General features: G+C 47.1%; 51 protein-coding genes and 1 pseudogene (2 of these 52 cut by a window edge). All 52 read left to right on the forward strand.

All coding sequences use genetic code 11. The features are described 5' to 3' along the window. Positions 1-413: the 3' end of an RIP metalloprotease RseP gene (rseP, locus tag C7R92_RS19810; RefSeq protein WP_017249297.1), read on the forward strand. 853 nt of this gene lie to the left of the window's left edge; only the last 413 of its 1,266 coding nucleotides appear in the window; its start codon lies beyond the left edge, outside the window; its stop codon occupies positions 411-413. Between the two features lie 55 nt (positions 414-468). Further along, positions 469-1,551: a flavodoxin-dependent (E)-4-hydroxy-3-methylbut-2-enyl-diphosphate synthase gene (gene ispG / locus C7R92_RS19815; RefSeq protein ID WP_048033427.1), complete on the forward strand. Its 1,083-nt coding sequence runs from the start codon at positions 469-471 to the stop codon at positions 1,549-1,551. A 43-nt stretch (positions 1,552-1,594) separates the two neighbouring features. Next, positions 1,595-3,340: a proline--tRNA ligase gene (locus C7R92_RS19820; protein WP_146147621.1), complete on the forward strand. Its 1,746-nt coding sequence runs from the start codon at positions 1,595-1,597 to the stop codon at positions 3,338-3,340. Positions 3,341-3,456: 116 nt separating this feature from the next. Next, positions 3,457-7,761, forward strand: a complete 4,305-nt coding sequence (locus C7R92_RS19825) for a PolC-type DNA polymerase III (protein ID WP_106835389.1) — start codon at positions 3,457-3,459, stop codon at positions 7,759-7,761. 167 nt (positions 7,762-7,928) lie between these two features. Next, positions 7,929-8,387: a ribosome maturation factor RimP gene (gene rimP / locus C7R92_RS19830; protein ID WP_017249294.1), complete on the forward strand. Its 459-nt coding sequence runs from the start codon at positions 7,929-7,931 to the stop codon at positions 8,385-8,387. Between the two features lie 54 nt (positions 8,388-8,441). Continuing rightward, positions 8,442-9,533, forward strand: a complete 1,092-nt coding sequence (gene nusA, locus C7R92_RS19835; protein ID WP_106835390.1) for a transcription termination factor NusA — start codon at positions 8,442-8,444, stop codon at positions 9,531-9,533. A gap of 2 nt (positions 9,534-9,535) precedes the next feature. Beyond that, positions 9,536-9,826: an RNase P modulator RnpM gene (gene rnpM, locus C7R92_RS19840; RefSeq protein WP_017249292.1), complete on the forward strand. Its 291-nt coding sequence runs from the start codon at positions 9,536-9,538 to the stop codon at positions 9,824-9,826. Continuing rightward, positions 9,823-10,122 carry a YlxQ family RNA-binding protein gene (locus tag C7R92_RS19845; protein ID WP_007719232.1) on the forward strand — a complete coding sequence of 100 codons (300 nt, stop codon included), beginning with the start codon at positions 9,823-9,825 and terminating at the stop codon, positions 10,120-10,122. Before rnpM ends, C7R92_RS19845 begins: the two co-directional genes overlap by 4 nt. A gap of 21 nt (positions 10,123-10,143) precedes the next feature. Beyond that, complete coding sequence (gene infB / locus C7R92_RS19850) at positions 10,144-12,783, forward strand: translation initiation factor IF-2 (protein ID WP_069849240.1); 2,640 nt, start codon at positions 10,144-10,146, stop codon at positions 12,781-12,783. Continuing rightward, a complete protein-coding gene (locus C7R92_RS19855; RefSeq protein ID WP_007719228.1) occupies positions 12,783-13,064 on the forward strand; it encodes a DUF503 domain-containing protein in 282 nt (93 codons plus the stop codon). Before infB ends, C7R92_RS19855 begins: the two co-directional genes overlap by 1 nt. A gap of 26 nt (positions 13,065-13,090) precedes the next feature. Beyond that, positions 13,091-13,456: a 30S ribosome-binding factor RbfA gene (gene rbfA, locus C7R92_RS19860; RefSeq protein WP_007719226.1), complete on the forward strand. Its 366-nt coding sequence runs from the start codon at positions 13,091-13,093 to the stop codon at positions 13,454-13,456. Next, entirely contained in the window at positions 13,446-14,441 is a 996-nt protein-coding gene (locus tag C7R92_RS19865) for a DHH family phosphoesterase (protein ID WP_106835391.1), read from the forward strand. Before rbfA ends, C7R92_RS19865 begins: the two co-directional genes overlap by 11 nt. After that, complete coding sequence (gene truB / locus C7R92_RS19870; RefSeq protein WP_106835392.1) at positions 14,434-15,360, forward strand: tRNA pseudouridine(55) synthase TruB; 927 nt, start codon at positions 14,434-14,436, stop codon at positions 15,358-15,360. The genes C7R92_RS19865 and truB overlap by 8 nt, the downstream gene beginning before the upstream one ends. A 3-nt stretch (positions 15,361-15,363) precedes the next feature. Beyond that, a complete protein-coding gene (locus C7R92_RS19875; RefSeq protein ID WP_017249287.1) occupies positions 15,364-16,305 on the forward strand; it encodes a bifunctional riboflavin kinase/FAD synthetase in 942 nt (313 codons plus the stop codon). Between the two features lie 133 nt (positions 16,306-16,438). Beyond that, positions 16,439-16,708: a 30S ribosomal protein S15 gene (gene rpsO, locus C7R92_RS19880; RefSeq protein ID WP_015891708.1), complete on the forward strand. Its 270-nt coding sequence runs from the start codon at positions 16,439-16,441 to the stop codon at positions 16,706-16,708. A gap of 266 nt (positions 16,709-16,974) precedes the next feature. Beyond that, positions 16,975-19,122 (forward strand): polyribonucleotide nucleotidyltransferase, encoded by a 2,148-nt coding sequence (gene pnp, locus C7R92_RS19885; protein WP_106835393.1) that lies wholly within the window; start codon positions 16,975-16,977, stop codon positions 19,120-19,122. Positions 19,123-19,280: 158 nt separating this feature from the next. Continuing rightward, entirely contained in the window at positions 19,281-20,258 is a 978-nt protein-coding gene (locus tag C7R92_RS19890) for a polysaccharide deacetylase family protein (protein ID WP_106835394.1), read from the forward strand. A gap of 112 nt (positions 20,259-20,370) precedes the next feature. After that, positions 20,371-21,624 (forward strand): M16 family metallopeptidase, encoded by a 1,254-nt coding sequence (locus C7R92_RS19895; RefSeq protein WP_069849231.1) that lies wholly within the window; start codon positions 20,371-20,373, stop codon positions 21,622-21,624. A gap of 72 nt (positions 21,625-21,696) precedes the next feature. Beyond that, on the forward strand, positions 21,697-21,957 hold the full coding sequence (locus tag C7R92_RS19900; protein WP_017249283.1) for a YlmC/YmxH family sporulation protein: 261 nt from the start codon (positions 21,697-21,699) through the stop codon (positions 21,955-21,957). Between the two features lie 137 nt (positions 21,958-22,094). Next, positions 22,095-22,997 (forward strand): dipicolinate synthase subunit DpsA, encoded by a 903-nt coding sequence (gene dpsA, locus C7R92_RS19905; protein ID WP_069849228.1) that lies wholly within the window; start codon positions 22,095-22,097, stop codon positions 22,995-22,997. Continuing rightward, positions 22,994-23,590, forward strand: coding sequence for a dipicolinate synthase subunit B (locus C7R92_RS19910; RefSeq protein WP_106835395.1), 597 nt, complete (start codon positions 22,994-22,996; stop codon positions 23,588-23,590). Before dpsA ends, C7R92_RS19910 begins: the two co-directional genes overlap by 4 nt. 57 nt (positions 23,591-23,647) lie before the next feature. Beyond that, positions 23,648-24,688, forward strand: a complete 1,041-nt coding sequence (locus C7R92_RS19915) for an aspartate-semialdehyde dehydrogenase (protein ID WP_069849223.1) — start codon at positions 23,648-23,650, stop codon at positions 24,686-24,688. Between the two features lie 11 nt (positions 24,689-24,699). Continuing rightward, positions 24,700-25,926 carry an aspartate kinase gene (dapG, locus tag C7R92_RS19920; RefSeq protein ID WP_069849220.1) on the forward strand — a complete coding sequence of 409 codons (1,227 nt, stop codon included), beginning with the start codon at positions 24,700-24,702 and terminating at the stop codon, positions 25,924-25,926. 55 nt (positions 25,927-25,981) lie between these two features. Further along, positions 25,982-26,848 carry a 4-hydroxy-tetrahydrodipicolinate synthase gene (gene dapA, locus C7R92_RS19925; protein WP_106835396.1) on the forward strand — a complete coding sequence of 289 codons (867 nt, stop codon included), beginning with the start codon at positions 25,982-25,984 and terminating at the stop codon, positions 26,846-26,848. A 116-nt stretch (positions 26,849-26,964) separates the two neighbouring features. Then, positions 26,965-28,671: a ribonuclease J gene (locus C7R92_RS19930; protein WP_208636221.1), complete on the forward strand. Its 1,707-nt coding sequence runs from the start codon at positions 26,965-26,967 to the stop codon at positions 28,669-28,671. Positions 28,672-28,794: 123 nt separating this feature from the next. Then, positions 28,795-29,619 carry a ClpP family protease gene (locus C7R92_RS19935; RefSeq protein WP_106835397.1) on the forward strand — a complete coding sequence of 275 codons (825 nt, stop codon included), beginning with the start codon at positions 28,795-28,797 and terminating at the stop codon, positions 29,617-29,619. Then, positions 29,616-29,846: a YlzJ-like family protein gene (locus C7R92_RS19940; protein ID WP_017249276.1), complete on the forward strand. Its 231-nt coding sequence runs from the start codon at positions 29,616-29,618 to the stop codon at positions 29,844-29,846. Before C7R92_RS19935 ends, C7R92_RS19940 begins: the two co-directional genes overlap by 4 nt. A gap of 222 nt (positions 29,847-30,068) precedes the next feature. After that, positions 30,069-32,447, forward strand: a complete 2,379-nt coding sequence (locus tag C7R92_RS19945) for an FtsK/SpoIIIE family DNA translocase (RefSeq protein WP_106835398.1) — start codon at positions 30,069-30,071, stop codon at positions 32,445-32,447. 238 nt (positions 32,448-32,685) lie between these two features. Continuing rightward, a complete protein-coding gene (locus C7R92_RS19950) occupies positions 32,686-33,411 on the forward strand; it encodes a GntR family transcriptional regulator (RefSeq protein WP_017249274.1) in 726 nt (241 codons plus the stop codon). A 57-nt stretch (positions 33,412-33,468) separates the two neighbouring features. After that, positions 33,469-34,515, forward strand: coding sequence for a BMP family lipoprotein (locus tag C7R92_RS19955; RefSeq protein ID WP_106835399.1), 1,047 nt, complete (start codon positions 33,469-33,471; stop codon positions 34,513-34,515). A 93-nt stretch (positions 34,516-34,608) separates the two neighbouring features. After that, positions 34,609-36,150 (forward strand): ABC transporter ATP-binding protein, encoded by a 1,542-nt coding sequence (locus tag C7R92_RS19960; RefSeq protein WP_106835400.1) that lies wholly within the window; start codon positions 34,609-34,611, stop codon positions 36,148-36,150. After that, positions 36,143-37,216, forward strand: coding sequence for an ABC transporter permease (locus tag C7R92_RS19965; RefSeq protein WP_106835401.1), 1,074 nt, complete (start codon positions 36,143-36,145; stop codon positions 37,214-37,216). Before C7R92_RS19960 ends, C7R92_RS19965 begins: the two co-directional genes overlap by 8 nt. Next, entirely contained in the window at positions 37,216-38,175 is a 960-nt protein-coding gene (locus tag C7R92_RS19970) for an ABC transporter permease (RefSeq protein ID WP_017249270.1), read from the forward strand. Before C7R92_RS19965 ends, C7R92_RS19970 begins: the two co-directional genes overlap by 1 nt. 128 nt (positions 38,176-38,303) lie before the next feature. Then, positions 38,304-39,482 (forward strand): stalk domain-containing protein, encoded by a 1,179-nt coding sequence (locus tag C7R92_RS19975; RefSeq protein WP_106835402.1) that lies wholly within the window; start codon positions 38,304-38,306, stop codon positions 39,480-39,482. Positions 39,483-39,535: 53 nt separating this feature from the next. Next, positions 39,536-39,691 (forward strand): hypothetical protein, encoded by a 156-nt coding sequence (locus tag C7R92_RS32385; RefSeq protein WP_007719195.1) that lies wholly within the window; start codon positions 39,536-39,538, stop codon positions 39,689-39,691. Between the two features lie 208 nt (positions 39,692-39,899). Further along, positions 39,900-41,195: an EF-P 5-aminopentanol modification-associated protein YfmF gene (yfmF, locus tag C7R92_RS19980; RefSeq protein ID WP_106835403.1), complete on the forward strand. Its 1,296-nt coding sequence runs from the start codon at positions 39,900-39,902 to the stop codon at positions 41,193-41,195. 1 nt (position 41,196) lies between these two features. Beyond that, a complete protein-coding gene (gene yfmH / locus C7R92_RS19985) occupies positions 41,197-42,489 on the forward strand; it encodes an EF-P 5-aminopentanol modification-associated protein YfmH (RefSeq protein ID WP_106835404.1) in 1,293 nt (430 codons plus the stop codon). A 7-nt stretch (positions 42,490-42,496) separates the two neighbouring features. Then, positions 42,497-43,234, forward strand: coding sequence for an elongation factor P 5-aminopentanone reductase (gene ymfI, locus C7R92_RS19990; protein WP_106835405.1), 738 nt, complete (start codon positions 42,497-42,499; stop codon positions 43,232-43,234). 100 nt (positions 43,235-43,334) lie between these two features. Further along, on the forward strand, positions 43,335-43,604 hold the full coding sequence (locus tag C7R92_RS19995) for a DUF3243 domain-containing protein (protein WP_017249265.1): 270 nt from the start codon (positions 43,335-43,337) through the stop codon (positions 43,602-43,604). A 107-nt stretch (positions 43,605-43,711) separates the two neighbouring features. Beyond that, positions 43,712-44,491 (forward strand): YmfK family protein, encoded by a 780-nt coding sequence (locus C7R92_RS20000; RefSeq protein ID WP_016743377.1) that lies wholly within the window; start codon positions 43,712-43,714, stop codon positions 44,489-44,491. Positions 44,492-44,503: 12 nt separating this feature from the next. Further along, a complete protein-coding gene (locus C7R92_RS20005; RefSeq protein ID WP_017249264.1) occupies positions 44,504-45,403 on the forward strand; it encodes a helix-turn-helix domain-containing protein in 900 nt (299 codons plus the stop codon). Positions 45,404-45,514: 111 nt separating this feature from the next. After that, a complete protein-coding gene (gene rimO, locus C7R92_RS20010) occupies positions 45,515-46,861 on the forward strand; it encodes a 30S ribosomal protein S12 methylthiotransferase RimO (protein ID WP_017249263.1) in 1,347 nt (448 codons plus the stop codon). Beyond that, entirely contained in the window at positions 46,862-47,437 is a 576-nt protein-coding gene (pgsA, locus tag C7R92_RS20015) for a CDP-diacylglycerol--glycerol-3-phosphate 3-phosphatidyltransferase (RefSeq protein WP_017249262.1), read from the forward strand. Between the two features lie 107 nt (positions 47,438-47,544). Then, positions 47,545-48,789 (forward strand): competence/damage-inducible protein A, encoded by a 1,245-nt coding sequence (locus tag C7R92_RS20020; RefSeq protein ID WP_026043139.1) that lies wholly within the window; start codon positions 47,545-47,547, stop codon positions 48,787-48,789. 8 nt (positions 48,790-48,797) lie between these two features. Beyond that, complete coding sequence (locus tag C7R92_RS20025; RefSeq protein ID WP_069849194.1) at positions 48,798-50,387, forward strand: DEAD/DEAH box helicase; 1,590 nt, start codon at positions 48,798-48,800, stop codon at positions 50,385-50,387. A 167-nt stretch (positions 50,388-50,554) separates the two neighbouring features. Continuing rightward, the gene (recA, locus tag C7R92_RS20030) at positions 50,555-51,613 is read left to right on the forward strand and encodes a recombinase RecA (RefSeq protein WP_017249260.1); all 1,059 of its coding nucleotides are present in this window, start codon (positions 50,555-50,557) and stop codon (positions 51,611-51,613) included. A 69-nt stretch (positions 51,614-51,682) separates the two neighbouring features. Next, positions 51,683-52,324 (forward strand): RecX family transcriptional regulator, encoded by a 642-nt coding sequence (locus tag C7R92_RS20035; protein WP_017249259.1) that lies wholly within the window; start codon positions 51,683-51,685, stop codon positions 52,322-52,324. Positions 52,325-52,595: 271 nt separating this feature from the next. After that, a complete protein-coding gene (gene rny / locus C7R92_RS20040) occupies positions 52,596-54,137 on the forward strand; it encodes a ribonuclease Y (protein ID WP_017249258.1) in 1,542 nt (513 codons plus the stop codon). A gap of 121 nt (positions 54,138-54,258) precedes the next feature. Continuing rightward, positions 54,259-55,053 carry a TIGR00282 family metallophosphoesterase gene (locus C7R92_RS20045; RefSeq protein ID WP_106835406.1) on the forward strand — a complete coding sequence of 265 codons (795 nt, stop codon included), beginning with the start codon at positions 54,259-54,261 and terminating at the stop codon, positions 55,051-55,053. A gap of 118 nt (positions 55,054-55,171) precedes the next feature. Continuing rightward, complete coding sequence (gene spoVS, locus C7R92_RS20050) at positions 55,172-55,432, forward strand: stage V sporulation protein SpoVS (RefSeq protein WP_003385776.1); 261 nt, start codon at positions 55,172-55,174, stop codon at positions 55,430-55,432. Between the two features lie 108 nt (positions 55,433-55,540). Then, positions 55,541-56,479 (forward strand): annotated as a pseudogene (locus C7R92_RS20055) (dipeptidase). A gap of 193 nt (positions 56,480-56,672) precedes the next feature. Next, positions 56,673-57,671: the 5' portion of a 2-oxoacid:acceptor oxidoreductase subunit alpha gene (locus C7R92_RS20060; RefSeq protein WP_106835407.1), read on the forward strand. Its footprint extends 780 nt past the window's final position; the window shows 999 of its 1,779 coding nt (coding positions 1-999); the start codon lies at positions 56,673-56,675; its stop codon lies beyond the right edge, outside the window.

Raw genomic sequence — 57,671 nt, forward strand, 5'->3', positions numbered from 1 at the left:
CCAATGCACTCACGTTTGCCCCAGGAGAAGTTCTCAAATACGGTGCAACTTCCACTTACGAGTTTACGATGATGATCCTGAAAAGCTTGGGAATGCTCGTGACGGGTGAATATGGGCTGAAGGACTTGAGTGGTCCAGTCGGTATTTTCAAGATGACAGGAGAGGTTGCTCAACAAGGTATGGCGATTCTATTGAAATGGGCTGCTGTATTGAGCATTAACCTTGGATTGTTCAATCTGTTGCCACTGCCTGCCTTAGATGGCGGACGTCTCGCATTCTTGGGAGTAGAGGCGTTGCGTGGTCGACCTGTTGACCCGCATAAAGAAGGAATGGTTCATTTCCTGGGCTTTGCCTTTTTGATGTTGCTGATTTTGGTAGTGACTTGGAATGATCTGCAACGATTGTTCTCCTAATCACGTACTAACACGATAGAAAGAAAAACAGACATACCTAAAAGGATGGTGCAAAATGTTCAAGCGCGAGGAGACGAAACCGGTTTTTGTAGGTGGAGTGCAAATCGGGGGCCAAAAAAGCGTAGTCATCCAGTCGATGACGACAGCAGACACGCGTGATGTAGAAAAAACTCTGGCTGAAATTCAGAGACTGCACGATGTCGGTTGCCAAATTGTTCGCTTGGCCGTCATCAATGAAGATGCAGCCCGTGCCATCAAAAAAATTAAAGAACGCTCCCCATTGCCGCTTGTTGCCGACATTCATTTCGACCACAAGCTCGCGTTGATTGCACTGGAGAGCGGGATTGATAAAATTCGGATCAACCCAGGAAACATCGGTTCGAAAGAAAAAACGCAACGCGTAGTGGAAGCGTGCCGCGAGCGCAATGTTCCGATCCGTATCGGGGTCAACTCCGGTTCAGTGGAGAGAAGACTTTTGGAGAAATACGGTTACCCTTCTCCGGAAGCGATCGTAGAAAGTGCGATAGACCACGTGCAAATTCTGGAAGACTTGAATTACGACAACATCGTCATTTCCTTGAAGTCTTCCGATGTTCCAACAATGATTCAAACATATTCGTTGATGGCACAGAAACGCAACTATCCACTGCATGTCGGTGTTACAGAAGCAGGTACACAGTTTTCCGGCAGCATTAAGTCTTCAGTTGGAATTGGAACGGTATTGTCGATGGGAATCGGTGACACCATCCGCGTATCCCTGACGGCTGATCCTGTTGAAGAAATTAAAGTAGCGAAACAAATCCTTCGCAGCTTGGATATCGTGAACAACGATCCAGTGGTTATTGCATGCCCATCTTGCGGTCGATGCGCAATTGACCTGATCGGCTTGGCAACAAAAGTCGAAGATGCCATTTCGACGCTGAAAGTACCGTTAAAAGTAGCGGTAATGGGTTGCGCGGTTAATGGTCCTGGTGAAGCTCGTGAAGCAGATGTAGGCGTTGCCGGCGGAAATGGCGAGGGCTTGATTTTCCGTAATGGTGAAATTGTTCGGAAAGTAAAAGAAACCGAGTTGTTTGAAGAGCTGATGAAAGAAATTAATGAAATGGTAAACGAGCAAAAACCTACAACTGTAGGGTAATGCACGTTGATTGCTGATAAGGCATAAGGAGGACACGCACGTGTTGAAGCAAAGTCAAATGTTGATCCCTACCCTGCGGGAAGTGCCATCCGACGCGGAGATTGCCAGCCACAAGCTGCTACTCCGTGCTGGTATGGCCCGCCAACTGGCTTCCGGTATTTATACGTACCTGCCCCTGGCGCTCCGTTCCCTGCACAAAATCCAAGCGATTGTGCGTGAAGAAATGAACAATGCTGGGGGACAAGAGCTGTTGATGCCAGCGATGCAACCAGCTGAGCTGTGGCATCAAACGGGTCGTTGGGATGTATACGGTCCCGAGCTCGTTCGCCTGCGTGACCGTCATGATCGTCCTTTTGCCTTGGGTCCAACCCACGAAGAAGTCATTACGAGTCTCGTGCGTGATGAGATTAACTCTTACAAAAAACTCCCGATCAACCTTTATCAAATTCAAACCAAGTTCCGTGATGAAGTGCGTCCACGCTTCGGTTTGATTCGTTGCCGCGAGTTTATTATGAAGGATGCTTACTCTTTTGATACGTCACAAGAAGGTCTGGATCGCAACTTCCAGGCGATGTATGATGCGTACACGAACATCTTTACCCGTGTAGGCTTGAACTTCCGTGCAGTAGAAGCGGATGCAGGTGCAATCGGCGGAAAAGGCACTTACGAATTCATGGCACTGTGCGACATTGGGGAAGACACGATTGCTTATTCTGAAGAAGGCGATTATGCGGCCAACTTGGAAAAAGCAGAAGTCGTGTACAAGCCATCTGCGAAGCCAGCAACAGAAGCGCCAGCTCGCGAAAAATTGCATACGCCTGGTACCAAAACGATCGACCAATTGGTGCAAGCACTGCAAATCGAAGCAAAGCAAATCATCAAGAGCCTCATTTATCGCATAGACGACAAGCTGGTTATGGTTCTGGTGCGCGGTGATCATGAGATCAATGAAGTGAAGCTGAAAAACTTGTATGATGCGACGATCGTAGGGCTGGCTTCTGAAGCGGATATCGTTTCGGTAACAGGAGCTCCTGCAGGATTTGTTGGCCCTGTTGGTATTGATCCTGAAAAAGTGGAAATCATTGCGGACAATTTTGTTCAAGAAGTTTATGATGGTGTCGTCGGTGCCAATGAAACAGACTATCATCTGACTCACGTAGTTGCTGGCCGTGATTTCACGGTTTCCCAGTACGCTGACTTGCGCAACATTACAGAAGGCGACGAGTGCCCTCGTACAGGTGGTGTTATCAAGTTTGCACGTGGTGTAGAAGTCGGTCACGTATTCAAGCTGGGTACGAAATACTCCACAGCGATGGGTGCTACGTACCTGGATGAGAATGGTCGCAGTCAACCAATGATCATGGGTTGCTACGGAATCGGTGTATCTCGTACGATTGCGGCAGTGATCGAGCAGAACAATGATGAAAATGGAATCATTTGGCCAGTATCTGTTGCACCTTTCCATGTGCATGTGATTCCGGTCAATGTTAAAGTAGAAGAGCAACGGCAAGCTAGTGAACAAATTACAGAAGCATTGCGCAAGGCTGGCGTAGAAGTTTTGTTTGACGATCGTCCTGAGCGTGCTGGTGTGAAGTTTAAAGATGCCGATTTGATTGGATTGCCCCTGCGTATTACGGTTTCCGATAAAGCTGCACAAGAAGGAACAGTTGAAGTGCGTATCCGCAAAAACGGTGAAACACATGATGTGAAGCTGGATCAATTGGTCGATGAAGTGAAACGTCACTTATCTCGTGTTGACCAAACAGGAGCTGCATTGTTCGGTAACTAGTTGCATGCAGGAATAAGAAGGATTTTGTCGAATTTTTACGGGGTACTCCCCTAGCTTAAAGGGGAGTGCCTCTTTTTCTTGTTTGAACGCTCACTTATAGGGAAGGTGGGAAAACCGTGGACCGTTTACAAGAGCAAAAGCATCGCTTCTCCCTATTGGTCAAGCAAATGGAAGTTCCTGACGAATGGGTGGAGCGATTTTTTCTTGATGCTCAGATTGAAAAGTTAGAGCTGTATAAGCAGAACAAAGAATGGGTTTTTCACTTTGCCCTCCCGAGAATGATACCTGCAGATGTTTATGCAGCTTTTACCAAGCGATTGACGCATACATTTTCACATCTAGCCAAAGTAGATACCCGATTTCATTATCTCCAAAAGCCATCACTCGATCATGTAGTCGAAGAGTATTGGGATGTCTTGCTGGCGGGTCTGGAGCCAGCTCTGAACTCCTTGGCAGGTACGATGCGTCAAGCACGTAAGCAAGTCGACCAACAGGAAGTCAAGGTGTACTTGCCAACGGAGATGTCCGTTGAGGTTGCCAAGCGTAAACGAGCGGATAATGAGCTTTTGGCTGCTTTCCAAAAAGCTACCGATTGCTCGATGCGCTTTACTTTCCATGGGGAAGAAAGCGATGACGCGTATAGGGCCTTTGAGGAGCAACGTAAAGAGGAAGAGCGTGCTCTCGTCGAAGTTGTGATGACAGCTGCTCAGCAAGAGAGCAAATCGTCTGATAAAGCTGAGGCTGTCACTACGCTCATGATGGGCTATGAAATCAAAGATGCGCCGATCCCGATTTGCGAGATTCAAGATGAGGAACGCCGTATCGTCATCCAAGGAACCGTTTTTAACGTAGAAGTTAAAGAGCTTCGCAGTGGACGCCATTTGCTCACGTTCAACGTTTCAGATTATACGGATTCTCTCACGGTGAAGATGTTCTCCCGCGATAAAGAAGACGTGAAAATGCTTGAATTGCTGAAAGACGGCATGTGGGTGAAAGTACGGGGAAGTGTACAGCATGACACATTTGTACGCGATCTTGTGATGAATGCCAATGATTTGAACCAGATTGAGCAGGTCATTCGCAAAGATCACGCGGAAGAAAAACGTGTCGAGCTCCACTGCCATACGCCGATGAGTGCGCTGGATGCCGTTGCATCCGTAAAATCACTGGTCTCGACGGCAGCAAAGTGGGGTCATAAAGCAATTGCTGTCACTGACCATGGTGTCGTACAGGCTTTTCCAGAGGCGTATTCTATCGCCAAAAAGAACAACATCAAATGCATTCTCGGTATGGAAGCCTACGTAGTCGAAGATGGTATCGATATCGTTTACAACATGCAAGCAGACAACAATCTCTCCATTGATGAAAATACCGAATACGTCGTGTTTGATACGGAGACGACGGGGTTAAACGCCTCAGAGCATACAATCATCGAGATCGCTGCTGTCAAAATGAAAGGCTCAGAAATTGTCGACCAATGGACGGAACTGATCGACCCGCAATTGGAAATTGGGCCAAAGACAACCGAGATTACGGGGATTACCAACGAAATGCTCCGCGGGCAAGAGACACTCGATGTGGTACTCCGCAAGTTCAAAGATTTTACTGGTGACGCCATCCTCGTTGCGCATAATGCAGAGTTTGATAAAGCGTTTATTAACGCCTGCGCCAAACGGATTGGCATGGAACCATGGACCAATCCATTTTTAGATACCCTGCCTTTGGCGCGTTTGATGTACAAAGGAATGCGCAATTATCGTTTGGGATCATTAGCGAAAAAGTTCAACGTCGAGCTCATTAATGCTCACCGTGCGTTGGACGATACCGTGGCCTTGGCTCAAGTGTTCCAGCAAATGCTGAAGGACATAAAAGAAGCGGAAATCAAATCGCTTGCTGAACTGAATGAAAAAAGCAACGAAGAGGCGGATTACAAGAGTGGCCGTCCATTCCATGCGACGATTCTCGTGCAAAATAAAGAAGGCCTCAAAAACCTGTACAAGCTCGTGAGTCGTTCCCATGTGGAAACCTTCTTCCGTTGGCCACGAATTCAGCGAAGCCAGCTGACCAAATACCGTGAAGGCTTGTTAATCGGGACAGCATGTAAGGATGGCGAGCTGATGCAGTCGATTCTGCGTGGTAAGTCACCAGAAGAACTGAAGGAAGTTGCTAGTTATTACGACTTTTTGGAAATACAGCCGGTTGCTCATTACTCACCACTATTGCGTAATGAAGAAATTCCATCATTGGAGACGATGAAGGGCTATCATCAAAAGATTGTGGAAATGGGAAAAGAGCTCGGCAAGCTGGTCGTAGCCACAGGAGATGTGCATTTTCTCAATCCGCAAGATGAAATCTTCCGCGATGTTTTCTTATTGTCAAAAGGGGACCCAACGGCAGGAAACCAGCCGCCGCTTTACTTCCATACAACGGAAGAGATGCTAGAGGCGTTTTCCTTTTTGGGGGAAGAGACCGCAAAAGAAATTGTTGTAACCAATACGAATGCCATTGCGGATATGATTGAGGATATTAGTCCGATTCCAGACAAGCTGTACACGCCGATCATTGAAGGGGCGGATGATGAGCTGCGTCAAATGTGTTATGACAAAGCAAGGTTGTTGTATGGTGATCCATTGCCCGAACTGGTCGAGCATCGCTTGGAAAAAGAATTGAACAGTATCATCAAGCACGGCTTCGGTGTGATTTATTTGATTTCTCAGCGTTTGGTAACGAAATCGTTGAATGATGGTTACCTGGTAGGTTCACGTGGGTCTGTAGGCTCGTCTTTTGTTGCCACGATGTCTGAGATTACTGAGGTAAACCCATTGCCTCCTCACTATCGTTGTCCAGATTGTAAGCACAGTGAATTTATCACAGACGGTTCCATCGCCTCTGGGTTTGACCTGGAGGATAAAGCATGCACAGAATGCGGCACGATGTATGCCAAAGACGGGCAAGATATTCCGTTCGAAACGTTCCTTGGTTTTAAAGGCGACAAGGTACCGGATATTGACTTGAACTTCTCTGGTGACTATCAGCCGCGTGCACATAAATACACACAAGAGCTGTTCGGAGCGGATTACGTTTATCGTGCCGGAACGATTGGTACCGTTGCGGAAAAAACAGCGTATGGCTACGTGCGAAAGTATGCCGATGAGCGTGGCATGACGCTGCGTAATGCGGAGATATCCAGGATCGTCAACGGCTGCACAGGCGTAAAAAGGACGACGGGACAGCATCCGGGCGGTATTATCGTAGTACCTGACTACATGGAGATTGAAGACTTTTGTCCGATTCAGTTCCCGGCTGATGATAATGAATCAGAATGGCGCACAACCCATTTCGACTTCCACTCCATTCACGATAACTTGCTGAAACTTGATATTCTGGGACACGATGATCCGACCGTTATTCGTATGTTGCAAGACTTGACGGGAATGGACCCGAAGACGATTCCACTGGATGATAAAAAGACCATGTCCATTTTCAGTACGACGGAAGCGTTGGGAGTCACACCAGAACAAATCGGTACGAATATGGGGACACTTGGCATTCCTGAGTTTGGAACCAAATTTGTACGTCAGATGTTAGAAGACACCAAACCGACTACGTTTGCGGAGCTTGTTCAGATTTCTGGACTTTCACACGGTACGGACGTTTGGCTGAATAATGCACAGGACTTGATTCGAAACGGTACATGTAAGCTGCCGGACGTAATTGGTTGTCGTGACGATATCATGGTGTACTTGATCTATAAAGGGCTAGAGCCTTCTCGTGCCTTTAAGATCATGGAGTCTGTACGTAAAGGTAAAGGGGTTCCTGAAGACGACCAAGAAGAAATGCGCAATAACAATGTGCCAGAATGGTATATTCAATCGTGTCAGCGGATCAAATACATGTTCCCGAAGGCGCACGCGACTGCTTACGTCATGATGGCAGTACGGATCGCATACTTCAAAGTTCATCGTCCATTGGAGTTTTACGCGACGTATTTCACTGTTCGCGCAGATGACTTTGATATTCCGTTGATGGTCAAAGGCTCAGCAGCAATCAAGCAAAAGATTGAAGAGATCGAGGGTAAGGGACACGATGCACAGCCAAAAGAAAAGGCATTGCTGACTGTCTTGGAGATGGCGCTGGAAATGGTAGAACGCGGCTTCCGTTTTACGAACGTTGATTTGTACAAATCGGACGCAACGCGCTTCCTGATCGAGGGTGACACTCTGATCGCTCCATTCAACGCCCTGCCTGGCTTAGGGACGAACGCAGCGATCAGTATCGTACAGGCGAGAGAACAAGGGGAGTTTTTGTCCAAGGAAGACCTCTTATCCCGTTCCCGCATCTCCAAGACCATTTTGGAGTTCTTGGACGAACAGGGTGCGTTGAAAGGACTGCCGGAATCCAATCAGTTATCTTTGTTCTAAGGCTTGCTGTCAAGGCAGACGGTCATCCAAAGGTTGTCAGCGGAGGGCTGTTATGCTATAATTTTTTTGGAAATACTGGTTTTATACGCATGGCTGATCGAGAGTGGGGAAACCCACTCTTTCTTTCTGGCTACACCTCATGGTTCAAATGAGAAGGAGGTACTTGCTTGAGCAAGGTAACGGGCATCGTCACTGAACTCGTCACGCCCATCGTTGAAGAAGTGGGCCTGGAGCTGGTTGACATCGAGTACAAAAAGGAAGGCAGCAACTGGTTTCTGCGCGTGTTTATCGACAATGAAACTGGCAACATCGATATTGATGACTGCCGCCTTGTCAGCGAGAAGCTGAGCGAAAAACTAGACGAAGTAGATCCCATCCCTACGGCATACTTTTTAGAAGTATCTTCGCCGGGTGCTGAGCGCCCTTTGCGTAAGGATAAGGATTTCACGAAAGCTGTTGGCAGACATGTTCATATCACAACAAAAGAGCCAGTAGAAGGATCAAGCCAGTTCGAAGGCGAACTGATATCCTTTGAAGATGGCAAGCTGACAGTGAAAGAGGCAAAGAAAACGTATGTAATTTCCCAAGAGCAAATTGACACAGCCAGATTGGCGATTGTTTTTTAATTGTCAGTAGCTTGTGGTAGCCCGTGGTAAGTAAAGGAGGAGGCAACGAAAGTCATGAACGGCGATTTTATCGAGGCTTTAGAAGCCATTGAGAGAGAGAAAGGCATCACCAAAGACGTACTGATTGAGGCCATCGAAGCGGCTCTTATCTCTGGATACAAACGTAACTTCAACTCGGCCCAAAATGTACGGGTGGATGTAAATCGTCATTCAGGTATAGTGCGTGTGTTTGCGCGGAAGAACGTAGTAGAAGAGGTATTGGATACGCGCCTAGAGATCTCTCAAGAAGCAGCACAAGAAATCGATCCTAACTTCCGTCTGGAGGACATCGTCGAAATCGAGGTAACGCCTCGTGATTTCGGTCGTATTGCTGCTCAGACTGCGAAGCAAGTGGTTACACAGCGCATTCGCGAAGCGGAGCGCGGTTTGATCTACAGCGAGTTTATTGAGCGTGAAGACGATATCGTAACAGGCGTCGTTCAGCGTATGGACGCTCGCAATTATTACATTGATCTGGGTAAGGCGGAAGCCGTTATGCCGATCACCGAAAAAATGCCATCCGAAGATTTTAAATCACAAGATCGCGTGAAGGCATACATCATCAAAGTAGAGAAAACCACTAAAGGACCGCAAATCGTCGTTTCCCGTACTCACCCGGGGCTCTTGAAGCGCCTCTTTGAATTAGAAGTGCCAGAAATATATGACGGTGTGGTTGAAATCAAGTCTGTAGCGCGTGAAGCAGGTGATCGTTCGAAGATCGCTGTTCATTCGATCAACGCAGATGTAGATCCAGTTGGAGCATGTGTGGGTCCAAAGGGCATGCGTGTCCAAACGATCGTTACGGAGCTGAAAGGCGAAAAGATCGACATTGTTCGTTGGTCTGAAGATCCTGCCGAGTATGTAGCCAACGCACTTAGCCCTGCAAAGGTGCTGCATGTTGAGGTTAACGTCACGGAGAAGGTTACACGTGTGATCGTTCCTGATTATCAATTGTCTCTGGCGATTGGTAAGCGCGGCCAAAACGCACGCCTGGCAGCAAAGCTGACTGGCTGGAAGATCGATATCAAGAGCGAGTCCCAAGCCGACCAAGAAGGCATCGCTTATCCAAAAGAAGTAGAGAGCGATGAAGGGACGGACAACGAATAATCATGAAGCAAAAAAAGATCCCGTTGCGTAAGTGCATTGTTTGCCAAGGAATGTTTCCGAAAAAGGAATTAGTCCGCGTCGTCCGGACTCCAGAAGAAGAGATCGTCATTGATCTTACTGGAAGGGCGGCGGGACGCGGTACCTATGTGTGTCGGCAGGAAAGCTGTCTGAAGCCGGATGCGTTCGCATCGGGAAAATGGAAAAAAGTGCTGGAACGTGCCCTCAATATGTCCATCTCCCAAGAAAAGTATGATGCTTTCCGTGAGAAATGGCTGGAGATGATGGGAAAATGATCCCAAAAGCAGCACAATTACTCGGATTGGCGATGCGTGCGAGAAAGATCGTTACCGGGGAGGAGCTAGTCATTACCGCTATTCGTAATGGGCAGGCCCGCCTGGTTTTGCTCGCATCAGATGCATCAGACAATACCGCTAAGAAAGTAAAGGATAAATGTTCCTATTACGGTGTCTCATGTGTAACCACTGGCGACCGACATTCATTGGGACACGCAATCGGAAAAGATGGGCGCGTTACCGTGGCGGTAACCGATGGGAAATTGGCCGAAAGCATTCAGCGTCTGCTCACCTAATTTAGAAAGGGTGAAGTATATTTGAAGACACGTGTGTATGAATATGCCAAACAGCACAACATGAGCAGTAAGGAAATCCTCAATTTGCTAAAACGATTGAATATAGAAGTTGCAAATCATATGAGTATCATGGAAGAAGGGACGATCAAGAGGATCGAGGATCACATGGCTAAATTGCGTTCTGGTGCCAAACCGGAGCAGCGTAATACGCCAAGTGATGCAAGACCCAAACAAACGGAAGATCAACAACGCCCCAACGACTCCAGAGGACAACAGAACAAACCCCAGCAACAAGCGGGGCAAGCTCAAACGGTTAGAAATGACAGACCAAACAGCGATCGTGGAGGAAGCACATCAAACATCAATCGTCCAGCTAACAACAGTGCGAGTGCCAATTCCGATCAGCAAAGTCCTCAGCATGGAAAAAATCAGGGGAAGAATCAGGAGAGAAAACCAAACAATATGAGAAGTCAACCCGCAAAGCCGAATGACCGCAAGCCACAAGGTAATCAGCAACGACCACAAGGCCAAGGCCAACAAAGACCACAGGGTCAAGGACAGCAAAGACCACAGGGTCAAGGACAGCAAAGACCACAGGGTCAAGGACAACAAAGACCACAGAACAATCATCAACGACCACAAAACCAACAGCGTCCTGCACAACAACCTGTTGCAAATCAAACAGAGGGACGTACAGGGGAAGAATTTGAAGATAAAGTAAATCTCCCATCCAATGTGGGTACAGAAAAACGTGAGAAAATCAAAAAGGGTCCACAGACTCAAAAGACTTTTGAAGATAACAAGAAGAGTCAGCCTTTCCGTGGCGGTGGTAATAACCGCTATAACCAAAATAATCGCCGTGGCAATAACAATCGTGGTGGCCAAAAGGCTCCACGTCCAGTATTTGACCCACCAACAAAAATTACCTTTACCGAGTCTTTGACCGTTAACGAATTGGCTGTAAAACTACGTAAAGAACCAGCAGAAGTAATCAAAAAGCTGTTTAATTTGGGGATCATGGCAACGATTAACCAGTACCTCGATCGTGAAGCCATCGAACTTATTTGCGCAGATTATGGCATTGAAGTCGAAGAAAAAATCATCATCGATGAAACCAACTTCGAAACATTGGAAGAAGTAGATGCACCAGAAAGCCTCTTGGAGCGCCCGGCAGTTGTCACCATCATGGGTCACGTTGACCACGGGAAAACGACTTTGCTGGATGCGATTCGCTCTACAAACGTTGTAGCAGGCGAAGCAGGCGGAATTACGCAGCACATTGGTGCGTACCAAGTAGAGATCAAAGGAAAGAAAATTACTTTCCTCGATACGCCAGGTCACGCGGCCTTCACAACCATGCGTGCACGTGGTGCGCAAATTACGGATATCACGATTCTGGTTGTTGCAGCAGATGATGGTGTCATGCCGCAAACGATTGAAGCGATCAGCCATGCGAAGGCAGCGAATGTGCCAATCATCGTAGCGGTCAACAAGATTGACAAACCAGAAGCAAATATGGACCGTATCAAGCAAGAATTGACCGAGTATGAACTGGTTGCCGAAGAGTGGGGCGGCGAGACGATTTTCTCCCCATTGTCTGCAAAGCAACGTACTGGTATTGAAGAACTGCTTGAGTACATCTTGCTCGTATCCGAAGTACAAGAACTGAAAGCAAACCCAGATAAGCGTGCTCGTGGTACTGTAGTGGAAGCAGAGCTTGACAAAGGACGCGGTCCAGTCGCAACCATTCTGGTTCAACAAGGTACACTGCGCGTTGGTGATCCTATCGTTGTAGGTTCTGCTTTCGGTCGTGTGCGTGCCATGGTTAACGACAAAGGACGCCGTCTGAAAGAAGCTGGCCCATCTACACCAGTTGAAATCACGGGTCTGAATGATGTTCCACAAGCAGGCGACCAGTTCCGTGTTTTTGAAGACGAGAAAAAAGCCCGCGCGATCGGGGAAGCACGTGCTTCCAAACAGCGTGAATCCGAGCGTCGTGAGAGCTCCCGTGTTTCTTTGGATGACTTGTTCCAACACATCCAAGAGGGCGATATCAAAGAACTGAACCTGATTGTAAAAGGTGACGTACAAGGTTCTGTAGAAGCTCTGCGCGGTTCTTTGGAAAAAATCGATGTCAACGGTACACGTGTGAAAATCATTCATACAGGTGCTGGCGCGATTACGGAATCCGATGTTACGCTGGCAAATGCATCGAATGCGATCATCATTGGCTTCAACGTGCGTCCTGAACCGAATGCACGCAGCATGGCTGAACAAGAGAAGATCGACATTCGCCTGCACCGTGTCATCTACACTGTAATCGAAGAGATCGAGTCTGCTCTCAAAGGTATGCTTGATCCAGTCTTCAAAGAAAATATTATCGGTCAAGCTGAGATTCGTGAAGTGTTCAAAGTATCCAAAGTCGGAAACATCGCTGGTTGCTATGTGACTGAAGGTAAATTGAGCCGCGATGCTGGTGCGCGTTTGATCCGTGAAGGCATTGTAATTTATGAAGGTAAACTTGATACCCTCAAGCGCTTCAAAGATGATGCGAAAGACGTTGCAGCTGGCTATGAGTGCGGTCTGACTTTGGAACGCTTCAATGATCTCAAAATCGGCGATGTCATCGAAGCATTCGTCATGGTTGAAGTGAAACAATAATGATAGCAGGTGTGCAGATTGAACTGTTTCTGCCCGCTAGCCAAAACCTGAAAGAAAAACGGGCCATCGTCAAAAGTCTGATCGGCAAGCTGCGGAGCCGATTTAACGTCTCCGCGGCAGAGGTGGCTTATCTCGAGCAATGGCAGCGTACCGTATTGGGTATCGCTGCCGTTGCTAATGAGATCTCTTTTTTACAACAAGAAATGCAGACTGTCGTCCGATTTGTAGAGAACCATCCAGATGTAGAGTTGATTCGTGTGGATACGGAATACTACGATTAATGAACAGTCAGCGGAGGTGAAAATCGATGAATAAAACACGGATTAGCCGCGTAGGTGAAGAAATCAAAAAAGAGCTGAGCCTCGTATTGCAGCGTGGACTCAAAGATCCTCGTGTCGGTTTCGTAACGGTAACAGATGTAGAGGTAAGTAGTGACCTGCAATTGGCAAAGGTTTTTGTCAGCATTTTTGGCAGTGAGGAAGAACGTAAAGCTTCTCTTGCAGGTTTGACAAAAGCAAAAGGTTATTTGCGTACGGAGATCGGGAAACGCGTAAAGCTGCGTCACATTCCTGATTTTGTATTCAAGCTGGACGAGTCCATTGACTACGGCAGCAAAATTGAATCAATCCTGCGGGAAATCTCCACAGAGGGAGAGAAACAGGATGAATCCTAATCAAATAGCAGTACAGGAAGCGGCGCGGTTTATGCAGGAGCACGACCGCTTCCTGGTTCTCTCTCATGTAAGTCCTGACGGAGATGCTACAGGATCTGCTTTGGGAGTCGTGCTCATGCTAGAGCAGTTGGGAAAAGAGTATGTGGTTGTAAACGAAGGGGAAACACCGATCAAGTTTAACTTCTTGCCGAGGTTTGACCGTCTTTATAACCTGCGCAAGCAACCACTGAACGAGACGTTCGGGGCCGTAATCGCTGTAGACTGCGCGGATGAGTCGCGGATGGGCGATGTACGGTCTTTATTTGCGTCTGGCGCTGCTTTGCTGAATATCGATCACCATCCGACCAACGATCATTTTGGAACGGTAAATCTGGTTCGGCCGGATGCAGCCGCAACAGCAGAGATTTTGTTTGATGTTGCAGAAGCAGCTGGGGTTTCTTTCAATGAAGAGCTTGCGCTGTGCATCTATACAGGTCTTCTGACAGATACAGGCGGTTTCCGCTATTCCAATACATCACCGCGCGTCATGGAAATCGCTGCTCGATTGCTCGGATATGGTGTGAAGCCAGGAGACGTAGCAGAGCGCTGCCTGGAGGAAATCACTTTTGCCCATGTGAAAGTTTTGCGACGTGCTCTCCAAGCCTTGCAACTGTCCCATCAAAATTTGGTTGCTTCGATCACTGTTTCGGCCGCAGATTTTGCCGAAGTGGGTGCTGAGCGAGAAGATGCTGGTGGATTGGTGAATTACTGCCGCAACATTGAGGGAGTCGAGGTAGGCGTTTCTTTTGTGGAAGCGGAACCGGGAGTGGTCAAGGTGAGCATGCGTGCTCGCGATCGGGTTGACGTAGCTGTCATTGCTAAGCAGCTCGGTGGCGGTGGACACGCAAAAGCAGCAGGATGCACGATCAAAGGACCACTTTCAGAAGTACAGCAAAGAGTATGGACTGTGCTGGACGATGCAGTAGGAGTGAAATTCGATGAGTAACGTGAACGGCGTGCTGGTTATCGATAAGCCAGCTGGTATGACCTCCCATGATTGTGTAGCACGAATTCGTCGATTGTATGGAACGAAAAAAGTGGGGCATACGGGTACACTGGATCCAGATGTAACGGGTGTACTCCCCATTTGTGTGGGACACGCAACGAGGCTAGTTGAATATTTGCAAGAGCTGCCTAAGCGCTATGATGTAGTCATGCGCCTCGGCTCTTCGACCACGACGGAAGATGCTTCTGGAGAAGTGGTGGAGCAAGCTAGCGTAGATGCAGCATCGATCACGACGGAGCGTATTCAAGCGCTGTTCGAATCCTTTTTGGGTGAAATGGAGCAGGTACCTCCGATGTTCTCTGCGGTGAAGGTAAACGGCAAGCGGTTGTACGACCTGGCTCGTGAAGGCACGGTGATCGAACGGCAGGCACGGAAAGTGACGCTGTATGAGCTGACCCTTCATAAGATCAGCGTGGATGGGGACACTGTCGATGTTGCATTCACATGCACGTGCTCCAAAGGCACATACATGCGCACCTTATGTGTTGACCTCGGACGCGCTCTGGGTTATCCTGCCCATATGAAGCTGTTGCGGCGAATAAAAAGCGGCCCGTTCCAGGAGCAAGAGGCAATCCCCCTCCAGCAGATTGAGGAACAGGCAGTAACCGGGGAAGACATTTCCCGCTACTTGGTCTCCATCCCTCAGGCAATCTCGTTCTTACCGTCGTTTCAGGTTAAGCCAGAACGGATCAAAGCAGTACGTAATGGACTTGCGACTGCGCTTCCGGGCGTCACTACGGAGGAAGGAAGTTTGATTTGCTTGTTTGCGGGGGAAGAATTACTTGGCATCCATCGCGTATGCCGTGGAGACAAAGGACTTTTCGCCAAACCAGAAAAAGTCTTTCCAGCCGAGGTGTAATCCGTGAAAACGATCTACCTGACATACCCGTTTCCGTCTGACCTGCAAGCGAATCCTTGTGCGATTGCACTGGGGTACTTTGATGGTGTACATATTGGGCATCGCCGTGTAATCCAAAAGGCGATTGATACAGCGAAAGCAAACGGATGGCAAAGTACGGTAGTGACCTTTGATCCGCATCCTCGAGAAGTATTGGGGCAAAGCGGTTATACCCGCTATTTGACACCACTTGCAGACAAGCTCGAGCAATTCGAAAAGATGGGCGTAGACACCACTTATGTAATGAAGTTCGATATTAGCTTTGCGGCTATTTATCCAGAAGATTTCATCGCAGAGTGCCTTCTCCCATTGGAATGCCGCCATATTGTCGTTGGCTTCGACTACACCTTTGGCTATCGCGGGATGGGGACTGCCCATACCCTGCAAGAAATGAGCAAAGGTCGCTATGGGCTCGACATAGTGGGTCCGGTAAATCGTTTGGGTGAAAAAGTGAGCAGTACAATCATCCGTGAATATCTGCATCATGGGGATGTCGAGCAGGTTCGCCATTTGCTAGGCCGCTCCTACAAAGTTCGCGGGACAGTCGTGCATGGCGACAAACGCGGTCGAACCATTGGCTTTCCAACAGCGAACGTCCAAGTGAATCAGCCGTACTTAATCGGAAAGAATGGAGTCTACGGCGTTCGGTTTACCGTAGATGAACAAAGCTACTATGGCGTCATGAACGTAGGCATCAAGCCTACATTTGAACTGGAGAAAAAAGAAAAGTCATTAGAAGTGCACATTTTTGAGTTCTCTGGTGAAATCTATGACAAAGAAGTAGAAGTAGAGTTCCTGTTCTACATTCGGGAAGAACAGAAATTTGCTGGAGTCGATGCACTCATTGCGCAAATTGGACGAGATGTACAAACGGCGAAACAAAAATTCGCAGAGGGAATCTCGTAAAGGATTCTCTTTGCATTTCACAAAATGGTATGCTATAATTCAAAACGTTGTACAGATAACCGTAGCTTGGCTGTCCGATTCTCACCGACGGCAGACTCGGCGAACGGTATAAAAAATGAGGAGGTGAGTCATGATGGCATTGACTCAAGAACGTAAAACTCAACTGATTCAAGAGTTCCGTACTCATGAGAACGACACCGGTTCACCGGAAGTGCAAATCGCTATCTTGACCGAAAACATTAACAATCTGAACGGACACTTGCGTACGCACAAGAAAGATCACCACAGCCGTCGTGGTCTCTTGAAAATGGTTGGTCAACGTCGTAACCTGTTGACATACCTGCGTGAAGCAGATGTTCAACGCTATCGTTCGGTTGTAGACCGCCTGGGTCTGCGCCGCTAATCAGCGTCTTGTAAAAAGCGGGTTCTGCCCGCTTTTTCTATCGTGTAGGAGGGTTTAGCGTAGAAATGCGCTAAGCCCATCCGAAACGAGTAAAAAAGCTTGTGACCTATCTGGTAGATTTAATTAGCTTCAAAAGAAGCTTTTTTTATTATCTAGAAAGACTGCCAAAGGTAGCCATTTAATTTTTATCATGGCAGGAAATAATACATATAGGTAGAAAACAAAGTGTGAAATGCACATTGTTGTGAAGGAGGACTGCTAGCATCATGGAGCAACAATACCGTACATATGACTTCGAACTGGCAGGCCGAAAACTGACCCTGGAATTTGGCAAAATGGCTAAACAGGCGCATGGTTCGGTCTTGGTTCGTTACGGCGATACAGCAATCCTGTCCGCAGTTACAGTCTCGAAGGAACCAAAACCACTTGATTTCTTTCCATTGACTGTCAACTATGAGGAGCGTCTCTACGCGGTTGGGAAAATTCCTGGCGGCTTTATTAAAAGAGAAGGACGTCCAAGCGAAAAGGCAATTTTGGCTAGCCGCTTGATTGACCGCCCTGTCCGCCCTCTTTTTGCAGAAGGATTCCGTAACGATGTACAAATCGTAAATACTGTTCTGTCTGTGGATCAAGACTGCTCACCTGAAATCGCTGCGATGATTGGTACTTCCGCAGCGCTATCCGTTTCGGAAATTCCTTTTGAAGGTCCGATTGCAGGAGTGATCGTAGGACGAATTGACGGGGAGTTCGTCATTAACCCTACCGTAGCTCAAGCGGAGAAAAGCGATATTCACCTGACTGTCGCAGGTACACACAAAGCGATTAACATGGTGGAAGCAGCTGCGAACCAAGTACCGGAAGCAGTAATGCTCGAAGCGATCATGGCTGGTCATGACGTTATTAAGCAACTGGTAGAATTCCAGAACATGATCGTGTCCGAAATTGGCAAGCAAAAGATGGAAGTCATCTTGCATGAGGTGGATCCTGAAATCGATCAAGCTGTGCGTGAATATGCGGAAGCTCGCCTGAAAGAAGCTGTTCGCATCGAAGAAAAACAAGCACGCTACGATGCTATTGACGATATCAAGGCAGACACCAAAGAGCATTTTGCAGCCAAGGACCCTGAGGCATACCCAGAGCAGGAAAAGATGATTAGCGAAGTACTTGGCAATATTGTCAAGGATGAGGTTCGCCGTCTGATTACGGATGAGAAAGTTCGCCCTGATGGACGCGCTCTGAACGAAATCCGCCCGCTGTCCAGTGAGACAACCATTCTTTCCCGTACACATGGCTCTGCTATGTTTACCCGCGGTCAGACGCAAGCACTGAGCGTTTGCACATTGGGCGCGCTGGGAGATGTTCAAATTCTCGATGGACTCGGTCTGGAAGAATCCAAGCGTTTTATGCACCACTACAACTTCCCACCGTATAGCGTGGGTGAAGCACGTCCGTTGCGTCCTCCAGGGCGTCGTGAAATCGGACACGGTGCGTTGGGTGAGCGTGCAATTGAGCCGATCATTCCATCTGAGGTAGAGTTCCCATACACGATTCGTCTCGTATCCGAAGTAATTGAATCCAACGGTTCCACATCGCAAGCGTCGATTTGCGCGAGCGTACTTGCCTTGATGGATGCAGGTGTACCGATCAAAGCTCCGGTAGCAGGTATTGCGATGGGCTTGATCATGAGCAAAGATGAGAAATCTTTCTCGATCCTGACTGATATTCAAGGTATGGAAGATCATTTGGGAGACATGGATTTCAAAGTAGCGGGTACAGAGGCTGGTGTAACAGCTATCCAAATGGACATCAAAATTTCCGGTATCAACCGTGAGATTTTAGAGCTGGCCTTGGAGCAAGCGCGTGTAGGTCGTTTGCACATCCTGAACCATATGATGAGCACGATTTCCGAACCGCGTAAAGAACTGTCTCCTTATGCACCAAAAATCATGACCATGACGATCAATCCGGAGAAAATTCGTGATGTAATCGGTCCACAAGGTCGTGTCATCAATAAGATTATCGAAGAAACCGGCGTAAAAATCGATATCGAGCAAGATGGACGAGTCTTCATCGCATCCATCAACCACGAAGCGAATCTGCGCGCGAAACAAATCATTGAAGATCTGGTTCGTGAGGTAGCTGTTGGTCAGGTTTACCTGGGAACAGTAAAACGCGTAGAGAAGTACGGTGCGTTCATCGAATTGTTCGCAGGTAAAGAAGGCTTGTGCCACATCTCTCAACTGGCTGAAGAGCGTGTAGCCAAAACAGAAGATGTTGTCGCAGTTGGTGATAAAGTACAAGTGAAAGTGACCGAGATCGACGACCAAGGTCGTGTGAATCTTTCTCGCAAAGTAGTTTTGAAAGAGCAAGCTGCTGCGGCACAAGCTGCTGAAACACCAACAAAAGCAGAATAAAGAAAAACAAAAGGCTTCGTCACTCGAAGAAATTCGTGTACGGAAGCTTTTTTCTTTTATGTGCCAGATGCTCCCGTTTCGTATGTCTAAGTCGTTCCTTCCTCTCATACATTGGACAAGAGAGACTCGTACGATCGATAGAGGAGGGCGACGCCCTAATGACGAATAGGACCAGGAGACTTTTGTTCATCGTTATATATGGAGCAGCGCTGATCGTTCTCTTGAATTATCAGCCTATTCATCATTACATCAGTACGATCAAACATGTCCAGGTAGTGAATGGAAATCATAACGAAAACGAAAAAGCGCGTTTACGGGCGCAGATTGAAAAGTGGAAAGAGGGCAGAGAGGAACAGCCGATAGATGCCGTCGTCGATCAGACGTGGAAAGCGATTCCGGGATATAATGGCCGTGTTGTGGATGTAGAAGAATCAATCAATAAAATGCTGGCTGCGGGTGTGTCTAGTCCAGATTTGCTGGTATACAAGGAAGTACCTCCAGCGGTTTCGCTTGAGCAATTGGGAGCACATCCCATCTATCGCGGAAATCCGAATAAGCCAGCGATTTCTTTCATGATCAATGTGGCGTGGGGAAATGAGTATCTCGATTCAATGCTCAATACACTCGATAAACACAAGGTAAAGACAACCTTCTTTCTGGATGGTTCTTGGGCAAAACGTTACCCAGAAGAAGCAAAAAAAATCTTGGCTCGTGGCCATGAGATTGGTAATCATGCGTATTCCCATCCCGATATGAACACACTGGGCACACAGAGAATTCATCAAGAGATAAGTCGTACGCAAGATGTTATTTATAAAACGCTGGAAGTGAAGCCCTCCTTGTTTGCACCGCCATCTGGTGCTTTTAACCAACGCGTTGTACAAATCGCGCATTCTTCTTATCAAATGAAGACGATTTTATGGACGGCAGATACGATTGACTGGCAGAAACCTTCGCCTGCTTATGTGATCAATAAAATCAGCCGGAAAATGGAGAACGGTGTCCTCGTACTCATGCACCCTACATCTACCTCCGAGGCCAGTTTAGATCAACTTCTGACGATCGCCAAAAAGAAGGGGCTACAGCCGACGACTGTTTCGGAGGTAATATCGAGTCGCAGACTCCCTTCACCGTAAATACATGTTCATTTATTGTGGAGACAAAGGAAGTTTGCTATAGTTAGACGTGTTTACAAGAAATTCCCCGAGGTTTCGGGTAGAGACAGATGAACAACCGAGGAGGATTTACGTGATACAACGTCATACGTGTGATAACGGTCTTCGAATCGTGACGGAACGGATTCCGTCCGTTCGCTCCGTTGCCTTAGGCATCTGGGTAGGGACTGGTTCGAAATATGAAAACGAGAAAAACAACGGGATTTCCCATTTTCTCGAGCATATGTTTTTCAAAGGCACGACTACTCGTTCTGCAAAGGAAATTGCGGAAACCTTTGATGAGATTGGCGGAAACGTGAACGCCTTTACCTCGAAGGAGTATACCTGCTATTACGCAAGGGTGCTCGACCAACACGCTCCAATCGCCCTCGATGTTCTTTCTGATATGTATTTCAACTCGGTGTTTGATGCAGATGAGTTGGAAAAGGAAAAGAACGTCGTCATTGAAGAAATTAGCATGTATGAAGACGCGCCAGATGATATGGTGCATGATTTAATTGCGCGCGCTTCGTACAGCACACACCCACTGGGGTATTCAATTTTGGGTACGGAGGATGTCCTGCGTAGCTTGAAACGTGACGATTTGCTCGGTTATATTGATCAGCATTACCTGCCAACGAATACGGTGATAACAGTAGCAGGAAATTTTGAAGACAGTTTAATTGAAGACATTCAAAAGCGCTTTCAGACTTTCTCGCGTCCAGGCAGTATGCCGACCTTGTCTACTCCTGATTTTGCTGGAAATGTGATCGCACATCATAAAGCGACAGAGCAAGCGCATCTGTGCCTGTCACTACCTGGCTTTAAGGTAGGGCATCCTGAAGTCTACTCCTTGATTTTGCTGAACAATGTGCTAGGTGGCAGCATGAGCTCGCGTCTGTTCCAAGAAATTCGAGAAGAGCGCGGCTTGGCATACTCTGTTTATTCCTATCATTCGTCCTACAAAGAAGCGGGTACGTTCCACGTGTATACAGGAACGGCACCAGAGCAAGTAGGACAGGTTTTTGACATCGTTTCGCGCGTCCTACGCGATGTCGCTGATCATGGAATTACGGACAAAGAGCTGAACAAAGGAAAAGAGCAGCTGAAAGGCAGCCTGATGCTCAGCTTGGAAAGCACGAATAGCCGTATGAGTCGACTTGGCAAGAATGAACTCCTGTTAGGCCGTCACCTAAGTTTAGACGAGATCATCGCCAAAATTGACCGTGTTTCCCATGAATCTGTTTTGGCTGTGGCGCAGCAACTGTTCCGTTCCAAGATGTCTATGGCGATGGTGAGTCCACTCGACGGCTTCCCTGAAAACGTGAAAAACGATATTTTGTTGTAAGCAAAAATCCGGCATAGCCCGGATTTTTTTGCGTATATCAACAGTAAATAAAAGGACAAAGGGGGCTTCTCCATGCGCTTAAGCGAGTTGGGTGGGAAGGAGATTATTGGACTGGACAACGGGGAGAAAATGGGGGTCATCAGTGATTCCGATTTAGTCATCCATCCCGAAAACGGTACGATTCAATCCATCATCTTGCCAGGAGGCAGTTTCTTTGGGTTCGGTAAGAAGCGAGAGGACCTCGTGATCCCATGGAGATCCATCGTAAAAATTGGGCCAGATATGGTCATTATCCAGCTTCAAGCGCCTGAGGCACAAGCTTCCCAAAAGTAGGCGCTTCTGTCACCGAAGTAGCAGGAGCGGAATAGGATGGGGGTAGACCGCATGGATTTCCGTCAACTTTTCCAAATGGAAAACCTTTGCGTTCCGATCATTTAATGCAGTAAAATGTGTGGAAAGGGGAACGCAGCATGCTAACGGGCATACATGTTGCCTTCATCGGCGGAGACGCTCGCCAGTTGGAAGTCATTAAGCGATGCATACAACTGGATGCTAGCGTCACGTTAGTTGGCTTCGACAACCTGGAAAGTAATTTTACAGGGGCAACGAAGAAACCATTAACATGCGATGTGTTGAAAGACGTGGACGCCCTCATCCTACCCATCGTAGGGACCGATGACCAAGGATACGTGGAAAGTATTTTCTGCTCCAAACAAATGCAGTTGCTAGACGAACATGTGGCGAGTCTGCCGAGTCATTGCGTGGTTTACACGGGAATGGCAAAGCCTTATCTGAAAAAGCTGTTGGCTTCCACCCAGCTTCCGCTCGTGGAGCTCTTGGATCGTGATGACGTAGCTATCTATAACTCTATCCCTACTGTAGAGGGAGCGTTAATGATGGCGATTCAACATACGGATATTACGATTCATGGATCACAGTCAATTGTTTTGGGGTTGGGCCGAACAGGTTTGTCCATGGCTCGAGCATTGCATGCGTTGGGAGCCCGCGTAAGAGTTGGGGCAAGACGTCAGGAACACTTGGCACGCATTTATGAGATGGGATTGACTCCCTTCCATATAAGCGAAGTAAGGCAACAGGTTACGAATGCTGATTTCATTTTTAATACCATCCCGCAATTATTACTCACGGCAGAAGTGATTGCTCAAATGCCTCAATCGGCGTTTATTCTTGATCTTGCCTCCAAACCAGGGGGAACGGATTTTCGTTACGCTGAAAGACGAGGTATTAAAGCTCTTCTTGCTCCCGGATTGCCTGGAATCGTTGCACCGAAAACCGCTGGACAAATTTTAGCCCAAACATTGTCTCGTCTTATTGCGGATCAAAGGAAAGCGCCAGGAGGGGATGCAACATGAGTAAGCTTCAGGGAAAGACCATTGGATTTGGTTTGTCTGGATCGCATTGTACCTTTGAGGAAACCATGCCGCAAATTAAGCGACTTGTGGATGCTGGGGCACGGGTGGTACCGATCGTATCGAATACGATTATGACCACGGATACACGCTTCGGTACTTCTCAAAGCTGGCAGCAACAAATCAAGGAACTGACAGGCGAGGAGCTTATTTCGACGATTCCTCAGGCTGAGCCGTTGGGACCTTCCAAGTTGTTAGATGTCATGCTGATTGCGCCTTGCACAGGCAGTACGACGAGTCGATTGGCGAATGCCATTACGGATAGTGCCGTATTGATGGCGGCTAAAGCGACGATGCGTAATCTGCGACCCATTGTGATTGCCATTTCCACCAATGATGGTCTGGGATTAAATGCAGCCAATATTGCCAAGCTATTGGCCGCGAAAAATATGTATTTCGTGCCGTTCGGGCAGGATGCCCCGGATAAAAAACCGAACTCGCTTGTAGCTCGTATGGATCTCCTATTGGAAACATGCGAAGAAGCTTTGGAAGGTCGACAATTGCAGCCCTTGCTCATCGAAAGATTTAACTACTAATAAGACTACAGAATAAACAATTAACCTGCTTTTTCGCGATTAGGAGGAGAGTAAGAGATGGCAAACCAACTGACTTTCAACGTTGCTGTAGTCGGTGCGACTGGTGCAGTCGGACAGCAGATGATTCAACTATTAGAACAGCGCAACTTCCCAATCAAACAGCTTAAGCTGCTTGCTTCTGGACGTTCTGCAGGAAAAACAGTCACCTTCAAGGGGCAAGAAATTGTACTGGAAGAGGCGACTCCAGACAGTTTTGCAGGGGTTGATTTTGCCTTGTTTAGTGCTGGTGGATCGGTCAGTAAGGAACTGGCTCATCATGCAGTGCGTCACGGTGCAGTTGTCATTGACAATACCAGCGCATTCCGGATGGATCCAGATGTTCCTCTCGTTGTGCCAGAAGTAAACATGGATGCTGCGCTCGCTCATAATGGAATCATTGCGAATCCGAATTGCTCTACGATTCAGATGGTTGCCGCTCTAAAACCCTTGTATGATCGTTTTGGTATAGACCGAATCATCGTTTCTACTTACCAGGCAGTATCTGGTGCAGGTCAATCTGCGATCAATGAATTGCTCGACCAAAGTCGAGACATTTTGGATGGTAAAGAACCGCAATGTAACGTACTTCCCGTAGGCAAATTGCCTGTACATCATCAGATTGCGTACAACGCGATTCCGCAGATTGATGTGTTCACCGACAATGGTTTTACTTATGAAGAAATGAAAATGGTCAATGAGACCAAAAAAATCTTCGGTGATGACACTGTACTTGTTTCAGCTACTTGCGTACGTATTCCAGTGGTCTATGGCCATAGCGAGTCGGTATATGTAGAGCTGAAACAGGATTACGATCTGGCAGAAGTAAAGGCCCTGCTGGAAAACGCTCCTGGTATCGTGTTAGTAGATGTGCCAGGGGAACAGCAGTACCCACTTGCTACTGATGCAACAGGCAAACTGGAAGTATTCGTGGGCCGGGTGCGTCGTGATCTCCATCATCCTCGTGGACTGCATATGTGGATCGTTTCTGACAATCTTCTCAAGGGTGCAGCATGGAATACAGTACAAATCGCTGAAGAACTCATAAAAGCAAGAGTATAGGGGAGAGGTTAGTGAAGATTCTCGTCCAGAAGTTCGGTGGTTCTTCCTTGACGACGGAGGATTGCCGGATGCGGGCAATCTACCATATGGAAAAAGCAATTGATGAGGGCTATGCCCTCGTCGTTGTCGTATCGGCGATGGGTCGCAAGGGTGATCCATACGCAACCGATACACTTTTGCAGTTGGTTCGTGCGAATGGGAACCAACTGCCAAGTCGTGAAATGGATATGCTGATGCATACCGGAGAAATCATCTCTGCTACCATCATGTGCAGCATGCTGAATGCACGAGGAATTAAAGCAACGATTTTGACAGGCGGTCAGGCAAATATTGTGACGAGCGACGATTTTACGAATGCACAAATCACGTCGATCGATCCAAGTCGCATTTTGCAAGACCTGGAGGAAAGTCAAGTTGTGATCGTTCCAGGGTTTCAGGGACGTACAGCCGATTGGGAAATTACGACACTGGGACGGGGCGGAAGCGATACAACTGCAACCGCTCTCGGTGTCGCTTTGAAGGCTGAAACGGTGGATATTTTCACCGACGTGGAAGGCATTATGACGGCGGACCCGCGCATCGTTGAGGAAGCGCAGCGACTTGGCATGGTGACCTACACGGAGATTTGCAACATGGCTCACCTGGGTGCAAAAGTCATTCATCCTAGAGCGGTGGAGATCGCGATGCACGCAAACGTGCCGATTCGTGTTCGCTCTACGTTTTCGGACGACCCCGGTACACTTGTTACAACCATGCTGGAGATCGGGAAAATGGGCTACACTGTACACGACAGAGTCGTCATGGGAATTGCTCATGTACCGAACATTACCCAGATCAAGGTAGCGAACAAAGAAGGGTCTTACGATACACAGTTACAAGTCTTCAAAACGATGGCTACCAATAACATCAGCGTAGATTTCATCAATGTGAACCCAATGGGTGTTGCTTACACGGTCCATGATGAAATGGGAGAAAAAGCTGCTCGTCTATTAACGGAAATGGGATACGAGCCGCAGCTGTTACCGCACTGCGCAAAAGTGTCCGTGATTGGTGCAGGGATGACGGGCGTGCCGGGCGTGATGGCACGAATCGTGGAGGCACTTACGCAAGAAGACATTCAAATTCTTCAATCGGCAGACTCCCATACAACCATCTGGGTACTCGTGCATGAAATGGATATGGTGAAGGCTGTTCGTGCGCTTCATCAGCAGTTCAATCTGCATGTTCAACATAAGTGAGAGCATATCCTGCCTTAAATACCTACTGATCACGATAAGAGGAGTTGGAGAGTGAGTGGCACGTTTTGGTAGACTGCTTACCGCAATGGTAACGCCTTTTAATGATCAACTTCAAATCGATTACGATAAAACAGAACGTTTGATTGATCATTTGATCGCAAATGGAACGACGGGGATTGTCGTCAGTGGAACGACTGGCGAATCTCCGACTTTGTCTCGTACCGAAAAGCTTGATCTGTTCCGTCATGTGGTTTCCTACGCAAAAGGAAGAGTCCACATCATTGCTGGAACAGGTAGTAATGATACAGCTTCAAGTATAGAGTTCACTCAAGCTGTACAATCCATTGGCGTAGACGCTGTCATGCTCGTTGCACCATATTACAGCAAGCCATCTCAAGAAGGGCTTTACGCACACTTTAAGGTATTGGCTGATGCTACCGAGTTGCCAATCATGCTGTACAATGTGCCAGGACGTACTGTTGTCAATATGACAGCGGAAACGACTCTGCGTTTGGCTCAATTGCCAAATGTCGTTTGCGTGAAGGAAGCCTCTGGTAACTTGTCGCAGATGTCGCAAATCATTGAACATGCTCCAGAAGGCTTTGAGCTGTATAGTGGTGATGATGGCTTAACCTTGCCGATCCTGTCTATCGGGGGAGTGGGCATTGTTAGTGTGGCGAGTCACATAGTTGGCCGCCCAATGACAGACATGATGGACGCTTATTTTGCAGGTAATTACGCAGATGCAGCAAGACTCCATCGCAAGCTGTTGCCGATTTTTGAAGGCCTGTTTGCCTACCCGAGCCCAGGACCGACCAAGGTCGCATTAGAAAAGCTCGGCGTTCAAGTTGGGGGCGTTCGATTGCCTCTAGTTGAGCTGAATGAACAAGAAAAAGCATTCGTTCATTCCCTGCTTGTTTAACTCCATAGAAAGATCAAGAGCCATTCCTGCCCGGGATGGCTCTTTTTCCTTGTGTTCATGATTTCACTTCGGGTATAATAAGAACAAGTGATTTGGGGCGGTTTTTTTGAGTGGACATGACAACTAAATATAGGAGGTTACACGTTTTGGCAAAGTCGAATCACTCTGTTCTCGTTTTCGCCCTGGGCGGAGTCGGCGAAATTGGGAAGAATATGTACGTGGTACAAAGCGGTGACGACATCGTAGTGATTGATGCCGGATTGAAGTTCCCAGAAGAGGAAATGCTGGGGATTGATATGGTTATTCCGGATATCACCTACTTGGAGGAACATCGCGACAAGGTTCGGGGTATTATTATTACGCATGGACACGAAGACCACATCGGCGGCCTCAGCTACGTGCTGAAGCATTTGAAAGTCCCGGTTTATGCGACAAAACTTACCCTTGGTTTAATTGATGCAAAGTTAAAAGAAGCGGGCATCCTAAACGAAACAAAACGCGTATTGATCAACAGCGACTCGGAAGTCGTTCTCGGAAAGATGAAAGCGACCTTTTTCCGCGTAAACCACAGCATCCCGGATTGTGTAGGGGTATGCCTGGACACGCCAGAAGGTTACATCGTTCATACAGGAGACTTCAAGTTCGATCAAACACCTGTTAACAATCAGGTAGCTGATCTGGCAAAAATGGCGATGATCGGTGACAGAGGCGTTTTGTGCTTGCTCTCTGACAGTACGAATGCAGAACGGCCTGGATTTACCGGATCGGAACGCTCAGTGGGCAAAGCACTCATGGATGTGTTCAGCAAAGCATCTGGACGTATTGTGGTTTCTACGTTTGCATCAAATGTTCACCGCATTCAACAAGTGGTGGATGCTGCAGCACAGTTCAACCGTAAATTGACGGTTGTCGGCCGGAGCATGCAAAATGTTATTAATATCAGCAGAGACTTAGGGTACTTGTTGGTCCCTGAGGGCTTGATTGTTGAGATCGATGAAATCAACAAGCTGAATGCTGAACAAGTCGTTATTTTATCAACTGGAAGCCAAGGAGAGCCTATGTCCGCGCTCACTCGGATGGCCCGATCCGCCCATCGGAAAATTGACATCCTTCCAGGGGATACCGTTATTATTGCAGCTACTCCCATTCCAGGGAATGAAAAATACGTGGCGCGTACGATCGATCAATTATCGCGCATTGGTGCAGATGTCATTTATGGTGGCCATGGACCTAACGGAACCGTCCACGTCTCCGGTCATGGTAGCCAAGAAGAATTGCGCCTGATGCTTAACCTAATGAAGCCTAAGTACTTTATTCCTGTTCACGGTGAATATCGCATGTTGAAAACGCATGCCTTACTTGCTGAACAGGTTGGCATTCCTGAAGAAAACACGTTCTTGCTGGATAACGGCGATACAGTTGAATTCTCAGGGGGCAAGGCCCGTTACGGTGGAAAAGTTCATGCTGGCAACGTTTTGATTGACGGCTTGGGCGTTGGGGATGTAGGAAACATCGTTCTTAGAGATCGCAAATTACTGTCACAAGATGGCATACTGGTAGTTGTCGTGACACTCAGCAAACAAAATGGCACGATTTTGTCAGGTCCAGACATCATTTCTCGCGGTTTCGTCTACGTACGTGAATCCGAAGAGTTGCTGGATGAGGCAAATCGCATAGTGACCCAAACACTTGTCAAATGCATGGAAGAAAATGTGAATGAATGGTCTTCACTGAAAAATAACGTAAAAGAGTCATTAGGCCGTTATCTGTACGAGCAAACGCGCAGACGTCCGATGATCTTGCCGATTATCATGGAAGTGTAGGATCACTTGATAAAGAGCTGGAAACCCTTTAGAAGAAGGGTTTCTGGCTTTTTTTGGCTTTGTGGGCGCATGATTTTTCCTCCCCTTATCCATACTACAGAGGAAAGTGAGGGAGGATCATCCATGCCGAATCAACAATTTAACGATTTTTTAAATAAGCCACCACTTGCAAGTACAGCGGTAAATAGTAAGGAATCCCAACCACAATCACCAACTGATGATCAGGAGCCTGCTGCTTCGCCGCCGTCAGAAGCACCTGCACAAGAAGATCCGAAGAAAAAACTGCTCGATTCCATTACGCAACTGGGCCAGACAAACGTCCCACAGCTCGAAAGCAATATTTATTGTATGACCATCATCGGACAAGTAGAAGGACATATTCAGTTGCCTCCTCAAAATAAGACGACGAAATATGAGCACCTCATCCCTCAATTGGTTGCGGCAGAACAAAACAGCAAAATAGAGGGCGTGCTCGTCATTTTGAATACGGTTGGTGGGGATGTGGAAGCGGGCTTAGCAATTGCGGAAATGGTAGCGTCATTATCTAAACCGGTAGTCACACTCGTACTCGGCGGTGGTCATAGTATCGGTGTGCCAATTGCTGTAGCTGGTTCGTACTCATTTATTGCAGAAACCGCCACGATGACGATCCATCCGATCCGTTTGACGGGTCTTGTCATTGGTGTGCCGCAAACGTTTGAGTACTTGGACAAAATGCAAGATCGTGTAGTGAGCTTCATTTCCCGTCACTCCAAAGTCTCGGAAGAAAAGTTCCGTGAGCTCATGACCCGAACCGGTGAATTGACACGAGACATCGGAACCAATGTGATTGGCGTAGATGCGGTTAAATACGGCTTGATTGATGAAGTCGGCGGCCTTGGAAGTGCGCTGAAAAAGCTGAACGAACTGATCAAATCGCAAAAAGGCGAGGAGAGTGTACTCCAATGATCTTATACTCCATCATTCCGATGGAAACGGTTTTTGAGAACATGGAGCAAGTGGAGAAACAAGAGCTGAAAGAGATCGCGGTGGGTCATGCCACGATGCTCATTGAGCAAACCGGACCGTTTGAAGGAAAAATCGTCAGGCTGATTAGTCCGGATCCGCAAGACTACCTGAAGGAGCAGTTCGCACCCGGACAAAAAATTCAGTTTCAACCTGAATGGCTCGCCTAAGAAGTCCTGTATTTCTATGAATTTCCTGTGTTATACTAATGATGTACGAACAGCAGCCGAACATGCGACGGCTGCCTTTTTTAACGAATAGGAATTTATTAAATAAATTCCGGAGCGTATGGAAACTTTCCGCTAAAACGCGGTCGCTCTACGTTGAAAAGGCCTCGATAGAGGTTTTCTTACCATTACAGTACATAACGAGTGTAAGGACGAGGAGGAGGCGTGCCATTGAGTAGGAGAAAAAAAGAGCGTTCACAAGCGGCATTGGCCTCAGTTGTCAAAATAGAGCTGCTGGGACTTCTCATCATCGTGCTGTCCTTGATCGGGCTTTTGGAGAGTGGATGGCTGGGCAAAAATGTACTGGCACTTCTATTTCGGTTTATTGCGGGCTCATGGGATTTCATCATTCCTGTTCTGCTAATCGGAATGGCCATACATATGATGTTTACGAGAAAGTCACCGAAGCTTACTTACCGCGTCTTAGGGATAGCGCTCATTGGTGTGGCGATTTTGACCTGGGATCACATGATTTTGTACAAACAAATTACCGCAGATGGAAAATTTGCAGAGCAAAGCATTATTAAGGTTACATGGGACAGAATTTGGCTCGATCATGGTCAGAAAGTGTCCACCACCGGGGTAGGTGGAGGGATGATCGGTGCCCTGTTTTTTGCGGTGACAAATGGTCTTGTTGGGACAATTGGTACGGGTCTCGTGATTGTTTTCCTGTTCCTTGTGGGACTGATGTTTCTGTTCAATCTCTCTTATGTAAACATTTTGATGTTTGCCAAGGACAAGCTCGCTTTGTTTTACGGAAAGGCGAAAAATACAGTGAAGGACTCTGTACAGCTTTTACAGGAAGAGAGCGAGAAGCGAAAGAAAGAAGCAAAGGAATCCGAAGAGGCTCGCAAGCAAAAGCAATCGGAGGAAGAGAACGGCACAATCGCGGTTACTGCGTTGAAAGAGCAAAAATCTCATCCACAGCCTGCTATTCAGGAGGAAGAAGTCCAGCAACCGAACGCCCCGTTAATTCGTGATTTTACGGATCGCATTGCGTTGGATGAGGATGAGGAACCGGTCGATCCTAGTCATCAAGCGAGAGCTGCACAACCGAAAACGAATCAGGAAATTACGTTTGCGCTCGAAGGAGAAGAAGAAATCTTCGGTACACTAAATACCAGAGAAGAACAGAACACCATACCGTATGAGCTTCCAAATCTGCAAATGCTCGCAAGACCCAAAGCGAGTTCTACAGGAAAAGACGTCGATCATACCTCAAATGCGGCGAAATTAGTGCAGACACTGAAGAGCTTTGGGGTCAATGCAACGGTTTCCGAAGTACATCGCGGACCAGCTGTTACACGCTATGAAGTTCAGCCTGCTACAGGGGTAAAAGTAAGTAGGATTGTCAGCTTGACGGATGACCTTGCTTTGGCATTGGCGGCAAAAGATATCCGGATTGAGGCACCAATCCCAGGAAAATCAGCCATTGGCATCGAGGTTCCGAACTCAGAGGTAGCGGTCGTATCACTACGAGAAGTGTTGGAAGCTCCTGAGTATCAAGATGCGCCAGGGAAGCTTACCGTTGCTCTTGGCCGGGATATTTCCGGGGAGCCGATCGTAGCAGATTTGACGAAAATGCCCCATTTGCTCGTAGCGGGGGCGACGGGAAGCGGAAAATCAGTATGCATTAACGGATTAATCATGAGTATTTTGTTCAAGGCCAAACCAGAGGAAGTCAAGCTGATGATGGTTGACCCGAAAATGGTGGAACTGAATGTGTACAACGGAATTCCACATTTGTTGGCTCCTGTTGTTACAGACCCGAGAAGAGCTTCTGTTGCATTGAAAAAGGTCGTGGCAGAGATGGAGCGGCGTTATAATTTGTTTGCCAAAACAGGGAGCCGCAATATTGAAATGTACAATGCGCAAGTGGAAGGGACGCCACTTCCCTATATTGTCGTCATCGTCGATGAGCTTGCGGACTTGATGATGGTAGCTCCGGGAGAAGTGGAGGATGCGATTTGTCGACTCGCGCAAATGGCTCGTGCTTCCGGGATTCATCTCATCATCGCGACACAACGTCCTTCCGTAGATGTCATTACAGGTGTGATCAAGGCGAACATCCCTTCCCGCATTGCCTTTGGGGTATCTTCGATGGCTGACTCCAGAACGATTCTGGATATGGGAGGAGCGGAAAAGCTTCTTGGTAGAGGGGACATGCTTTCGCTGCCGATGGGGGCATCCAAGCCGACTCGTGTTCAAGGAGCTTTTGTATCCGACAAGGAAGTAGAAGAGGTTGTTCGTTTTGTGAAAGAACAGCAAGAGGTTCGTTACAATGAAGAGATGATCCCGGGTGACGTGCAAGAGGAACAGCAGCCAGTCGTGGATGATGAACTGTACGATCAAGCTGTTCAAATTGTTTCAGAAGCCCAAACGGCATCGGCATCTTTGCTGCAGCGTCGTCTCCGTGTCGGTTATACGCGAGCGGCACGATTGATTGATATGATGGAAGCTCAAGGAATAGTCGGTCCTTATGAGGGAAGCAAGCCTCGTGAGGTTCGTCTGCCACGTCCGTCCATAGAAAGCAATATTTCATAGTGAAAGACCCTGCCAGAATTTGTGCCGGTAGGGTCTTTTTTCCTATTTTAGGAGAAAAATCCCTGTCGAAATTAATCATTTTGCATTATTATTCATAAATATTTGGCTTGCATGATACTCGCCCCTCATGTAAACTTTTTAAGAGATTGACGGAAATTGTTGTTATTAAGTCTCATACGAATCAGAGGTCTGACGTCCTACCTGTAGGGTGGCTTGCGGACAGCAGGAGTGAATGATGATGAGCATCAAAGGGAATGTTCGATCACTGTTTCTCTTGGTAATGGACAAGATCAAGAGTGATATCGAAACCGGACTTCTTCGTCCTGGTGAACGCCTCCCTTCTGAAGCCGAACTATCCAAACAGCTTGGTGTAAGCAGGGCGACGCTTCGCGAGGCACTCCGACTTCTTGAGGAAGAGAAGATTGTCATTCGTAGACACGGTGTAGGTACCTTTATTAATTCAAAGCCTGTTTTTTCAGGCGGGATTGGGGAACTCTTTAGTGTGACGGATGCAATTGAGCGTCAAGGATATACGGCAGGAACCTTGATCCTGAAAACATCCTTTGGCGAATCTGCTGAAGAAGAGAGGAAGCGGCTAGCCTTAAATCCGGGTGAAGGCGTTCTCATAGTAGAGCGAATTCGCACGGCTGACGGTGAGCCTGTGGTTTATTGTGTGGACCGCATTCCTGCACATCTGGTGCCCGGGGGCTATGCGGCAAGTGGAGAGTCTATCTTCAAATGGCTGGAGAGCGTAACAGGGGTAAGGATCGCATACGCAGTAGCCGATATTGAACCCATGGGCTACAATGAAAAGGTTTCCAACCTGCTGCATTGCGATAAATCTGCTCCCATGCTCTTGCTCAAACAGATTCATTACGACGAAAGTGAAAAGCCAGTGCTATACTCCCATAATTACTTCAGGGCTGACAAAATTCACTTTCATGTCGTACGGAGACGGTTGTAACAGTGGGGGCAACCTCACTCAACAATTTCATCAACTAAAAACAGGGGGTAATCTCAGATGAAGAAAGTTCTATCCGTGCTTTCTGTGGCAACACTCAGCCTGTCGCTCGTTCTCGCTGGCTGCGGAAGCAAACCAGAAGCACAGCCTCAAGGCCAAACTGGTAGCAATGGTGGTGCTCCAGCTGCTAAAGCTATCAAAGTAGGTATGGTTACAGACGTTGGCGGCGTAAACGACAACTCCTTTAACCAGAGTGCTTGGGAAGGGCTGCAAAAACTCCAAACCGATTTGAATCTCCCGAAAGAAAACGTAAACTATCTGCAATCAAAATCAGATGCTGACTATGTACCAAACCTGACTCAATTCGTAAAAGACGGTTGGGATCTGACTTGGGGTATCGGCTTCCTGATGGGTGACCACCTGAAAAAAGTAGCAGATGAAAACAAAAACGCAAAATTGGCGATCATCGACGCTGAAGTAGATGCTCCTAACGTAGCATCTGTACTCTTCAAAGAGCATGAAGGCTCCTTCCTCGCTGGTGTTGTTGCAGCGAAGATGACGAAATCAAAAAAAGTTGGTTTCGTTGGTGGCGTTGATATCCCGGTAATCAAACGCTTTGATCTTGGCTTTGAAGCAGGTGTAAAAGCTGTTGACCCAAGCATTCAAGTAATCAAAGTATACACTGGTGCTTTTGATAAACCAGACATGGGTAAATCTACGGCTTCCTCTATGTACGGTCAAGGTGTGGACATCATCTTCCACGCTTCCGGCGGTACAGGTGACGGTGTGTTCAACGAAGCAAAAGACCGTAAAGCTAAAGGCGAAAACGTATGGGTAATCGGTGTTGACAAAGACCAATCCCTGACTTTTGGCGACGAGATCACATTGACTTCCATGGTAAAACGTGTTGACGAAGCAGTTATTCGTGTAGCGAAAGACTTGTCTGAGGGTAAATTCAAAGGTGGAGTACAATGGCTCGGACTGGCTGAAAACGGTGTAGGTCTGGCTGACACTTCCACGAAGAACGTTCCTGAAGACGTACTGAAACTGGTTGAAGAATACAAGCAAAAAATCGTTAAAGGCGAAATCACAGTTCCTGACAAGTAAAAACTAAGGAAGCTGCAAATGGACAAGGCTGGTTCGAGCTACTGGCCTTGTCCTTTACCTTCACAATAGACCCGAAAAATGGGGTGAGCATGCATGAACTCGGTAAAAAAAGTGGTTGAAATGAGAGGGATCACAAAACGGTTCCCAGGCATTATTGCGAATGACAGTATTACGCTGTCCGTAGGTAAAGGTGAAATTCATGCGCTGCTCGGAGAGAATGGCGCGGGTAAGTCCACACTCATGAATATCTTGTTCGGTCTATATCAGCCGGATGAAGGCGAAATTCTGATTAACGAGAAAGTTGTACAGATCACCAGTCCAAAGATTGCAAACGACCTTGGTATCGGAATGGTTCACCAACATTTTATGCTCGTAGAAACATTTACAGTCACGGAAAACATTGTGCTAGGAAATGAACCGAAAAACGGGTTGAAGATAGATATTCAAAGCGCTGAGAAAGCGGTAGAAAAACTGTCGAATCAATACGGGCTCAAAGTTGATCCGAGAGCAAAAATTCAGGATATCTCAGTTGGGATGCAGCAGCGTGTAGAGATTTTGAAAACGCTTTATCGCGGTGCGGACATCTTGATTTTTGATGAGCCTACGGCTGTATTGACGCCGCAGGAAATCCATGAACTTATCGAGATCATGCATAACTTGGTAAAAGAAGGTAAGACGATTATCCTGATCACACACAAGCTGAAAGAAATTATGGCAGTATGTGACGCGGTAACAATTATTCGTCGCGGAAAAGTCATTGATTCCGTTTTGGTAAAAGATACGAATCCAGACGACTTGGCTGCAAAAATGGTTGGTCGTGAAGTAAACTTCCGCGTGGATAAAACGGAAGCAAAACCTAAAGATACGATCTTGGCCGTAGAGAAATTGACTGCAATGGGGAACCGCGGTGTGAATGCACTGAACAATCTTAGCTTAGAGGTTCGCGCGGGTGAAATTCTTGGAATTGCAGGAGTCGACGGAAATGGCCAAAGTGAACTGATTGAAGTATTAACTGGCTTACGTAAAGCAACAAGTGGGCGTGTCCTTCTTAATGGCAAAGAAATTACGAATCAAAGTCCGCGAAACATTTCGGAATCAGGATTGTCTCACATTCCAGAAGACCGACATAAGCGAGGATTGGTTCTTGATTTCACCATGAGTGAAAACATGGTATTGGAAACGTATTTCCATCCAACGTTTTGCAAAGGCGGTTTTCTTGATTATGGCGCCATTGACAAGCATGCGGCCAAGCTTATCGAAGAATTCGACGTTCGAACTCCGAGTATTTACACGCCAGCACGAGCGCTTTCGGGAGGAAACCAACAGAAGGCAATTATTGCCCGCGAAGTGGACAAGAACCCGGATTTGCTGATTGCGGCTCAACCTACTCGTGGCTTGGACGTAGGGGCTATCGAATTCATTCATCGCAGACTAATTGATCAACGCGATCAAGGAAAAGCAGTTCTCTTGCTTTCCTTAGAATTGGATGAGGTTATCAATTTGTCCGACCGGATTGCGGTTATTTATGAGGGAGCTATTGTGGGGATTGTCGATGCGAAATCGACATCGGAGCAAGAGCTCGGCTTGATGATGTCCGGCGGAAAAGTAATGCAAGGAGGGGGAAACGATGAATAGAGTTATTGCGGTCTTCACGAAAGAATCGTTTCTCGTTCCTGCCGTTGCGATCATTCTTGGTCTTTTGACTGGGGCAATTGCAATGTTGGCAGGTGGATTTAATCCAATCGATGCCTATACGGCTTTGCTTAAAAAAGTATTTGGTAACGCGTATAACTTTGGGGAAACGATTCGCCAAATTACGCCTTTGATCTTTACAGGTTTGGCTGTAGCGTTTGCTTTCCGTACAGGTCTCTTTAACATCGGGGCAGAAGGTCAATTTATCGTAGGGATGATTGCTTCTACTGTTGTAGGTGTTTCTTTTGACCTTCCAGCTATCATACATGCTCCACTTGCTATCATTGCAGGTGCTGTAGCAGGTGGTTTGTGGGGTGCCATTGCCGGTTATTTGAAAGCAGCCCGTGGTGTCAATGAGGTTATTACCAGCATTATGTTGAACTGGGTAGCTCTTTACTTTGCAAACTGGGTCATGAATGCCTTCTTTATTCCAGCAGGTAAACAAACATCTGAAGAGGTAAAGGATTCAGCGATCATTACCATTGGATGGCTCGCTGAAATGTTTGACAATGCTCGTTTGCACTGGGGTACACTGATTGCCGTACTCGCAGCTATTTTCTTCTATATCATCCTTTGGAAAACAAAATCTGGTTTTGAATTGCGTTCCGTTGGTTTGAACCCGCATGCTTCTGAGTATGCTGGTATGAACGTGAATCGTAATGTTGTAAAGGCTATGTTTATTGGTGGTATGTTTGCAGGAATTGGTGGAGCTACTGAGATTTTGGGCGTATTCCACTATCAAGCGATTATGACGCAGCATACTGGCTATGGCTTTGATGGAATCGCGGTAGCATTGATTGGCGGAAATACACCATTCGGGGTTATCCTTGCTGCCATATTGTTTGGGGTTCTCACATTCGGTGCGAGCGGTATGCAATTTAGTGCAGGTGTACCGTTTGAGTTGATTCGTGTCGTGATTGCTTCCGTTATTTTCTTCGTTGCTGCACATGGCATCGTGAAAATGTTTATTAAGCCGATCTTGAAGAAGAAAAAGGAAGGTGGAAACTGATGGATTGGGGATTAATTCTTAGCAACCTCGTTCATGATACCATCGTGTTTTCCACTGCCTTGATTTTTGCCGCATTGGGTGGACTGTACTCCGAGCGTTCTGGTGTCGTGAACATTGCGCTAGAAGGTATGATGATTATCGGTGCTTTTACTGGTGCCGTAATGACCTATGCTTTCCAAGATTCACTTGGTGCTTGGGCACCGTGGGTCGGATTTATTGCAGCGGGGATTGCTGGTTCTATTTTTGCACTCCCACATGCTGTTGCTTCGGTAACGTTTAAAGCGGACCAGACCGTCAGCGGTGTGGCCCTGAACTTCTTGGCAGCTGGACTTTCCATCTACCTGACCAAAATTATTTTTAACGGAGCAGGTCAGACAACGACATTGAACTCAGTGTTTAACAAATTCAGTATTCCTGGATTGAGTGAAATTCCGTATATCGGACATGCCATTTTTGAGGCTTATCCTACGAGCTATCTAGCTTTCATTGCAGTTTTCCTTACTTGGTATATTGTTTTCAAGACACCATTCGGATTGCGCTTGCGTGCAGTTGGTGAGCATCCGCGTGCTGCTGATACAGTAGGGATCAATGTTAAGAGAATGCGCTACACAGCTGTTATGATCAGTGGTATGCTGGCTGCGTTGGGTGGAGCTACCATTTCTTTGACGACAACCAGTAACTTTTCCCATAACACGGTTTCCGGACAAGGGTTTATCGCGATTGCGGCCTTGATCTTTGGTAAATGGCATCCAATGGGTGCGATGGGAGCAGCTTTATTCTTTGGTGTCGCTCAAGCGATCAAGTCTTTGGTACAAATCTTCGGATTGACCAATTACATTCCTACTGAATTTATTTTCATGCTTCCGTACGTACTGACGATTCTCGTAATGGCTGGTCTGGTAGGGCGATCCAGTGCTCCAGCGGCCCTCGGCAAACCTTACGATACGGGATCGCGTTAATCATTCGTTGACAAAATTTAGCGTCTAGAACCTGTCACTTCCCCTGTGCGATAATTTTTGTGACTGCTTGCGGTCCGCAAAAAACGGTCCTATCCGTATTTGCAAATTGTCTGTGGGGAGGGAAAAAGATGAACCGCTGTCTACATCAGTACAGCAGTTATCGATGGAACAGGATTCTAGGCGCTTTTGTTTTTTGCCTGATGATAGCAGTATCCGGTGGAATGGTTTCAGCAAAAGAGCCAGGACCGATCATTTCTGTCGTTGTCGATGGAATGGGAGTCCAATCAGATGTATCACCAATCCATCGAAATGGGCGCATGCTCGTTCCGATACGAGTAGTAGCGGAGGCAACAGGATCAGAAGTAAGCTACGATTCAGATACGCAAAAAGTATTGCTCAACAAAAAAGGCAGGCATATCACCCTGACAATTGGAAGCCAGACTGCGAACGTAGATGGAAAACGTTTGAAGATGGATGTTTCTCCAATCATTGTGAATAAGCGGACGCTTGTTCCGATCCGATTTATCTCCGAGGCATTTGGCTATCAAGTTCAATGGGATGAGACGTCGGCTGTTGCATACATACAATCCAAAACTGTGGAAGACAAGGCTGCGAGTGTGAAATACTCCTTTAATCCATATGTCGTTCAACAGGGAGATACCTTATCAAAAATTGCAGCTCGCCACGACACGAACATGAGTGCCATTCAAAAAAATAACCCTCTCTCTTCTGATGAGTTACTGGTAGGCCAAATTTTATTTTTGCCAGAAGGTGCACAAAGAGCTGAGCATCCCATTGCCACAAAAGTTGCGGATGATCAATTGATTGGGAAACAATTTCGGTTTCCTTTCCACGATAATAGTAGGTATGAGCCGTATGGGGATAGCTTCGGGTCCGATCGAGAGTGGACCGAGTCGAATAGCGGCAGTGTCCGTAATCACGAGGGCATCGACATTATGGCACCGAAAGGAACGCCGATTTACTCGGTATCCGATGGGACGATCAACAAAGTGGGCTGGAATACGTATGGTGGCTGGAGAGTAAACATTACGGATGAGAATGGCCAATATCGGATGTATTACGCTCATTTGCAGGCGTATGCGCCAGGATTGCATGTAGGGAAAACCATAAAAGCTGGACAGCTGATCGGTTTTGTTGGAGATACAGGCTACGGTGGAACTGGTACAGTGGGAATGTTTGAACCTCACCTGCATTTTGGCCTCTATCGTAACAGCACGGGGAAAGCAATCGATCCGTATGATTACTTGCGGATTTGGGAGCAAAATAAAGTGGAGAGTCTCCTCTAATATTTGGACAAACTACTACGGAGTACCTTCACGAATAAAAGGAGGCCCGTCGTATGTGGACTTGTCCGTACTGTGGGGGAAGCCACGGCTTACCCTTTCATGATGAGCAGTTGGATGGCATGCTCTGTCTCTCCTCTGATTGCGGTCGATTTGTTGAAGAGCATAGCACATCGGATGATCCTCGAGACTGGGATGCGATGGATATGTAAGGAAAAGAGTGAACGCCCTTCGTAAAAAGGTGCGTTTGCTCTTTTTTTATATAATGGAAGCGCTGTGATTTGCGTATTACGGGACTTGCGTGAGCGCATAGGATGAAGCACTGGGATATATAATGGAAGATTCTGATGCTTGATGCCCTGACAATTGGTTACAATAGAGAAGAGTATGAGTAAGCTGATGGAGAAGGGAGATTGGACTATGACTGCTTCTACAACCGAAATTGCATTTCAAAGCTCCCAAATCAATGGGATGAACGTACATATCCTTCCAACCGAAAAGTTCAAGACAACGACGATCGTGACGATGATTGAACAAGCGCTATCGGAGGAGCACGTAACGAAAACAGCATTGCTTGCGATGGTCATGAAACGTGCCAGCGCTCGTTTTCCAGAAACGAAACTATTGCGAGCACATTTGGATTTCCTGTATGGTGCCATTTTTGATGTCGATGTCATGAAAAAAGGCGAGCGGCAAATCCTGCAAATTTATATGGAAGTACCGAATGAAAAGTATTTGTCCAATGAATCCTCACTTTTGGAGCAGGCTATCGAATTCGTAGGAGATATGCTCGTCAGACCGTATGTACAAGACAACGCTTTTTCCGAAAAGTACTTGGCACAGGAAAAAGAGACGCTACGAAAACGGATGGAGAGTTTGATCGACGACAAAATGAAGTATGCGAACCAACGCGTGACAGAAGAAATGTGTAAAGGTGAACCATTCTCTCTTCTCGTCCAAGGTCGTGTGGCGGATTTGCCAAAGATCACTGGTCAGGAGCTGTATCAATATTTTAAAGAAGTAACGACGACAAATCCGATCAATATGTTCGTGGTCGGCGATGTTGATCAGCAGGAAGTAAGCGAGGCTATTCGCAAGCATATCCCAGTGGAGCGTTCCCAAGTAGGAGAACTGCAGATCGCATTAACGGCGAAGGATGTATCGGCTGAACGCGAAGTGATCGATCGACTCGATGTCAACCAAGCAAAGCTCAACATCGGTTGCCGCACGCAGATCACTTATAAGGATGACGATTACCCGACGCTGCTCTTGTTCAACGGGATTTTAGGCGGTTTTCCGCACTCCAAGCTGTTTGTCAACGTCCGTGAAAAAGAAAGTCTCGCTTACTATGCCGTTTCCAGGCTTGAGAGCCACAAAGGGATTCTCATGATTATGTCCGGGATTGATGTTAGCAAATATCAACGTGCGGTTGAGATTATTAAGCAGCAGCTTGATCTGATGCAACAAGGAACCATATCGGATGAGGAAATGAGCCAAACGCGTGCAACTTTGTCTAACCAGTTCCGTGAGCTGTTGGACAGTGCGCGCGGGATGATTGATTTTACGTACAATGGTGTGATTAGTGGACGTCCTCGGAAAATCGAAGAGCTTTTGGCGGGGATCAACCAAGCGACCATTGAGGATATCAAGAAGGTAGCAAGCAAGGTGACGATTGATACGATTTATCTGCTGCGGGACAAGAAGGGAGAGGCATAAGATGCAGACCACTGTCTTTGAACAAGTAAATGAAACGGTATATCATGAAACTCTCCAAAATGGATTGCAAGTTTATCTGGTTCCCAAACAGGGCTTCAGCAAAACATACGCTGTGTTCACTACGCGTTACGGCTCCATTGACAGCCATTTCCGCACTCGAAGCGGGGAAGAAATCAATGTTCCCGACGGCATTGCGCATTTTCTTGAGCACAAAATGTTTGAGAAGAAAGATCGGGATGTCATGCACGAATTCAGTAAAAACGGGGCGAGCTGTAATGCATTCACGAGCTTCAATCGTACCGCTTATTTGTTTTCGTGCACAGATAAGCTAGATGACAATCTGAATCTGCTGCTCGATTATGTGCAGGACCCATATTTTACAGATGCCAGTGTAGAAAAGGAAAAAGGAATCATTGGCCAGGAAATCACCATGTACGATGACAATCCTGACTGGAAGGTGTACATGAACCTCTTGAAGGCCATGTACCAAAAGTATCCGATTAACATTGAGATTGCGGGTACGATCGAGACGATCTCTCATATTACAAAAGAATATTTGTATCAGTGCTATGAAACGTTTTATCATCCTGCCAATATGCTCCTATTGGTCGTGGGTTCCTTCGAACCAGAAGCGATCATGAAGCTCATTCGTGAAAATCAGGGAGCAAAGGAGTTTGCTCCTGCGCCACAAATCACGCGCGTTTTTCCAGAAGAGCCATCAGCTCCAGCGGAAGCGAAAGTAGAAGCGTTTCTAACAGTTGGCTTGCCCAAATGCATGATCGGAATCAAGGAAAAGGAAAACGGTCTAACCAAGGAAGCCTTGTTAAAACGCGAGTTGACTACTAAACTGGTATTGGACATCGCGTTCGGCACAAGCTCCGCTGTCTATGAGCGTTTGTATGACAGTGAGCTGATTACGGAAAGCTTTGATTTTGACTACAGCAGCGAGCAGGATTATGCGTATACGATCATTGGTGGAGATACACCTGATCCAGAGCGTTTAGTGGAAACGATCAAAGCAGAAATCGAACAGTTGAAGCAAAACGGTATAGCCCAAGATGACTTTGAGCGTGCGAAGCGTAAAAAAATCGGAAACTTCCTGCGTTCTCTAAACTCCGTGGAGTTTATCGCTAACCAGTTTACCAGCTTCAAATTTAACGGAAATGATCTGTTTTCCGTAGTGCCAACCTTGGAGTCGATCACACGCGAAGATGTGGAAAAACGTTTGAAGGAGCATTTTTTAATCGAGCAGATGGCTGTTTCCATCGTTCGTTCCGCTTCGCCACAGGAGTAATGTATTCATGTTCAAGCAAGAGACGCCATGGGCGTTAATTACGGGAGCTTCCGGAGAGATCGGGCAGGCGATCGGTGCCTACCTGATTGATGCGGGGGTTCCCCTTTATCTGCATTACAATCGAAATAAAGAAAAATTGGAGCCGTTGGTGCAAAAATGCCAGGAGCGGGGTGTTCCGTACGTCATCCTCCAAGCTGATCTACGGGATCCACAGCAAATTACGGCGATGTTTGCTCAGATGCAGGTTGCACCATTATTGATCGTAAACAATGCCTCTGTGGATGATGTCGGCTTATTTACGGATGTGACTGTCGAGAAATTCGATGAGCTCATGGCTCTTAATGTTCGTTCCGCTTTTTTGGTCTGTCAAGCTGCTGTTCCGGCCATGCTGCGCGCAAGGTATGGGCGTATCGTTAACATTTCTTCCATTTGGGGACTGACAGGCGGTTCATGTGAAGTGCTGTATTCCATGACCAAAGGAGCAGTCAATACGTTCACCAAAGCCCTGGCAAAGGAAATGGCCCCAAACGGAATCACGGTAAATGCAGTCGCTCCTGGGGCTATTGCTGGTGGAATGATGGAGCGCTTTGCTCCAGATGAAATGGAAATGATCGCGGAAGAAATACCGGCCAACCGTCTTGGACAACCATATGAGGTAGCCGCAGTCGTGCGCTTTTTGCTTTCGGCGGATTCCAGTTATGTGACGGGGCAAGTGATTAGTCCAAACGGTGGGTGGTACACGTAGAAGAGAAGTATGCATGAATAAAATACGAGAAATGATGGAATTCTACCTTTTGTGTGGGCAGCAAATCTGTTCGCAACGTACAAAAGGAGGGAATTTCCCTATGTCGATTCTTGACAATTTCAGCGACTGGAAAGCGTTTCTCGGAGATCGGGTAGAACAAGCGAAACAATCCGGGATGGAAAGCGATACGCTTCAAAATGTAGCTTATCAAATCGGTAGCTATCTGTCTGAGCAAGTAGACCCGAAAAACGATCAGGAGCGTCTGTTGAAACAGCTGTGGGACGCAGGTGATCAACAGCAGCAACAAGCTTTGGCATCACTCATGGTGAAGCTTGTTCAGAATCGCAATGATGCGAACGCTGGCAGCTAGCAATCAAATCCCCTACTTTTGGGGATTTTTCTTTTCGCGATTGTCGAATGAAACGAACGTGATATACTACATAAGAAGAGAATTCTGGTTGGCGGAGAGGATTGCATATGGAAGCGAAGAAAGAATGGTACATGGAGTATGAGATTGCCCGTAACCGTCCCGGTCTCTTAGGGGACGTATCTTCTATTCTGGGGATGTTGAACATTAATATCGTGACGATCAATGGTGTGGATACCATGCGTCGAGGTATGCTGCTCTTGACCGATGATGATGAAAAAATGGAGGTTTTGCGCAACGTTGTGCAAAAAATGGACAACATAACCATAACGAGGTTACGTCCCCCGACAATGCTGGATCGCTTGGCTGTGCGTCACGGTCGCTATATTGAACGGGATAGCGAGGACAAAAAAACGTTTCGTTTTGTTCGTGAGGAGCTGGGCTTGTTGGTCGATTTCATGGCAGAAATCCTGAAGAAGGAAGGTCATCAGCTCATCGGGATTCGTGGCATGCCTCGCGTAGGGAAGACTGAATCGATGATTGCTGCCAGCGTATCCGCCAATAAACGTTGGACATTCATTTCCTCTACTTTGTTGCGCCAGACGGTGCGTAGTTCCTTAGCCATTGATGAAATGTCTACAGATCATGTATATTTGATAGATGGAATTGTCTCAACGCTGCGATCGACAGAAAAGCACTTCACCTTGCTTCGGGAAATTATGAACTTTCCTGCCGCAAAAATCATTGAGCATCCGGATATATTCGTAAGGGAATCTGAGTACCAACTTGATGATTTCCATTACATTATTGAGCTGCGTCATCATCCGGATGAAGAGATTACATATGAGCTTATCAACAATCGCGGCTTTGATAATTTCGAAATGAATTAAGGAGGGGCAGCTGTGTCTGAGCTAGGTCAAGTCCTACAAAGGGCCCGCGAAGAAAAAGGAATCACGCTCGACGACATCCAACGTATCACCAAGATACAGCGGCGATATTTGGAAGCTATTGAAAGGGGTCATTTTCATGTACTTCCTGGCCACTTTTACGCGCGTGCATTTATAAAGAGTTATGCGGAAGCTGTCGGTCTAGACCCGAACCACATCCTGACTCACTTTCAGTCCGATTTGCCGGCCCAGCCACCTACAGAGCAAGTAGAACGACTGCGTCGCAGACGAGTTGCTTCAGCGAACAATCCATTACAAGCGGGGCGATGGGTTACCAAGACCTTGCTCGTCTTGTTTATTGCCTTGATTATCGGGGTTATTTATTTCGCTGTCGTCAACAACAACGGAAATCAGATGACTCAGCCAGTGCCGGGTGGAACAGTTAACCCTGGAGCAGAGATTGTCACGCCTGGCAATGGTGGTGGAGCGGGAACATCCCCGATTGCTCAACAACCGAAGCCGCCTTCTATTACCACACCGAATCCTGAAACAGGAACAAACCCACCTGAGACCGTTACAGAAACTCCTCAGGCAACCATCACATTCGAATCGCAGCAAGGATCAATGTATAATTATTCCTTGCAAGGTGGAGAAAAAATCACGGTTTATTTGAAGGTGAAAGCAGAAACAAGCTGGTTTGGTATTTCGGAAGGAAAAGGCAAAACTTATGTTGAGCAGGGCACGCTCAAGAAGGATCAGGAAAAAACGATTGAGCTGGGGAAATCAGCTTATATTCGTTTGGGCAAACCGACTGTAGTGGAATTGAAGGTTAATGGAGTCTTGGTAGACACGTCTAAAATGAAATCAATGCCGTCTAATATTACGATGAAAGTTAAAGAGGCGGTCACCCAGTAGGCAAGCGTATGCTTGCCTTTCGTACTTTTCTCTTTTTTGACACTTCCTTTAGGCTTATATTATACTGGATAGGTGTAATATGGGTTGGTGTGACCAATTGGAGGAAAAAAGATGACAGAGAAGGTAGGCACGCGTGAAAAAGTAGCGATTGTTACGCTGGGCTGTGAAAAGAATCTCGTTGATTCGGACATGATGGCCCATCTGATAGATGAAAAAGGTTATGAACTGGTTGATAACCCGGAAGAAGCAACTGTGGTCATCGTCAATACCTGCGGTTTCATCGATGCAGCCAAGGAAGAATCCGTCAATAAGATTCTGGAAATGGGTGAATTGAAGGAATCCGGCAAACTGAAATCGCTTGTGGTGGCAGGCTGTCTCACACAACGTTACAAAGAGGATATCTTGAATGAGATTCCTGAGGTGGACGGTATTGTCGGAACAGGCGATTTTATGTCGATTACAGGTATTATCGAAGAATCTCTAGAGGGCAAGCGACCGATTTTTGTAGGAAATCCCATTTTTACGTACGAAGATGTAGTGAAGCGGAAAGTAAAAGAAGGCACATACTCCGCATATATTAAAATTGCCGAGGGTTGTGACAACGCCTGTACGTTCTGCTCGATTCCTTTGATGCGTGGGGGATTCCGCAGTCGTACAATCGAGTCCATCGTAGAAGAAGCGCGTCATTTGGCTGCTCAAGGTATCGTAGAAGTGAGCCTGATCGCACAAGATTCTACGAACTACGGAACGGATATTTACGATGGAAAACTGATGCTTCCTGAACTTTTAAACCGCCTGGCAGAAGTCGAGGGCATCGAGTGGATTCGTCTTCACTACGCATATCCTGGATTTTTCACGGATGAATTGATCCACACCTTTGCTACCAATCCAAAAGTGTGCAAATACGTAGATATGCCTTTGCAGCACTCCGAAGACCATATTCTGAAAAGAATGCGTCGCCCGGGAAGACAGACGGACATTCGTGCGCTGGTAGCAAAAATTCGCGCACAGGTTCCAGATGTGGCACTGCGTACCTCTTTGATCGTAGGATTCCCAGGGGAAACAGAGGAAGACTTCGAGCGCCTGAGCGAGTTTGTGAAGGATATTCGCTTTGATCGACTGGGTGTGTTTACTTACTCCAACGAGGATGACACTCCAGCTTCTCGTCTGCCTGACCACGTTGACGAAGAGCTTAAGGAAAAACGTGCGAACATGCTGATGGAAATTCAACGTGAAGTAGCCGGAGATCGCAACGGACGCTTTGTCGGTCAAGTCTTGGATATTTTGATTGAACGTTACGAAGGACGTAACGATATTTATGTAGGTCGAACACAGTATGACGCTCCGGAAATCGATGGTGAAGTATTCGTCACAGGTTTTAAAGGCGAACTGGGCACCATCGTAAAAGTAAAAATTACACACTCCTATGAATACGATTTAGCCGGGGAGGTAGTCTAGTTGAATCTCGCCAACCGCATCACACTCGCCAGGATCTTTCTGGTGCCGGTAGTTATGTTTTTTATGCTGGTGCGTTACAACATCGGGACATTTTCGATTGGCAGCCTGACGATGACGTATAACGAGCTGATTGCGGCTTTGGTGTTTATCCTAGCAGCCAGTACGGACGGACTCGACGGTTATATTGCACGGAAAAATAAAATCGTGACGAACTTGGGGAAGTTTCTGGATCCGCTTGCTGATAAGCTGTTGATTTCCGCAGCACTCATTTCACTTGTAGAGATGCAACGTCTGGAAGCGTGGATTGCGATTGTCATTATCAGCCGGGAGTTTGCGGTAACGGGTCTACGACTAGTTGCAGCGGCAGAAGGACAGGTAATTGCTGCGAGTGCATTGGGTAAACTGAAAACATGGGTGCAGATCGTAGCGATTACGGCTGTCATGATTCGCAACTTCCCATTTGAGTTCTTCGGCATTCCGTTCGACGAAGTAGCTACTTGGGCGATGGTGATCATCACGATTTACTCCGGGTACGACTACTTTGCGAAAAATCGTAACGTGATCCAATACTCGTAATGCGGGTATTGGTCTCTTTTTTCACAAGACTCTTCTCTTGAGCGTTTGCAAGTGATAAACTATTAGTTTAGAGGCTTTTCTACTCTCAAAGAGAATGGATGAGGAAGATGAGAGCGGAGATTATTGCGGTAGGTACCGAACTTTTGTTAGGCCAGATCGCTAACACCAACGCACAGTTTCTTTCTCAGAAGCTGGCGGAAATTGGCGTGGGAGTTTACTTTCATACGGTTGTGGGAGACAATACGGAGCGATTGCTACAAGTGATTCGATTGGCATCAGGGCGATCTGATCTCGTCATTTTCACGGGTGGGCTAGGGCCGACTCAAGATGATTTGACGAAAGAAACCTTGGCGGGGCATGTAGGCATTGGATTGGAAACGAATCCAGAGGCCATGGAGAGAATTGAAAAATTCTTTTTGCAACGTGGGATTGTCATGACGGAGAACAATCGTAAGCAGGCGCTGGTGCTTTCTGGCAGCCATGTATTCTCCAACGATTTCGGGATGGCGCCGGGGATGGCGATCCGTCATGACAGTAGTACGTTCGTGCTGTTGCCTGGACCACCAAGCGAGCTGTATCCAATGGTGGAGAATTACGTGATGCCTTACTTGAACGATTTGCTCCCAGAAAAACAAGTGTTTCATTCTCATGTACTCCGGTTCTACGGAATAGGCGAATCTGCCTTGGAGGAAAAACTGCTCGATCTGATCGAAAAGCAGGACAATCCAACGATCGCGCCATACGCCAAAGAATTCGAAGTAACGCTGCGGATTACGGCAAGAGCTGCTACAGTCGAAGAAGGGGAAGCCCTAATCTTACCTGTAGAAAAAGAAATTCTCAGCCGTGTTGGCCAGTATATGTACGGGATGGGTGAGAATTCGTCGCTGCATGATGTGCTGGTTTCTGAGCTAAAAAAGAGAAATGAGACGATTGCTTGTGCAGAAAGCTGCACAGGAGGAGCAATTGCCTCGTTGATTACCTCTGTGCCGGGAAGCTCGCAAGTGTTTCGTGGAGGGGTAGTCTGCTACACCAATGAAGTGAAAAATCAGCTGCTCGAAGTACCTGATTCCATTTTGCAAACAGATGGGGCAGTCAGTGAGAAAACAGCTCAATTGCTGGCTGAACATGTACGAGAAAAGCTGGGGGCTACTTACGGGATTTCTGTTACGGGAGTGGCTGGACCCGATCCTTCCGAGGGCAAGCCTGTTGGCCTTGTTTACGTAGGGATCGCGGCAGAAGGAATGCCTACAGTTGTAAAAGAGCTGCGCCTTGCCGGAAGAAGGCATGCAATCGTTGGGCGTGCCGCTAAATACGCGTTGTTTTATGCGCTGCAAATGCAAAAAGAAAGGTGATTTTTTTCATGACGATTTTTTCCGATTTTCCTTTACATAAATCTATTCTGCAAGCGATTCACGATATGGGCTTCGAGGAGCCATCACCGATTCAGGCAGCTTGCATCCCAAAAGTTCTGGATGGCGGAGACCTGATTGGTCAAGCACAGACAGGTACTGGTAAGACTGCTGCATTCGGGATTCCACTTGTAGAAAAGATTACGCCTGCCAATCGTGTACAAGCGATCGTGCTGACCCCAACTCGTGAGCTGGCTATCCAGGTTGCGGGAGAGCTCTTGCGCATCTCGAAATATAACAAAGTTCGTACGCTGCCAATCTATGGCGGACAATCGATCGGACATCAAATTCGTGCACTGCGCCAAGGTGTACAAATCGTTGTAGGTACTCCTGGCCGTGTTATGGACCACTTGCGCCGAAAAACATTGAAGCTGGATAACGTACATACACTCGTTTTGGATGAAGCGGATGAAATGCTGGACATGGGCTTCATCGAAGATATCGAAACGATCATCACACATATGCCGGAAGAGCGTCAAACCTTGCTGTTCTCTGCGACCATGCCGCCAGAAATCAAGCGTTTGGCTACCCGTTACATGAAACAACCGCAAACGATCGCGGTTAGCCGTGAAGAAGTAACGGCACCATTGATCGAACAGGTATACTACAAAGTGTTTGACCGTAACAAAGTAGAGAGCCTCTGCCGCATCTTGGACAGTGAGGATGTCGAGCTGGGTATCATTTTCTGCCGCACTAAGCGCGGCGTAGATGAGTTGTCCGAAGTGCTGCAATCCCGCGGATACCTTGCGGACGGATTGCATGGTGACTTGTCACAGGCACAACGTGACAAGGTCATGAATGCGTTCCGTGAGGGCTCGATTGAATTCTTGATCGCGACTGACGTAGCAGCACGCGGTATCGACGTAGGAAACGTCTCTCACGTAATCAACTACGATATTCCACAAGACTCTGAGAGCTACGTACACCGTATTGGCCGTACTGGTCGCGCAGGTCGCAAAGGAATTGCGATGACGCTGGTTACGCCGCGTGAAGTAAGACAAATGATGTTTATCCAAAAGCAGACAAAAGCACAAGTGCTCTCTCGCAATGTTCCTTCCTTGGAGGAAGTGGCTGAGCGCAAACAAGAGCAATTGCGTGAACAATTGACTAGCCTTTTGGAAAGCGATGCAATCGCGGATATGTATCAAAAAGTAGCGGATGCTCTCGTAGGTCAATACCCGGCTGAAAAAGTAGCAGCTGCTGCATTGCACCTGGCATTCCATACCGAAGCGGGACAAGGGCAGGAAGTAGAAGCGTACAACTTTGGTGAGACAGGCGCAGCAAAAGGCATGGTTCGCTTCTTCCTGAACGTAGGCCGCAATGCGAACATGAAGCCACAGGATCTGGTACGCGAGATCTCTGAATCTGTGGGTATCCCAGGAAAATCAGTAGGTCGCATCGACATTTTCGAGAACTTCACATTTGTTGAGGTTCCGGAAGAGGTAGCGGCATTCGTATATGAGTCACTGCGTCAAACACGTATCAACGGAAAACGAATCAATCTGGAGCCTGCAAAGCCTCGCGGAGCGAAGCGTTCCTAATTAGAGAGTATTACACAAAGCAGTCATTTCTCTGGGAACAATCAGGAAATGGCTGCTTTTTTACGATGCGAATATTTGTTCGTAAAAAATACTTGGCAAACACTTCTGTCTCGAGGTATGATGAAGACAAGCAAAAGAGATGCGAAAATTGAAAGGGTGTGTACCATTTGTCAGATCGTCGCGCAGCTTTGGAGAGTGCATTGCGTCAAATAGAAAAGCAATTCGGAAAAGGTTCCATTATGAAGTTGGGAGAAGTATCCAACATCCAGATTTCTACGGCTTCTAGCGGTGCACTTGCTCTTGATATTGCACTTGGTGTGGGTGGGTTCCCACGCGGACGGATTGTTGAGATTTACGGACCAGAGTCTTCTGGTAAAACAACAGTAGCGCTTCATGCCATCGCAGAAGTTCAAAGACAGGGTGGACAAGCTGCGTTTATCGATGCTGAGCATGCCTTGGATCCGGTTTACGCTGCGAAGCTGGGTGTGAACATCGATGAATTGCTGTTGTCCCAACCAGACACTGGTGAGCAAGCTTTGGAGATCGCGGAAGCACTGGTTCGCTCTGGTGCGGTAGACATTATCGTAGTCGACTCCGTTGCGGCACTCGTACCAAAAGCAGAGATCGAAGGCGAGATGGGAGATTCCCACGTAGGTTTGCAAGCACGCTTGATGTCCCAAGCACTCCGCAAGCTGTCCGGCGCCATCAACAAGTCCAAAACGATTGCCATCTTCATCAACCAGCTTCGTGAAAAAGTGGGAGTTATGTTCGGTAACCCAGAAACAACTCCGGGTGGACGCGCTTTGAAGTTCTACGCGAGTGTTCGCTTGGACGTTCGTAAAGCGGAATCTATCAAAGTTGGCAACGACATTTTGGGAAGCAAGACGAAGATCAAAGTCGTCAAAAATAAAGTAGCACCACCATTCAAGGTTGCTGAAGTGGATATCATGTACGGCGAAGGTATTTCCAGAGAAGGTAGCATTCTCGACATCGGTTCCGAGATCGATGTGGTTCAAAAGAGTGGCGCATGGTACTCCTTCAATGAGGAGCGTCTCGGCCAAGGTAGAGAGAATTCGAAAGTCTTCCTGAAAGAAAATCCGCACATTGCATCACAGATTGAAACAAAGGTGCGCGAATACTTCAGCCTAAACCCTGGTTCTGTTCCAGAAGGTGAAGCAGTAAATGACCCAGAGCAAGATGAAGAGCCTACATTTGATCTGGAGTAATGAAGAGTAGAAGAGCAGCCTGTCGATGAGACAGGCTGTTATTTTAGCTTTGCGAAGGAGTGAATCATCATGAAGAGCGGCCTGATCACTGCCGTTCATCGAGATATCAAACAAAAGCAACGCTACCATATCGATGTCGAAGGCGAGTATGCCATTACCGTACACGAAGACATACTGGTAAAGTACAACCTATTTAAGGGAACAGAATTAGATGAAGCTTTTTGCCGAGAAGTCCTGATAGCAGAAGAAAAGCATAAAGCGTATTTAGGTGCATTGCGATATCTCGGCATACGCCCGCGAACAAGCAGTCAGCTGCATTCTTATTTGATAGAAAAGGGATTTTCGCCACAGATTGCAGAAGAGATATGCCAGCGCTGCAAGGATCACGGCTACATCGATGATGAAGCATTTGCGAAGCAATGGGTAGACGAGCGATTGCGTTTGAAGCCGAGGAGCCCGTATATGCTGCGTATGGAGCTTACCCAGCGTGGAGTGGACAGAGCGATTGTAGAGGACGCAGTACGTGGCGTGTCTAGGCAGGCTGAACTAGATGCTGCCCGCGCATTGATAGAGAAGAAGGCGCGGCGTATAGAGGGTGCACCGAACCCCGATGAAGAGCGCAAGCTGCTATCTATGCTGATGCGCAAGGGATTCTCCCATGCGATCATTCAACAAATGCGTGAAGAATTGCGTCATAGAAGCGATAGTTAGAGCCAACTCTATTTGCATGATCTTGACAATTCTTGTTCACAAATAATAAAATAGGTTTGTATTTACTTGGTGTATCATAACTTTTGTGATTTGCTCACTCGTTGCCTATGAAACAACTGAAAAACCGTGCGAAAGCTGTACGGATTCAGCGGACCGAGTAAATCGGTCTTGTTTTTTAGCCGAATGTTCAAATGTGAGAGCACTCCATGGAAAACAAATGCTTGGAAAGCGGGGAGATGTCTTACAATAAGGAGGTGAAACGAAAAAGCCTATGGATCCTATACTTACTGTTGTCATTGTGCTCGTTGCCCTGCTGATCGGCTTGGGTGCAGGCTACTTCACTCGTAAATCGATTGCGGAAGCGAAGATCTCCAGTGCAGAAGAAGCTGCACGACAGATCGTGGAGGAAGCTAAACGGGACGCCGAAGCCGTTAAGAAGGAGAAGGTGCTGGAAGCAAAGGATGAAGTGTTCAAGCTTCGATCCGAAGCGGAAACCGAATTGCGTGAGAGACGCAATGAGATCCAGCGTCAGGAACGACGAATTCTACAAAAAGAAGAATCGTTGGACCGCAAGATGGAACAGCTGGAGCGCAAAGAAGAAGAATTGTCTGAGCGTGACCGTACCATCGCAGAACTGCAAAGCAAGGTAGAGCACTTATATAAAGAACAAGTATCAGAGCTAGAACGAATCTCCGGCTTGACGCAGGATGAGGCGAAGACGATCATTCTGACTGATGTGGAGAATACCGTCCGTCACGAAATGGCTGTGATGATCAAGGAGATTGAGACTCAGGCCAAGGAAGAAGCGGACAAGCGTGCTCGTGAGATCATTACGACCTCCATTCAACGTTGTGCAGCAGACCACGTAGCAGAAACAACCGTTTCTGTGGTTACGTTGCCAAATGATGAGATGAAGGGACGTATTATCGGACGCGAAGGACGTAACATTCGTGCCCTGGAAACGTTGACTGGTATCGATCTGATTATTGACGATACTCCAGAAGCAGTCATCCTGTCTGGCTTCGATCCGATTCGTCGGGAAATCGCCAAGACAGCGTTAGATAAACTGGTCGCAGACGGCCGCATTCACCCAGCTCGCATCGAGGAAATGGTGGAAAAAGCACGTCGCGAGGTAGACGAGCGAATCCGTGAATACGGTGAGCAAGCAACGTTTGAAACAGGCGTTCACGGCTTGCATCCAGATCTGATCAAGATTCTCGGACGCTTGCGTTATCGTACAAGCTACGGTCAAAACGTACTGAAGCACTCTATGGAAGTGGCACATCTCGCCGGTTTAATGGCGGCAGAACTGAAAGAAGATGTGAAGCTGGCCAAACGTGCAGGTTTGCTGCATGATATCGGAAAAGCAATTGACCATGAAGTAGAAGGTTCACACGTTGAAATCGGTGTTGAACTGGCTAAGAAGTACAATGAGCACCACGTAGTAGTGAACAGTATTGCGTCTCATCACGGTGATACCGAACCAACTTCCGTCATTGCTATGCTCGTGGGAGCTGCTGACGCTCTGTCTGCCGCACGCCCAGGTGCACGCCGTGAGACATTGGAAACATATATCAGACGTTTGGAGAAACTGGAAGAGATCTCTGAGTCGTTCGATGGCGTAGAAAAGTCTTATGCGATTCAAGCAGGACGCGAAATTCGCGTGATGGTTCAACCTGATAAGATTGACGATGCGGAAGCTACCCGTCTGGCACGGGATATCACGAAACGAATTGAAAATGAACTTGACTACCCAGGTCATATTAAAGTAACGGTTATCCGTGAAACACGGGCAGTTGAGTATGCAAAGTAAAGTGGCTGCGTGCCACTTTACTTTTTTTGTAGCGCAACGAAGGACACACCAAATGCTTGACGAAGTCAAGTTTTCTAATGAGCAGAGGAATTGTGTATACTAGCAATGAGGTGATTTGGTAATGAAGTTGTTATTCATTGGAGATATTATGGGCTCGCCTGGCAGAGAGATCGTGAAAACATATTTGCCGTTACTGAAACGAAAATACAGCCCTACCTTTATCGTAGCAAATGGAGAGAACGCTGCGCATGGTCGCGGGATCACAGAGAAAATTACCAAGGAGCTTTTCGAGTGGGGTGTTCACGCGATTACGCTCGGGAATCATACGTGGGACCAAAGAGAAATTTTCGATTTTATTGATGATGAGCCGCGGATGATTAGACCCGCGAACTTCCCAGAAGGGGCTCCCGGAAAAGGGATTACATACATCAAACAACCAGAAGGGGAACTAGCTGTCATTAATTTGATGGGGCGTACGTTCTTGCCACCGCTCGACTGTCCATTTCAAATGGCTGACAAGCTAGTAGAGCAAGCTCGGAAGCGTACGAAGTTCATTTTTGTAGACTTTCATGCAGAAGCTACATCGGAGAAGCAAGCTATGTCATGGTACCTAGATGGGAAGGTAACAGCGGTCGTGGGGACGCATACCCATGTGCAAACCGCTGATGAACGTATTTTGCCTCAAGGAACCGGATTTTTGTGTGATGTGGGAATGTGTGGCCCAAGTAACGGCATTTTGGGGATGGAACGCGAAGCAGTTATTAAGAAATTTTTGACGCAGCTCCCTGTTCGCTTTGAGGTAGCGCCAGATCCTGCGCAGTTGAATGCAGTGCTGATTACTCTAGATAAAACGAGTGGGCATGCGAAAAAAATGGAACGAATCAGAATTGACTCTGACCATCCGTTTATGGAATAATGAGAATAAGATTAGAATTTTTTGAATCTTTCAAGCGAGTTAGCAGGAATTTTTAGGGGTTATGCGAATATCATTCTAATGATGACAGGATTCCTATCAGACGGGAGGTTCAAAAAGGATGGAAGTATTAAAAGTTTCAGCAAAGTCTAACCCCAATTCCGTTGCTGGTGCCCTTGCCGGAGTTCTTCGTGAACGAGGAGCCGCTGAGATCCAAGCCATTGGTGCTGGGGCGCTTAATCAAGCTGTGAAGGCAGTAGCAATCGCACGAGGGTTCGTAGCGCCGAGTGGAGTTGACCTCATTTGTATTCCAGCCTTTACCGACATCGTGATTGATGGAGAAGAACGAACTGCAATCAAATTAATCGTAGAACCCAGATGATACAACTGCAAATGCTTCACCTGCCTGTTTGTTCGAAGAATGAACAGGTTTTTTCGTTTGTCCAGAAGTATAACCTCCGAAGTTATCGATGAGAAGGAGCGTTTCCATATGAAAATCTTTGATGCGCATAGCGATGTATTATGTAAGCTATGGCAGAACCCTGATTTGGACTTTTATAAAGAAGACAAGCTCTTGCAAACGGGTTTTACCGCCCTTGAAAAAGGGAATGTAGACATACAAGTGCTTGCCTGTTTCGTCCCTTCTCAGGTGCCGTTTGGACGTCGTTTTCATACGGTACTAGAAATGATCGATATTTTTTATTAAGAGGTGGCCAGTGATAAATTCCGGCCCATTTTCACAAAGGCAGATTTGGCTGAATGCGTATTAAAGGGACAGAAAGGGGCTATTCTGTTTGTAGAAGGCGCGCATGCATTAGAAGAGAGTCTGGTTCTGCTACGTACGTGGTTCCGGCTTGGTGTAAGAGGAATGACGCTGACCTGGAATCATGGCAATGCCCTAGCGAGTGGAAATGGAGAGCCGAATCCAGGTGGACTTACTTCATTTGGACGAGAAGTCATAGAAGAAATGAATCGGCTGGGGATGATCATTGATGTTTCGCATTTGGCCGATCCAGGATTCTGGGATGTACTAGAATGCTCGAAAGCACCAGTGATCGCTTCGCATTCGAACGTGAGAAGCATATGCAATCACTCTCGCAATTTGACGGACGATCAAATTCAAGCGTTAATCGCCAAAGATGGCGCGATCGGCTTGACGTTTGTAGACTTCTTTACCGTACCGGAGAAGCGCACGGTTTGGATCGATGACTTGCTGCGCCACTTGGATCACATCTGCGCGTTAGGTGGCGTAGATCACGTAGGTTTTGGCTCCGATTTCGATGGTATTACCGAGACGTTTGGAGACATGTCATCTGCGGCAGATTACTCCCAGTTACTAGAAAGTTTGTTAAAACGTTATAAAGAGGCGAAAGTATTGAAATTTGTGCAAGGAAATTGGTTGCGTGTTTTCGGAAACGTGCTACAATAAAGCATGAGGATATTAATGTACCAAGTTCAACATTAAAATTCAGGTCAAAAGTAAGTTGAGTAAAAGCACTTGCAATTTGACATGGACAGGACTACAATTGTTACTGTCTATGCACAGAAATGTCACATCTTATCAGTATTTTCAAGGTGTGATAGGCAGCTTTTCTCACAGTCACTGAAAGGGTGGAATCTGAATGATTAGTCAACTTTCCTGGAAAGTTGGAGGACAGCAAGGGGAGGGCATCGAGAGTACTGGTGAGATTTTCTCGATGGCGATGAACCGGATGGGGTACCATCTGTATAGCTACCGTCACTTCTCTTCCCGTATTAAGGGTGGACACACGAACAATAAAATTCGCGTGAGCACAACGCCAATGCGTGCGATCTCTGACGATCTGGACATTCTCGTAGCGTTTGACCAAGAGACGATCGATTTCAATGCGCATGAGCTTCGTGAAGGCGGTATCATTATCGCGGATGCGAAATTTAATCCAAAGTTGCCGGACGGCTTGAAGCCAGTTCGCTTCTTCACTGTACCACTGACTGAGATCGCTGATGAGTTGGGAACTTCCCTGATGAAAAACATGGTGTCGATTGGTGCATCCAGTGCCATCCTCGGCATTTCAGTGGAAAGCTACCGTCCTATCGTTGAAGATATGTTCCTCCGCAAGGGCGAAAAAGTGGTTGAAAAGAACATGGATGCCATTCGCCGCGGTTTTGATTTTGTAAATGAATTGACTGGTGGTCAACTGCCTGAGTTCCAAATGGAAAAGGCTGATCCACAAAAGCAACTGTTCCTCATCGGTAACGATGCGATCGCTCTGGGTGCTGTAGCAGCAGGCTGCCGTTTCATGCCAGCTTACCCGATCACACCTGCTTCCGAGGTAATGGAATACTTGATTAAAAAGCTGCCTAAATTGGGTGGTACTGTTATCCAAACAGAAGATGAGATTGCTGCTATTACGATGGCAATCGGTGCTAACTTCGCGGGTGCTCGTTCCTTGACTGCTTCAGCAGGTCCTGGTCTGTCCCTGATGATGGAAGCAATTGGTCTTGCTGGTATCACGGAACAACCAGTTGTTATCGTGAACACGCAGCGTGGTGGCCCATCTACTGGTATGCCTACCAAAATCGAGCAATCCGATGTGAATGCTATGATCTATGGTACACACGGTGACATTCCAAAAGTAGTG

The sequence above is a fragment of the Brevibacillus porteri genome, from assembly GCF_003013475.1.
In the GTDB taxonomy this organism is placed as follows: Bacteria; Bacillota; Bacilli; order Brevibacillales; family Brevibacillaceae; genus Brevibacillus; species Brevibacillus porteri.

Bases quoted from the DNA above. Each gene is read 5' to 3' on its own strand.
- C7R92_RS19845 (WP_007719232.1), top strand. From the start codon at position 9,823: ATGATCCCAAAAGCAGCACAATTACTCGGATTGGCGATGCGTGCGAGA.
- rny (WP_017249258.1), top strand. From the start codon at position 52,596: ATGGATCCTATACTTACTGTTGTCATTGTGCTCGTTGCCCTGCTGATC.
- C7R92_RS32385 (WP_007719195.1), top strand. From the start codon at position 39,536: ATGTGGACTTGTCCGTACTGTGGGGGAAGCCACGGCTTACCCTTTCAT.
- C7R92_RS19960 (WP_106835400.1), top strand. From the start codon at position 34,609: ATGAACTCGGTAAAAAAAGTGGTTGAAATGAGAGGGATCACAAAACGG.
- C7R92_RS19930 (WP_208636221.1), top strand. From the start codon at position 26,965: ATGACAACTAAATATAGGAGGTTACACGTTTTGGCAAAGTCGAATCAC.
- nusA (WP_106835390.1), top strand. From the start codon at position 8,442: ATGAACGGCGATTTTATCGAGGCTTTAGAAGCCATTGAGAGAGAGAAA.
- spoVS (WP_003385776.1), top strand. From the start codon at position 55,172: ATGGAAGTATTAAAAGTTTCAGCAAAGTCTAACCCCAATTCCGTTGCT.
- rbfA (WP_007719226.1), top strand. From the start codon at position 13,091: ATGAATAAAACACGGATTAGCCGCGTAGGTGAAGAAATCAAAAAAGAG.
- truB (WP_106835392.1), top strand. From the start codon at position 14,434: ATGAGTAACGTGAACGGCGTGCTGGTTATCGATAAGCCAGCTGGTATG.
- C7R92_RS20045 (WP_106835406.1), top strand. From the start codon at position 54,259: ATGAAGTTGTTATTCATTGGAGATATTATGGGCTCGCCTGGCAGAGAG.
- C7R92_RS20035 (WP_017249259.1), top strand. From the start codon at position 51,683: ATGAAGAGCGGCCTGATCACTGCCGTTCATCGAGATATCAAACAAAAG.
- dpsA (WP_069849228.1), top strand. From the start codon at position 22,095: ATGCTAACGGGCATACATGTTGCCTTCATCGGCGGAGACGCTCGCCAG.
- C7R92_RS19890 (WP_106835394.1), top strand. From the start codon at position 19,281: ATGACGAATAGGACCAGGAGACTTTTGTTCATCGTTATATATGGAGCA.
- rpsO (WP_015891708.1), top strand. From the start codon at position 16,439: ATGGCATTGACTCAAGAACGTAAAACTCAACTGATTCAAGAGTTCCGT.
- C7R92_RS19965 (WP_106835401.1), top strand. From the start codon at position 36,143: ATGAATAGAGTTATTGCGGTCTTCACGAAAGAATCGTTTCTCGTTCCT.
- C7R92_RS19900 (WP_017249283.1), top strand. From the start codon at position 21,697: ATGCGCTTAAGCGAGTTGGGTGGGAAGGAGATTATTGGACTGGACAAC.
- yfmF (WP_106835403.1), top strand. From the start codon at position 39,900: ATGACTGCTTCTACAACCGAAATTGCATTTCAAAGCTCCCAAATCAAT.
- C7R92_RS19995 (WP_017249265.1), top strand. From the start codon at position 43,335: ATGTCGATTCTTGACAATTTCAGCGACTGGAAAGCGTTTCTCGGAGAT.
- C7R92_RS19955 (WP_106835399.1), top strand. From the start codon at position 33,469: ATGAAGAAAGTTCTATCCGTGCTTTCTGTGGCAACACTCAGCCTGTCG.
- ymfI (WP_106835405.1), top strand. From the start codon at position 42,497: ATGTTCAAGCAAGAGACGCCATGGGCGTTAATTACGGGAGCTTCCGGA.
- rimO (WP_017249263.1), top strand. From the start codon at position 45,515: ATGACAGAGAAGGTAGGCACGCGTGAAAAAGTAGCGATTGTTACGCTG.
- C7R92_RS19935 (WP_106835397.1), top strand. From the start codon at position 28,795: ATGCCGAATCAACAATTTAACGATTTTTTAAATAAGCCACCACTTGCA.
- C7R92_RS19970 (WP_017249270.1), top strand. From the start codon at position 37,216: ATGGATTGGGGATTAATTCTTAGCAACCTCGTTCATGATACCATCGTG.
- pnp (WP_106835393.1), top strand. From the start codon at position 16,975: ATGGAGCAACAATACCGTACATATGACTTCGAACTGGCAGGCCGAAAA.
- C7R92_RS19915 (WP_069849223.1), top strand. From the start codon at position 23,648: ATGGCAAACCAACTGACTTTCAACGTTGCTGTAGTCGGTGCGACTGGT.
- C7R92_RS19910 (WP_106835395.1), top strand. From the start codon at position 22,994: ATGAGTAAGCTTCAGGGAAAGACCATTGGATTTGGTTTGTCTGGATCG.
- C7R92_RS20025 (WP_069849194.1), top strand. From the start codon at position 48,798: ATGACGATTTTTTCCGATTTTCCTTTACATAAATCTATTCTGCAAGCG.
- ispG (WP_048033427.1), top strand. From the start codon at position 469: ATGTTCAAGCGCGAGGAGACGAAACCGGTTTTTGTAGGTGGAGTGCAA.
- C7R92_RS19975 (WP_106835402.1), top strand. From the start codon at position 38,304: ATGAACCGCTGTCTACATCAGTACAGCAGTTATCGATGGAACAGGATT.
- yfmH (WP_106835404.1), top strand. From the start codon at position 41,197: ATGCAGACCACTGTCTTTGAACAAGTAAATGAAACGGTATATCATGAA.
- C7R92_RS19855 (WP_007719228.1), top strand. From the start codon at position 12,783: ATGATAGCAGGTGTGCAGATTGAACTGTTTCTGCCCGCTAGCCAAAAC.
- C7R92_RS19950 (WP_017249274.1), top strand. From the start codon at position 32,686: ATGAGCATCAAAGGGAATGTTCGATCACTGTTTCTCTTGGTAATGGAC.
- C7R92_RS20000 (WP_016743377.1), top strand. From the start codon at position 43,712: ATGGAAGCGAAGAAAGAATGGTACATGGAGTATGAGATTGCCCGTAAC.
- C7R92_RS19940 (WP_017249276.1), top strand. From the start codon at position 29,616: ATGATCTTATACTCCATCATTCCGATGGAAACGGTTTTTGAGAACATG.
- C7R92_RS19865 (WP_106835391.1), top strand. From the start codon at position 13,446: ATGAATCCTAATCAAATAGCAGTACAGGAAGCGGCGCGGTTTATGCAG.
- C7R92_RS20020 (WP_026043139.1), top strand. From the start codon at position 47,545: ATGAGAGCGGAGATTATTGCGGTAGGTACCGAACTTTTGTTAGGCCAG.
- rnpM (WP_017249292.1), top strand. From the start codon at position 9,536: ATGAAGCAAAAAAAGATCCCGTTGCGTAAGTGCATTGTTTGCCAAGGA.